Annotated in this window: 29 protein-coding genes; 13 read left to right on the forward strand and 16 right to left on the reverse strand. The window is 55.8% G+C overall.

All coding sequences use genetic code 11. From position 1 onward, the window contains the following. On the reverse strand, nucleotides 1-2142 hold a 2142-nt coding region (locus ACTG39_RS10555), incomplete at its 3' end, for a hypothetical protein (RefSeq protein WP_439107519.1). 52 nt (nucleotides 2143-2194) lie between these two features. Then, nucleotides 2195-5401 (reverse strand): TonB-dependent receptor domain-containing protein, encoded by a 3207-nt coding sequence (locus ACTG39_RS10560; RefSeq protein WP_439107520.1) that lies wholly within the window; start codon nucleotides 5399-5401, stop codon nucleotides 2195-2197. Between the two features lie 219 nt (nucleotides 5402-5620). On the opposite strand from ACTG39_RS10560, the gene ACTG39_RS10565 reads away from it, so the two are divergent. Then, on the forward strand, nucleotides 5621-5806 hold the full coding sequence (locus tag ACTG39_RS10565; protein ID WP_439107521.1) for a hypothetical protein: 186 nt from the start codon (nucleotides 5621-5623) through the stop codon (nucleotides 5804-5806). 23 nt (nucleotides 5807-5829) lie between these two features. On the opposite strand, the gene ACTG39_RS10570 is transcribed toward ACTG39_RS10565, so the two are convergent. Next, nucleotides 5830-7128 (reverse strand): M20/M25/M40 family metallo-hydrolase, encoded by a 1299-nt coding sequence (locus tag ACTG39_RS10570; protein ID WP_439107522.1) that lies wholly within the window; start codon nucleotides 7126-7128, stop codon nucleotides 5830-5832. A gap of 230 nt (nucleotides 7129-7358) precedes the next feature. Here ACTG39_RS10570 and rmf point away from each other — a divergent pair, with 230 nt between their 5' ends. Continuing rightward, the gene (gene rmf / locus ACTG39_RS10575; RefSeq protein WP_439107523.1) at nucleotides 7359-7562 is read left to right on the forward strand and encodes a ribosome modulation factor; all 204 of its coding nucleotides are present in this window, start codon (nucleotides 7359-7361) and stop codon (nucleotides 7560-7562) included. A gap of 54 nt (nucleotides 7563-7616) precedes the next feature. Beyond that, nucleotides 7617-7910, forward strand: coding sequence for a hypothetical protein (locus ACTG39_RS10580; RefSeq protein WP_439107524.1), 294 nt, complete (start codon nucleotides 7617-7619; stop codon nucleotides 7908-7910). Here ACTG39_RS10580 and ACTG39_RS10585 read toward each other — a convergent pair. Continuing rightward, nucleotides 7864-12693, reverse strand: a complete 4830-nt coding sequence (locus ACTG39_RS10585) for an NAD-glutamate dehydrogenase (RefSeq protein ID WP_439107525.1) — start codon at nucleotides 12691-12693, stop codon at nucleotides 7864-7866. The genes ACTG39_RS10580 and ACTG39_RS10585 overlap by 47 nt on opposite strands. A gap of 237 nt (nucleotides 12694-12930) precedes the next feature. Here ACTG39_RS10585 and ACTG39_RS10590 point away from each other — a divergent pair, with 237 nt between their 5' ends. The 6 genes from ACTG39_RS10590 to ACTG39_RS10615 are packed head-to-tail and all read left to right on the forward strand — an operon-like array spanning nucleotide 12931 to nucleotide 19905. After that, nucleotides 12931-13887 carry an AAA family ATPase gene (locus ACTG39_RS10590; protein WP_439107526.1) on the forward strand — a complete coding sequence of 319 codons (957 nt, stop codon included), beginning with the start codon at nucleotides 12931-12933 and terminating at the stop codon, nucleotides 13885-13887. Beyond that, nucleotides 13844-14881: a DUF58 domain-containing protein gene (locus ACTG39_RS10595; protein ID WP_439107527.1), complete on the forward strand. Its 1038-nt coding sequence runs from the start codon at nucleotides 13844-13846 to the stop codon at nucleotides 14879-14881. The genes ACTG39_RS10590 and ACTG39_RS10595 overlap by 44 nt, the downstream gene beginning before the upstream one ends. Before the next feature lie 13 nt (nucleotides 14882-14894). Next, entirely contained in the window at nucleotides 14895-15341 is a 447-nt protein-coding gene (locus ACTG39_RS10600) for a DUF4381 domain-containing protein (RefSeq protein ID WP_439107528.1), read from the forward strand. Continuing rightward, nucleotides 15338-16387 carry a vWA domain-containing protein gene (locus ACTG39_RS10605; RefSeq protein ID WP_439107529.1) on the forward strand — a complete coding sequence of 350 codons (1050 nt, stop codon included), beginning with the start codon at nucleotides 15338-15340 and terminating at the stop codon, nucleotides 16385-16387. Before ACTG39_RS10600 ends, ACTG39_RS10605 begins: the two co-directional genes overlap by 4 nt. Continuing rightward, complete coding sequence (locus ACTG39_RS10610; RefSeq protein ID WP_439107530.1) at nucleotides 16380-18215, forward strand: VWA domain-containing protein; 1836 nt, start codon at nucleotides 16380-16382, stop codon at nucleotides 18213-18215. The genes ACTG39_RS10605 and ACTG39_RS10610 overlap by 8 nt, the downstream gene beginning before the upstream one ends. Continuing rightward, nucleotides 18193-19905, forward strand: coding sequence for a BatD family protein (locus ACTG39_RS10615; protein ID WP_439107531.1), 1713 nt, complete (start codon nucleotides 18193-18195; stop codon nucleotides 19903-19905). The genes ACTG39_RS10610 and ACTG39_RS10615 overlap by 23 nt, the downstream gene beginning before the upstream one ends. Here the strand turns inward: ACTG39_RS10615 and pepN are convergent. Genes pepN through ACTG39_RS10640 form a run of 5 tightly spaced genes read right to left on the reverse strand, consistent with a single transcriptional unit; the run spans nucleotide 19894 to nucleotide 25432 of the window. Then, complete coding sequence (pepN, locus tag ACTG39_RS10620; protein WP_439107532.1) at nucleotides 19894-22539, reverse strand: aminopeptidase N; 2646 nt, start codon at nucleotides 22537-22539, stop codon at nucleotides 19894-19896. The two genes, ACTG39_RS10615 and pepN, sit on opposite strands and share 12 nt — an antisense overlap. 1 nt (nucleotide 22540) lies before the next feature. Beyond that, nucleotides 22541-23386, reverse strand: a complete 846-nt coding sequence (locus tag ACTG39_RS10625; protein WP_439107533.1) for a DUF2797 domain-containing protein — start codon at nucleotides 23384-23386, stop codon at nucleotides 22541-22543. After that, entirely contained in the window at nucleotides 23383-23664 is a 282-nt protein-coding gene (locus ACTG39_RS10630) for a YeaC family protein (protein ID WP_439107534.1), read from the reverse strand. The genes ACTG39_RS10625 and ACTG39_RS10630 overlap by 4 nt, the downstream gene beginning before the upstream one ends. A 37-nt stretch (nucleotides 23665-23701) precedes the next feature. After that, entirely contained in the window at nucleotides 23702-24550 is an 849-nt protein-coding gene (locus ACTG39_RS10635; RefSeq protein WP_439107535.1) for a rhomboid family intramembrane serine protease, read from the reverse strand. Next, on the reverse strand, nucleotides 24551-25432 hold the full coding sequence (locus ACTG39_RS10640) for an NAD(+) kinase (protein ID WP_439107536.1): 882 nt from the start codon (nucleotides 25430-25432) through the stop codon (nucleotides 24551-24553). Nucleotides 25433-25601: 169 nt separating this feature from the next. Here ACTG39_RS10640 and ACTG39_RS10645 point away from each other — a divergent pair, with 169 nt between their 5' ends. After that, complete coding sequence (locus ACTG39_RS10645) at nucleotides 25602-26321, forward strand: DUF3313 family protein (RefSeq protein ID WP_439107537.1); 720 nt, start codon at nucleotides 25602-25604, stop codon at nucleotides 26319-26321. Nucleotides 26322-26369: 48 nt separating this feature from the next. On the opposite strand, the gene lipA is transcribed toward ACTG39_RS10645, so the two are convergent. From lipA to ACTG39_RS10660, 3 genes are all read right to left on the reverse strand, one after another. Then, a complete protein-coding gene (lipA, locus tag ACTG39_RS10650; protein WP_439107550.1) occupies nucleotides 26370-27359 on the reverse strand; it encodes a lipoyl synthase in 990 nt (329 codons plus the stop codon). 85 nt (nucleotides 27360-27444) lie between these two features. Beyond that, nucleotides 27445-28011, reverse strand: a complete 567-nt coding sequence (locus ACTG39_RS10655; RefSeq protein WP_439107539.1) for a hypothetical protein — start codon at nucleotides 28009-28011, stop codon at nucleotides 27445-27447. A 47-nt stretch (nucleotides 28012-28058) separates the two neighbouring features. Continuing rightward, nucleotides 28059-29492, reverse strand: coding sequence for a MipA/OmpV family protein (locus tag ACTG39_RS10660; protein ID WP_439107540.1), 1434 nt, complete (start codon nucleotides 29490-29492; stop codon nucleotides 28059-28061). Between the two features lie 207 nt (nucleotides 29493-29699). On the opposite strand from ACTG39_RS10660, the gene ACTG39_RS10665 reads away from it, so the two are divergent. After that, nucleotides 29700-30344 carry a hypothetical protein gene (locus ACTG39_RS10665; RefSeq protein WP_439107541.1) on the forward strand — a complete coding sequence of 215 codons (645 nt, stop codon included), beginning with the start codon at nucleotides 29700-29702 and terminating at the stop codon, nucleotides 30342-30344. A gap of 97 nt (nucleotides 30345-30441) precedes the next feature. Here the strand turns inward: ACTG39_RS10665 and ACTG39_RS10670 are convergent, their stop codons facing one another. Both ACTG39_RS10670 and ACTG39_RS10675 read right to left on the reverse strand, forming a co-directional pair. Continuing rightward, complete coding sequence (locus tag ACTG39_RS10670) at nucleotides 30442-32016, reverse strand: arylsulfatase (protein WP_439107542.1); 1575 nt, start codon at nucleotides 32014-32016, stop codon at nucleotides 30442-30444. 214 nt (nucleotides 32017-32230) lie between these two features. Further along, entirely contained in the window at nucleotides 32231-33376 is a 1146-nt protein-coding gene (locus tag ACTG39_RS10675; RefSeq protein ID WP_439107544.1) for an acyl-CoA dehydrogenase family protein, read from the reverse strand. A 280-nt stretch (nucleotides 33377-33656) separates the two neighbouring features. Between ACTG39_RS10675 and ACTG39_RS10680 the strand changes: the two genes are divergently transcribed. Continuing rightward, nucleotides 33657-39086, forward strand: coding sequence for an AMP-binding protein (locus ACTG39_RS10680; protein WP_439107546.1), 5430 nt, complete (start codon nucleotides 33657-33659; stop codon nucleotides 39084-39086). Next, nucleotides 39083-42727, forward strand: coding sequence for an SDR family NAD(P)-dependent oxidoreductase (locus ACTG39_RS10685; protein ID WP_439107547.1), 3645 nt, complete (start codon nucleotides 39083-39085; stop codon nucleotides 42725-42727). Before ACTG39_RS10680 ends, ACTG39_RS10685 begins: the two co-directional genes overlap by 4 nt. Nucleotides 42728-42752: 25 nt before the next feature. Here ACTG39_RS10685 and ACTG39_RS10690 read toward each other — a convergent pair whose 3' ends face one another. Next, on the reverse strand, nucleotides 42753-43508 hold the full coding sequence (locus ACTG39_RS10690; RefSeq protein WP_439107548.1) for an SDR family NAD(P)-dependent oxidoreductase: 756 nt from the start codon (nucleotides 43506-43508) through the stop codon (nucleotides 42753-42755). Continuing rightward, nucleotides 43499-44035, reverse strand: a 537-nt coding sequence (locus ACTG39_RS10695) for a ketopantoate reductase family protein (protein ID WP_439107549.1), incomplete at its 5' end; no start/stop codon positions are given. The genes ACTG39_RS10690 and ACTG39_RS10695, both read right to left, overlap by 10 nt.

Genomic DNA, 44035 nt, shown 5'->3' on the forward strand with positions numbered 1-44035 from the left:
AGAACCCACTGCATTAAGGCTCAATGCGTTGATCTCATCACCGTCAGAGTTGATGGCCACGCCGTTCTCCGCAAGAACCACGTAGCGCATTACACCGCTATCATCCGCAGCATCTTCACCACCGATAAAGCCTGCTTCACCCTCACCGTCAACATTACAGGGTGTGGAGTCACAAGCATTGTGAGGAGCAAATCCGCTGATCTGCACGCCACCCCACTCACCAGGACCTTCGATACCATCATCAACCGAAGAGAACACGATCGGTGCCATTGCTGTGCCTACGGCATTGATCTTGCTGCCGCGGGTCACATGAAGCACTGAAGCTGCCAGTGGGTCATCAGATGGCAAGCCAACGATCGAGACACCGGGAGCGATAGTCAGCGTTGCGTTCACCAGAGAAGCACCGCCCTGACAAGTCGTAGCGTCGGTCAGGAGGCAGTTACCATTACCGATGTTTACGCGACCATCCAGCTGGTAAACATTACCGGCCGTCAACGTCAGATCACTGAGATAGGTACCATTAAGACGGCATACACCGGCCTCAACTTCCTCTGTACCTTCAGGACAACCCTCGACTACGGGAGGAATAGCGTTTCCTGCACCGAAGTCCAGCGTCCAACCGGCCCACCAGGGATCGGATCCATCAGGATTCACAGCGCCCATGTAAGTCGTAGGCTCAAAGAAGCTGGCATCGAAGTCCTGGGGATCGCCGTCCGCAACGCTCGGCAGATCAAAGCTAGCGCCAATGGCATCCCAATCAATGGCCGTGATACCGGAAGCCGCAGTCGCCTGAGACGCCAGAATGTCATCGAGGGAAGCCGCGGCAATAACGACAGAATCGTTATCTACGGAAGGCTCATTCGACAGCATGCCGCCCGCACCAGGGATGTTGGAGCAATCCTGAATCCAGTTATTGAATACCAGAGACATATTGATGTTGGCCTCTGCACCATCTTCGATCTGCGCACAGGTATCGAAGGTGCCCGTCGCGTCACCCGCAACAGTCATTACCATGTTGTGGAAGAATCCACCGGTGCTGTCCTTGAAGCGAGTGATGAAAGGCGAGTCATCGGCCTGCTTGTCAGCGATAACAGTGGTATTGACCACCGTTGGCTTGGACAACCACTCCAGTGAACCCTCGGTATCCATCTCAAAAGCTTCACCGCTGCCGCCGCCGTGCTGCTTAACGAGGACGTACTGCAAGTTGCCCTGATAGCCCTCATCCCAGTCAACGGAGTCGTCGTTGGCATTGGAAACGACAAGGTGCTTCATGTTGGCGGTGCCACCATAAAACTCCACACCGTCATCCGATGTCTCGTGAATCTGAATGAAATCAAACTCGGTACCAGAACCCACGGCATTCAGGCTGAGACCATTGATCTCGTCACCGTCAGAGTTGATGGCAACGCCATTTTCCGCAAGAACTACGTAGCGCATCACACCGCTATTGTCGGCTGCATCATCACCACCGATGAAGCCTGCTTCGCCTTCACCGTCCACATTACAGGGATCGGTGTCACAGGCGTTGTGGGGTGCAAAACCGGAAATCTGCACGCCGCCCCACTCGCCAGGTGTGGAGAAGTCGGGATCGACAGAGGAGAAGATAATAGGCGCTGCTGCAGTACCCACAGCGTTGATCATGCTTCCGCGCGTAATGTGCAGCACCGCTGCACTCAAAGGATCATCCGAAGGGAGACCACGAACACTCACGCCAGGCTCAATGGTAAGTGTTGCATTGACCAGGGCATCGCCGTTGTCACAGGTAGTGGCGTCCGACAGGAGGCAGTTACCATTACCGATGTTAACGCGGCCGTCCAGCTGATAGACGTTGCCAGCGGCCAGGGTTAGATCGCTCGTGTAAGTGCCACTGAGCAGGCAGGTTCCTGAGGCAACCTCTTCTGTTCCCGTAGGACAAGCCGTGGGATCAGTGCCGCCATTTCCGCCACCGTTACCGCCACCGTTGCCGCCGCCGTTACCGGTGCCGCCATCGCCACAACTGGCATCGCCGTTACAGACATTACCGCCGCCCGTGTCAGTCGTTGGCGCATCGATAATAATCGATGCACTGTCGCCCTCGGAGCATCCGGATAGGCCCACCAGGGCCCCGGAGGCTACGAGAGCTAATACAAACTGCTTGTTCATCACTATACTCCCTAGTGGATGTCATTGACCCGTTTGGGTCTTCTAGTACTGCTTAGAATTCCCAGTCGAGTCCGAGCTGGAAAGTAGTGCCCTTTTCATAGAACTGGAATACTTGATCCCCTTGGGTGTACTCCACTTCCGCGTCAAATATGTTTTCAATACGCGCCTTCAGGCTTGCCTTTTCTGATATGTCGTAGCGGTAAACCAGATTGAGCTCACCTCGCTCCTCTAACAAAACGTTGGGGAGTCCGAGAATGCCGACGTCAGCGATAGACTCTCCTGTGTGGTTGTAAAGCAGCGTTAACTGGTGCCCGCCGGGTACGTTGTCATAGCCGATGACGAAGTTGGCTGTGTACTCCGGTTGTCCCTGCAGTGCTCGCGTGTCGCCATTGAGAAGGGTGACTTCCGACTCGATGTAAGCCGCATTGAAGGAAACAAAGAGTGTGTTGTTGTAGTCATCAGTCAACAAAAACTCTTTGCGACCCTCTAACTCGGCACCGTAGAGTTCTGCCGCTTCGGAGTTCTGAAACGTTCGGGAGTTACTGGCCGTACCGGAAGCCGCCTGATAGACCCGCTCGATCGGATCGGTCATGTCTTTGTAAAATATCGCCGCTGACAAGTTGTCGGTATCGTTATCGCCGAAGTACCACTCCCAACGCAGGTCAGCATTGAAAATGTCGGAAATCGTCAGATTTGGATTACCCCTCACACGAACGTTGAATTCGTTGTCAAAGAACACAGCGTTGGAGGCTTCTTTGAAATCCGGTCTCGCGACGGTTTGACTCACGGCGAGTCGCAATTGCTGAGTGTCCGAGTAGAACCAGTTGATTCCCAGAGCGGGTAACAAGCTCCCTTCGTCAACAATGCCCTGAACAGGGTTACCCGTGGTCAGGTCGAAAGTATCGGTGACCTGCTCGTACTGCTCGTAGCGGGCACCGGCAATAATCTCCCATACGCCATCAAAGGTATGGTCGTACATGGCGTATATGCTGTTGTAATCCAGTTCCGCCTCGTACTCATCCGATACCTGAGTTCGCACCTGGAAGAGGAAGCCAGTGGTGGGGCTATCCTGTACGCCACCCTGGGCATTGTCTTCACAGGTCACGGTCCCCGGACCCTCGCCACAAACAAAGATATTATCAGAGACCAGGACGTTTGGAGATGCGCTTAGCGTGGCGTCTGCACCATTGTTGAAGTAGCCGTAAGTCGCGCTATCTGCATCACGTTCACGGTAAATAGCCTGGGCTCCAAAACGCAGCTGGCCAAAGCTGGCGCCATTGTCGAAGAGATCCCAAGTGATATCAAAGGAGCCGTCGAAGTTGTTATCAATGAGGTCGTCGTAGCGCTTTGATGAACTACCTGACGAGAAGAAAAACCCATTCAGCAGATCGCCCTGCTCATCGTTGGGAAGCGAAAAATCGTAGCCTTCACGCAAATCCGCGGGCTCCGTGAGGTTTGCTTCTGCGTTAAATCGCACGTCTGTACGCCCCGGTACATAACGACGCGCCTGACTACCTGTGAACTGCCACTCCGCAAAAATTGACCCGTCTTCATTAAGGAAGTGCGATCCAACTATCTGTGAGGACAAAAACTGCCGCTCTTCCCACTGACTCGTTGCCTGGTAAACCGAACGGAATTCGTCGCCTTCTCGTCCTACGGAGCGTTCAACAAAACTTTCCGTGGAGCGCGACACAACATTGTTCCACTCAAAGGTGTTGTTTCCGATGTTGTAGCCAACAGACACAAGGCCAGAGATGTCGATATTTTGAGAGTAGGATTCGTAACTTTGGTCGTCGGCGACAATCCCACTGGCGCTATAGCTGCGGCGGATACCGTTACCGCGCTGACTCCACTCGTTGGAGTAATTTACGGCGGTGTAAAAGCCCAGCTCGCCCTCACCAAGATAAAACAAGTCTCCGTAGTTAAAGCCCAGGCCGCCGTTTGGCGTGGTATCAGCAAAATCGAGGTCCCAATCCTGAGCAAGCACGATGCCCGCGGTGCGCTGGAGCTCTCTCAATACACTCTGTTGCAGGGTAAAACTGTTGCCATCGTCATCCGTGAAGGTTCCGCCATCGGAGACAATATCCCCGATTGTGGAAACAATAATACTTTCCTCGCGCGTGCCATCATCCCAGCCGAGGAAGTCAAAGTCGCCGCTAGCCGGATCAACACCCACGGTGTTGCCGGTAAGATCTGTCACATAGCCCAGCGACGCCGTAATATTTGCCGAGCGCTCATCGGGAAACGTCTTAGTATTGATCACCAGATTACCGCCCGTAGACTCGCCAGGCATGAAGGGCAAAAAGGTCTTTTTGATGTCCAGCTGGTTGACGAAGTTGGAGGGGAACAAATCCAGGGGAACCGTACGCTTGGTCGGGTTTGTCGACGGCATTGTCGAGTTGTTCAAGGTCGACGTTACGTAGCGACCACCCAGGCCACGGATAAATACGTACTTGTCGTCCTGTACCGCAACACCCGGCACACGAATTACGGACGCCGCAACATCGGAATCGCCAAAGCGCGCTAGCTCCTCAACGCCCAGGGTGTCAACGATCAAATTCGTGTCGCGCTCCGACAGCTCAAAACCGCTGGCGTCGAAAGTTCCCAACACAAAGACTTCCTCGATCTGGGGCGCCGCGATAGAGAAACCCGCATCGGCCTCGGGCAGGTTTATCTGCACACCCCGGGTCACCCCCGCTACAACCCGCACATCGCTCGAGACTCCGCCCGTCGTCACTCGATACAAACCCCTGGGAACTGCCTTGGACGCTTGGCCCTGTGCGTTCGTCGACACACCACCCTGAGCGTTTGAAATAGTCACGAGTTGGTTGGCGGCTGCGTCAGTCCCTTTTCGAACCGTGATCTGCAGCTCCCCCGTAGGGAGATCGCGCCGCTCGGCTGCCGACTCTGTCCGGGAGTACACCTCGATGATTGCCTCGTCGTCGCCACTAGCTAAATCAGAAACAACATCGACCAATTGGCCCGACGCCGAAGAGAACCGTTCACGCTGGGTGTTGCCGTCGCTGGAAGTAATCGTCAGGACACGCTGCCCGCTGCCTTCCAGGTCCACGAACAATGACCCGTCTTGGCGGGTTGTGCCCGCAGTTTCGCCATCGAGCGTCACGGTCGCACCCTGCACGGGCGCGCCTCCGCTGAACACATAGACCAAAAGCTCGTCAGCAGCCATCGACGGTTGGGTGAAGCAAAGTACAGATACCAAGACTGGCCAGGTACGCCGAGCGCCAAACAACTGTGTCATTACGACCTCTAAGTCAGAAATTTTGACGTGGAAGAGTGAAAGCTTCTTCCGTGCACAAATCCAATCCACGCATCGTAGGGACGCAATGTGACGGAAATATTATGGATATATGACGAATTTGTTACAGCCTGAAAACTGGCGTCACAAAAATTTCAAGGAACTATCTTTTTTCTGCAATGAATGCTGTCGACGATGTGCGCAGTCTTCGGAGGGTTACTCATGGAAAAGCAAGCAAGCATCAATACATCCGAAAAACAGCGTCTAAGAGAGAGCATCGCTGAAGAGGTGCGTAGATTTTTGGACGGCGGCGGTAACATTGATGTGCTGGAAAACACACCAGGCAAAGATGTTCAGTATCGCGGCAGCATCTGGGATACCGGCGCCGCCGCCCCGCTTCTGGACTAAGCAGCTTTATCTGCCGGATTTGTTCAGCGCGACTTTAAGGCGATCCTATAAAGGAGGATCGCCGCCCTTTGTGTCTGCTGCGGTAAGGTTCGCAGGTCGGCAACTTCATCTACGGTATGTCCGCCCTCGCCCATTAGACCCAAGCCATCGAGGGCACCATCGACCCGACTGGCCACAAAAGATATGTCCGCGGCCCCCGCACGACGAGGATCTACCGCGATCACCGGGCCATAACCCAGCTCTTCACTAATCGCACTGTACTGCTTGAGTAAATCATCGTTGCCGGCGGATGGCGCCATGGGCGGGTAGCCATGGTTAAAGCTGAGCTGCGCGCTGGTTTGCGCAAGGCTGTCCGCCACGATGTCACGCATAAGTGTTTCGGCCCGGTCGATCTGCTGGGGACTGATGGCCCGCATACCACCGGTAACAACGGCACTCTGGGCAATGACATTGTTCTTACCAAATACCGAGCCGCGGGTGTTTTCATCATCGTGCTCAATGTCCGTACCCGCCATAAGAAGGCCCGGATTAAAGGTGAGATTGGGAATCGCGGACAAGGCAACTCGCCAGGCATCGAGTATTCGAGCTGCCTCAAGGGTTGCCCCAAAACCGATATCATCGCGAAAAATCTGGGACGAATGCGCTGGCTTACCCTGCACAGTCAGGCTCCACTCACTGGAACTGCGCCGCGCTGTCACCACCGTCTCCGGGTCCCCATCACCGTCCTCAAAGCCCAACGCGATATCCGCCCAATCCGCTGCAGCCTGCAACTCTTTATTCGCAACCTCAAGGGGCCTGCCACGAGACTCCTCATCGCCGGTCAAAATCACCCGCAGCTGCAACTCGTCCAGCACTCCGACGCTGGCCAGCGCCTTGGCCGCCTGCAGGATAATCACATTTCCGCCCTTCATGTCAGTGATTCCGGGGCCCGCAGCGTGGTGCTCATCAATGCGAGTAAAACGCTGAAAACTGCTATCTTTGGCAAATACCGTGTCCAGATGCCCGATCAACAAGACCTTTGGCCCCCGGGTTCCCCTCTCAGCGATGAGGTGGCCTCCACGGCCAAAGCTGTCACCGTCCGCCCAGCGCGTGGCAAAACCGGCATCGGTGAACGCTTGAGAGAACAAACGCCCTACTTCACGAACGCCGTCGACATTCATGGTGCCGCTATTGATGTTTACCGCCCGCTCCAACAGCGCCAGAGCATCCTCCTGCCCCCGATTCACCGCATCTCTTATGGCGACCTCAGTGCTATCCAGCGCAACGGCAGGAACTACCAGGTTCAGGGTCAAAACAGCGCCAACAAGGCATCGATACAACATAATGGCAGGGTCTCTTTAGTGAATGAGAATTGGAGGGCTCCGCGCCCAAAGAGGGACAATATTAAACTCAAAAGCCACGATATCCTCCTGACAAGCCCCAAATTGTGAATTCTTTATATCAATGGGCGATAGGTGTGCTTGTATCGGTAACAAAAAAATAGTAGCTCAAAGCAATTATCTCTGCTTAGATACAACTAAGCCCCGATGTGTCAAACCAGAGAGGAATAGCGATGCGCCGACAGAAACGCGATATGACTGCTCGAGCTTACGAGCGTGGTTATCAGGCAGGAGTATCAGGTCGCAGCAGCGAAAGTTGCCCCCATAGTACCGAGCAACAACGTATCAATTGGATCACCGGTTGGCGAGAAGGTCACGCGGACCAGTTGGACGGCCTCATAGGCGTATCTGGAGTGCACCGACTGCGCATGCAGTAGGGCTTGTGCTCCCTGGGGAGCCTCCCATCACCTCTCATCCGTGGTGGATCTAAGATGAACGCTACACTGCCAGCACAGGCGAGCTTCTATAGCGCCGCCGTGGCCGCGCTGGACCTGGATGTTGTCATTTACGAGCCGGTAAGCGACGCAAGAGACTTTCGCATACTCGCAATGAACCCCGCCGCCCTGGAGATTAGTCAGGTCGATGCCTGTCGAGAACAACTGGGTTATTCACACAGTGAGCGAGATAACGATATAGAGGCATGGGTAGCTGACCCGAGTCGACTTGCTCTAGCTAGTCTTACACCCTTTGGCTACTTTGAGCTAAGTCCAGCAACTCACGATTAGCCACGGCAAACATGGCAAAATCGGGAGACGAGGTTGTGTGAAGTTCGCCAAGCATATCGGTCCAGCGTTTTAGCAGCGCGCTCTCCTGCTCCTCCCAGGCTTCGATGCAAGCCAGCACGTCGCGATCATCGCCACGAAGTCTGAGAACGCCCTGTGCAAGCGTGCATTGCTGCCACTGAAGATCCTCAATGTAGGCCTCTCGAGCCATGGCCTGCCACTCATTCTCCACTTTACTGCCCAGCACCTGCGCCCCAAACCAGTCGAGCTCCAAACGTTCCCCCAGATGGTAGTACAGGGATGCAACTTCCATGAGGTCGTTACCCGTTTGCGCCGACACGTCGACAATCGCCAATGCCGTCGCAGCATGCATACACCCAGCTACGCGGGCGGCTGTCTCCGCGCCCACGCCGGCCTCGCGATAATCCTCCAGACGCGACTCGTATTGCTCCGCGGCTCGCCCTCTCAGGAGATCCGGCAAAGCACTTTGCAACTCGGTAACTCCAGCGCAGAATTCTTCGATCATGCTTGTGGGGGTGATCTGGTGCCGTCGGTTTCGAAGCACCCATCGGGTAGCCCGTTTCACCAATCGAATGACATCGAGCATCATTTCTAACTGCGTATCGGAAGCCACTGTGAAGTCCAACGCCTCGATGCTTGCCCAAACCGATGGAACTCCGAATATTTCCATCACCGCTGTATAGGCTCTGGCAACATCTGCCACGGGTGCGCCCGTGGCCTTCTGTTGCCTGAGGACAAAGTTCAAGCCCATACGATTCACAATATCGTTTGCGACCTGTGTACACATAATCTCCCGACGCAGACGGTGCTCCGCCATTTCTTCGGGGTAAATTTCTCGCAGCTTGGGAGGAAACGCAGTGGACACTGCCTGAAGCAGATGCACATCAGTGCCCAGATCCGATGCAATCAGTTCCTCCTTCAATATGGCTTTGCTATAGGAAATGAGCACCGAGAGCTCGGGCCGCATAAGCCCCAGGTCATGGGTGCGACGATCAGCCAGCGCGTCGTCCGTGGGTAAAAACTCCAGCTCCCGGTCCAGACGGCCAGCGTTCTCCAGGGTCGAGATCAGGCGGCGATATTCGCCACTACGCACTCGGGCCTCGCGCTCTGCGATACTAATGGCCTGCACCTGCCGATAATTGTTCGCCAGAACCAACTCGGACACCGACTCCGTCATGTCCTCAAGCAATTGATTCCGATGTTTCTCGGTGAGATCGCCCCGATCCACAATCGCATCAAGAAGAATTTTGATATTGACCTCGTGGTCAGAGCAATCCACTCCACCTGCGTTGTCTATGAAGTCTGTATTAGATCGACCGCCATTAAGCGCAAACTCGGTCCTGGCCAACTGGGTAATTCCCAGGTTGCCACCCTCACCGATAACCTTACAGCGCAGATCCTTCGCATTCACACGCAGGGAATCGTTTGCCTTGTCGCCCACATCCATATGAGTTTCAGAACTGCACTTCACATAGGTTCCGATGCCGCCATTCCAGAGCAGGTCAACTTCCGAGCGCAAGATGGCGCTGATCAGCTCCGTGGGCGTAAGTTGATTCACCGCGATACCGAATCGCGCTTTCATGGGCTCTGAAATCGCTATAGATTTCGCGTTGCGACTGAACACCCCGCCCCCTTCAGAAATAAGCGTCGTGTCGTAATCTGACCACCCGGATCGTGGTAACGCAAAAAGGCGCTCCCGTTCTGCAAAACTCCGCTGCGCGTCCGGGTCGGGGTCAACAAAAATGTGCAGGTGATTAAATGCCGCGAGGAGACAGATATGCTGCGACAGCAACATACCGTTGCCGAACACATCGCCGGACATATCACCGATGCCCACGACAGAAAAATTCGTCGTGGCGACATTGACACCCATCTCTCGAAAATGGCGCTCGACGGAGACCCAGGCGCCACGGGCCGTGATTCCCATTTTCTTGTGGTCGTACCCGACACTGCCCCCGGATGCGAAAGCATCGCCCAACCAGAACCCGTACTCATCGGATAAGGAGTTTGCGATGTCCGAAAAGGTTGCCGTACCCTTATCAGCGGCTACCACCAGATAGGGATCTTCATCGTCCTTACACACCGTGAGTGCGGGGCGAACAATGCGATCTTCTTCACGATTATCGGTAATATCGAGGAGGCCGCGGATAAAGGTCTTGTAGCAGGCAATACCCTCTTCCTGCATTTCGTCGCGACTCATATCCTGACGTAAGCGCTTAGCGACAAATCCGCCTTTGGCGCCTACGGGAACAATCACCGCATTCTTCACTTGTTGAGCTTTAACCAGGCCCAAAACTTCGGTGCGGAAGTCTTCCTGCCGATCAGACCAGCGCAAACCGCCCCGCGCAACTTTGCCACCGCGTAAGTGCACACCCTCGACTTGCGGCGAGTACACAAAAATTTCGAACAACGGCACCGGCCGGGGAATCTCGGGGATATCGCCGGGACGAAGCTTGAAGGAGAAATACGATTTACTATCGCCCAGCTCACCCTGCTGGAAAAAGTTAGTCCGCACCGTGGCAGTGATCAGCTCTACATACTGACGAATAATTCGGTCCTGCCCCAGATTTTCCACGTCATCCAGCGCCAGCAAAATTCGTTCTTTGACGGCGGCCTCGCGCTGGTCTCTCCACTCGTCATCACCATCAAACACCGGCGAAAAACGCGTTAAAAACAACTCGACGATACTCGCGGAGATAGGAAGATGCGCCGCCATGGTTTCTGCAATGTAACTGCGCGAATAGGGGAAATTTATCTGCCCCAGATAGCAGGCATAGGCTCGAAGCAAAGCAATCTCTCGCCAGCTAAGACGACTTCCCAGCAGTAGACGGTTAAACGAGTCACTCTCGGCCTGGCCGTACCAGATGCGAGAAAAGGCATCCTCGAATTCTTCTTTTACCTGTTCAAGATCAATATTTTTGGCCAGGGAATAGATCAGGCTAAACTCCTGTATCCAATAACGTCCCTCGGGAGCAGCCCGCACCGGGTAGGCCCGCTCAGCCACTACGCGTAATCCCAGGTTCTCCAGAATTGGCAGCACGTCGGACAAGGGTAACGGCGAGCCCTTACGATACAAACGCAGCTTAAGGTGATCGTCTTTTTCTTCCAGCAAGCGGTACAGATTCATCCCCAGACGATCAGTGCCGTTGAGGGCCAAAATATGCTGGATATCCAGGACTGCGACTCTGGGGTCAAAGTCATCGCGATAACCCGGCGCAAAGCCTTCTCCGAGCTCCCGCATGAGCTGCTCGCCGCGTTCCTCACCAAATTCCTCTAGTAATCTGAGTCGAAGCCGGTCCTTCCACGCTAGCGTTGCCTGCACGATCTGCTCCTCGATTTCCCTGACGTCAAACTCTTGGTTGTGCGTTGGATCTACGCGCAGTACAAAATACACACGAACCAGCACAGATTCGGTGAACTGCGTATTGAACTCAGACTCTTCTGCTGCAAAGGCCTTGGTCAAAATTTGTTGTATGTTCACCCGCCGCTGCGTCGTGTAGCGATCCCTCGGCATGTAAAGGAGACAACTGATGAACTTGCCGTGGGCATCTTTGCGCACAAAGAGTCGTGTATGTCGACGTTCCTGTATCCGATTCACCGCCGAGGTTGTATGAAACAAATCTGCGGTAGATGACTGAAAAAGCTCGTCCCGAGGCATCAGCTCCAGAACACGCTTGAGCTCCCGCCCATCGTGCTCCTCCGCCGCGAGACCCGAGAGCTCCAGCACCTGAGCCACCTTGGACCGCAGAATGGGAATATGCGCGGGATCCATGTTGTATACGGTGGCCGTGTAATGGCCAAGGAATCGATGTTGACCCGTGACCCTACCGGCACCATCAAAAGTTTTGACTTCGACATAATCAGGATAAGCCTGTCGATGGACCCGGGCACGCTGCCGCGACTTACCAAAACTCAGCTGCCGACGATGAAATTCCTCCAACGCCATCGAGGCCAGGTCGTGACCCAGATCCGCAGCGCCTCGAGTATCCCGTTGACGGAGGACACCCAAACTACGCTGAGGATCGACAACCACCTCATCTCCCTCAACGCTTAAGTATTCGTAACCGAGAAACGTCATGTGATCGCTACGCAGCCACTCCAGAAAAGCCGCGGCTTCGTCACGAAAGTCATCGCTTACACAGCCCGCGCCCGCAATGCATTGCTGCGCCTCACTCAAGCGCTCTCGCATGGACCCGAAGTCGCCGACCACCAGTGCGACCTCTTCGAGTATCTCTTGTAGCGTCTCGCGGAGATCATCGAGCTCGCTCAAATCACTATGTCGGGTGATCTCAAAATACAGAAGACTCTCTGCGGAGGCTTCGGTGGCATCGTCTTCGGCGCTTAGGAGCATCTGTAGCTCACCGCTGTCGTCCCGCTGTACCCGCAGGTTACAACTCGCTAAACAGTGAATCCCCAGACTACGCTGATTGATTTCTCCGCGGACCGAGGCTGTGCAAAAGGGCATATCACGACAGAGAATGGCGACAATCGTAGACGAGCTTTCCCAGCCATGACTGCTGATCTGCGGATTGAGCAAACGGACCTTTGGGGCATCTCCGCTCCAGCTGTGCATAAACCGCATCAGGCCATAGAGCATTCCATAAAGATTATCCGGGGAGCGATCTCGCATGTCTTCGGCGGAGAAGCGGCTAAAGAAAGAGTCCGACAGGCGATTCAGGTCTTCCCGATGGCTCTCATCGGCCCGTTTGGCAACGATACCCTCGATGTCGTCAAGCAAAGCCTGCTTGAGTGTTTCCCACGCCATGGCGTGTCCCCCTCACTATATGCGCGTCTCTGCGCTTCGCCTGTAATCAGTGTATCGCAAAGGCTTCTCCTTTGAGCGGCACGATACGGGAACTTTCCCACAAACTATGAGTCGATTACCCGAAGATCAGGTGCTCCGCGGGCTTTACTCCGTTAGAATCGCACCCCTCTTGCGTGCGCCGCATGCCAGACAGGCCATCAACTTGATTACGCTGACTGAAAACCGACAGGAGAGACCTTGACCTCTAGCGATCTAAGACAATTGGAACAGTGGCTGGACCAACAGATTATTGGCCAGAGCCATCTTGTACAGCGGCTCCTCATTGCCTTGCTGGCGGATGGGCATCTTTTGGTCGAGGGCGCGCCGGGGCTTGCAAAGACTCGCGCGATCAAATCCTTGGGGGACGCCCTGGAAGGCAATTTTCACCGCATCCAGTTCACGCCGGATCTTCTGCCGGGTGATGTGACGGGCACGGAGATTTATCGGCCGCAGCAAGCAAGCTTCCACTTTCAGCAGGGGCCGGTGTTTAGCAATCTGGTACTTGCCGATGAGATCAACCGTGCTCCCGCAAAGGTGCAGTCGGCATTACTCGAGGCCATGGCCGAACGTCAGGTCAGTGTGGGCAGTCAGAGTTATGCGCTTCCTCGTTTGTTTCTGGTCATGGCGACACAAAACCCTATTGAGCAGGAGGGAACCTATCCTCTCCCGGAAGCCCAGCTGGACCGATTTCTTTTGCATGTCAAAGTCGACTACCCGAATGCTGACGCCGAGCGGGAGATCCTTCGCCTGACTCGATCCGAGGCTGCCAAAAACACCCCCGCAGAAGCGCCCCAACTTGCCCAGGAAAGTGTTTTCCAAGCGCGGGAAGAAGCCCTCGCCTTACACATGGCTCCTGCCGTTGAGGAATACATCGTACAACTCGTTATTGCCACCCGGGATCCGGCACCGTACAGCGAGGACCTGGCGCATTGGCTCGACTATGGCGGCAGCCCCCGCGCCACCATCGCCCTGGATCGTTGCGCTCGAGCTCACGCCTGGCTGCAGGGTCGTGACTTTGTCTCTCCCGACGACGTTCAGGCCGTAACTGCAGATGTGTTCAGGCACCGACTGCTCTTAAGCTTTGAGGCTGAAGCTGCAGGTGTGCGCAGCGATGAAGTCATTGACGAGATACTCAGATTGGTACCGGTGGCCTGACATACCGGTGTTGACGCTAGATCCCTCACAAGCTGCGCAAGGCGCAACCGTCGATATAGCTCGACTGCTGGCACTGCGGTTTCCTGCACGACAGCTGGATATTCGCAGGCGCCGTCGCGCCCTCGCGCAGCTCTCGGGCGGCCAACGTTCGAACTTCCGCGGCAGGGGCATCGAGTTTGAAGAAGTGCGGGGTTACCAGCCGGGTGACGACATTCGTGCCATCGACTGGCGTGTTACTGCACGAACGGGTTCAGCCCACACAAAGATGTTCCACGAAGAACGAGAGCGGCCGGTGTTGCTGGTGGTCGATCAACGGGCATCTATGCAGTTCGGTTCGCAAAACTGTTTCAAAATTGTGCTTGCGGCAGAGCTGGCAGCCCTCCTTGCCTGGAGCGCACTGGGTAGCAATGAGCGCGTGGGCGGTCTTCTCATGCGGGACAGAGACCACTGGGAAATGCGCCCCAAAAACAGTCGGCGTACAGTACTGGCTTTGCTATCTGCCCTGGCCGAAACGCCTCCCGTAAAAGATCCAGCCTCCGATGGGGATAACCGCTTTAGTGACTTGCTCCGCAGTGTGCGCAGAGTCGCCCGCCCGGGATCCAGCGTCTTTATCGTCAGCGACTTTGATGGAGCGGAGCAGGACGCAGCGCGGGAAGAGTTGTTTCAGCTCGCTCGCCACGTAGAAATTACCGCCATCCACTGCAGTGATCCTCTGGAATCCCAGCTCCCCCCTGCCGGGCGCTACAGCGTTACTGATGGCCAGGCGCGTGCGGAGCTCGACACGGGCTTATCGGGTATATCTCAACGGTTTACCGAGCTCTACGATCAACGGCTTGAAGGCTATGAGCAACAGCTTCAGAGACTGGGTATCCCGATGCTTCGGGCAGATACGACCCAGGCGCCCCTGACCTTACTACGCAATATTTACGGCGCGCAGACGGCCAGCCCAAGCTCCTCGTCAGCTAAAGCGACTGCAAACAAGCATGGATCCTGATTCGATCATAAACATGCTGGAACCTCTCCGGGACCCGGCTGCCGTGCATTGGTGGCCCCTGGCACCGGGGTGGTGGCTCCTCGCCTTAGTAGTTTTGAGTCTTATGGGCTACGGCCTTTATCGTCTTTGGCGCTTTCACCTTCGGGCGGCGCCACTGAGGGCGGGTCGCAAAGCCTTTGCCTCGCTGGAGCAGGCCGAGCTGAGCAATAGCGAACAGGCCAGCGAACTTGGATTGCTCCAACGCAAAGTGGCCATCGGCGTTGCGGGCCGCAAAGCCTGCGCGGGGCTTACGGGTCAGGAATGGGCTGAGTTTTTAAACGGGCTGACCAAGAGCAAGGAAGCATTCTTTGACGCAAGCCTTACGCAGTTCGCCTATCAAGCCCAGATAGACCGACAGGATTGCGACAGTGCTCTGCAGGCTACGCGGCGATGGCTGCAAGACCTGGAGCGGCCGCAATGATTACTCTGGTCTGGCCAGCGATACTGCTACTACTGCCCCTGCCGTGGCTAGTTCGGCGCTTTGTTCCACCCCGGACCGTCGAGCGTCCGGCGCTGCGAGCCCCTTTCTTTCAGCGTTGGCAAAGCCTTGCCGATGCCGACCAAGAGGCGGTAGCCAGCGTCGCAAGAAAGGTGCCTGCCATTGCCCTCTGGGGTATCTGGCTTTGTCTGTTATGCGCGGCGGCCCGACCGCTGTGGGTGGGCGAAGCCATAGAACTTCCCAATAGCGGACGCGATCTGATGCTCGCCGTCGACATCTCGGGGAGTATGCGCGTGGAGGACATGCAGGTCGGTAATCGTATGGCCCGACGTATCGATGCAGTAAAGCAGCTGGGTAGCGACTTCATGTCCCGTCGCAGCGGCGATCGCCTGGGCCTCATTCTGTTTGGCAGTCGCGCCTACCTGCAGTCTCCCCTGAGCTTTGATATTCAGACAGTGCAGCGCTTCCTCATGGAATCGCAGATTGGGTTTGCGGGGCAGGAAACAGCCATTGGTGATGCCATAGGTCTCGCCGTAAAACGCCTACAGGAGCGACCCGCCACCAGTCGGGTGCTCATTCTGTTGACGGACGGCCAGGATACGGCAAGTACGGTAGACCCGCTGGAGGCCGCCAATTTGGCCGCGGATCTGGGCGTGCGTATATACACCATTGGTATCGGCGCTGACTCCCTCACTTTGCCTGGTCTTCTTGGCTCTCCGCTGGGCGCCCGCACGGTGAATCCCTCGGCAGATCTCGATGAAAGCAGCCTCATCGAGATCGCCACCAGCACGGGCGGACAATACTTCCGCGCCCGGGATCCGGAAGAGCTCGCCACGGTTTATCGCCTGCTGGAACAGTTGGAACCGCTGGAAATAGACAAGGCCCTTTACCGACCCCAACAATCTCTTACGGCGCTGCCTTTACTCATCGCCCTGGCACTGAGTTTTGCCTTGGTAATAAATTACCTATGGACGCATCGGTCCGTCACTGCGGCGCGCAATCCCCATCAGGGTGCTGCTCATGAATGAGATCATGAATGAGATCATGAGCAACTTCCACTTTTTGCGCCCGCAGTGGTTGCTACTTCTTTTGCCTGGCGTAGTGCTCGGCATTTTTTTATGGCGGCAACGCGGCCAGGAAGCCAGTTGGTCTCGCATCGTGGCGCCTGAGCTCCTTACGCATCTCATCAGCTCCGAATCTCTGCGCCGGAGTCGCAGCGGTTTACCCGCGCTGCTTGTAGCCTGGGTTGTCGGAATCCTGGCGGCGGCGGGCCCCAGTTGGCAACAACTGCCCCAACCGGTTCTTCAAAAGCAGGACGCGCTCGTCCTCGTTCTGGATCTCAGTTATTCCATGCTCGCTACAGATCTACAGCCGTCGCGACAGGATCGAGTTCGACGCAAGCTTCTGGACTTGCTGCGCGAGCGCAAAGAAGGCCTGACCGCTCTCATCGCCTACGCAGGGGACGCGCACATCGTTGCCCCGCTCACCGATGACAATCCCACAATCGCCAACTTATTGCCGGCATTAACGCCACAGATGATGCCCCTCCCCGGCTCCAACCCGGTGGACGCCCTAGAGAGAGCCGTGGCACTTCTGGACTCTGCGGGTGTTCGTCGGGGGCGTATTTTGCTGGTGACCGATGGCATCCGGAATCGCGACGTCAGCGGCCTCCGCGCGATACTCGAGGGACGAGCTCGGGATCTGGCAATACTCGGAGTTGGAACCCGGGTGGGCGCGCCCATCGCCCTTCCCGGAGGCGGATTTCTGAAAGACCAGAGTGGCGAGATTGTCGTTCCCGCTCTGGATGAGGATTTGCTTCGGGATCTCGCCGCAGACACCAACGGTGCTTATCGCACCATGACCGTAGACGACAGCGATTTGCGAGCGCTACTGGCAAGCTCGGATATCGTAGACGATGATGACACCATCTCCCTCGATCGTCGCGCTGACCGCTGGCAAGACATGGCCCACTGGCTGGTCTTACCGCTGCTGCTCATTGCATTGGGCAGCTTCCGACGAGGCTGGGTGTATCTATTGCCGCTGATGGTCACGGTTTTTCCGGCCCCAAAGAGCCACGCTTTTGAATGGCAGGATCTATGGCTGCGGGCCGATCAACGGGGACAGCGGGCTTTGGAGGCAGGTGATTCGGCCCGCGCCGCCGAGCTGTTCGAGAATCCGGCCTGGCGCGGGACTGCAGCATTTAAGGACGAAAACTATGCCGCCGCCGCTGAGGCCTTTGGGGATGAAGACAGCGCCGACGCCTGGTACAACCGCGGTAACGCACTGGCAGCGCAGGGTGAACTTGAGGCTGCGATCGACGCCTATAAGCAATCTCTCGAACGCAAGGCCGATCAGGAAGACGCTCAGAAGAACCTCGCCACCCTCGAAGAACTGCTAAAACAGCAGCAGGAGCAGCAGAGCCAGCAAGGCGACTCTCAGCAGCAGCCCCAGGACTCTGACGGCAATGAAGAGCAGCAAAACGGCGACAACAGCCAACAAAATCAGCAGTCCCAAAACCCGCAGGACCCGTCGGGTGAGCAGAATGAGCAGCAGCCCGGTTCCAGCGATCAGTCTCAGTCCGATAACAACCAGGAGCAAAGCCAGCAAGACGCGGATAGCGAGCAAGGGTCTCAGGGCGACAGCGAGCAATCGGAACAGGCGCAACAGCGTCCTATGCCCCAACCCCAAATCGATAATAGCGCTATGCAGGAAGACTTGGAGAAGGACCAGGCGATGCAGCAGTGGCTGCGTCGTGTACCCGATGATCCATCGGGTCTGTTAAGAGAAAAGTTTCGTTTTGAAAGTCGTCAGCGACAGCAGCAGGGAAAGAGCCGTGACACAAAAGAAATCTGGTAAGCATTTTCTCTGGGTGATTATGGGCCTGCTGGCGGTATTGGTATCCCCGGCGCAGGCTGCTCTGGAGGCCTCCCTGGACCGCTATAGCATCGCCATGGGTGACAGCGTTCGCCTGTCCCTTCGCAGTGATGACGACAGCGACCCAAGTGATGCCAGCCTGGATGGGCTCCAGGAGCTGTTTGAGGTTCTCCAGCGCTCCTCTAACATCAGCACACGGATAATTAACGGCGAGCGAAGCCAGACCCGTGAACTTACCCTTGAATTAACACCCCGGCGAGAAGGCTCTCTGGTGATTCCGCCCTTTGAAGTAGACGGAAAACGCAGTGAGGCATTGGCAGTAACCGTTGGACCTGAACCTACCATGCAGGCCGCGGATGAGATGGTGGTCTTCGAAGCCGAAGTAGATCGCTCCAAAGTGTATGTACAAGGGCAGTTATTACTAACGCTACGAGTACAGCAAGCGGTGAATCTAGACTCCCGCAGCATCAGTGAGCTGGAAATCGCTAACGCCTATGTCGAAACCCTTGGACAAAACTCTTTTCAACGGACCATCAATGGTCGTCCCTGGCTGGTGCATGAAATCCGCTATGCCATTTTCCCGGAATCCAGCGGCGAGCTGGTAATCCCCGCGCAAACCTTCTCCGGCCGTATTGCTTCGGGACGCCGAACATTGTTTGACACTCGTCCCGCAGGCCGCCTGCTGCGGCGCCGAAGTGAAGAGCTTGTTATTCCCGTGCTACCGCGCCCCGACAGCTATCCAGTAGCAACCTGGCTACCGTCATCCAATCTGCGCATCGAGGAACAGTGGTCAGCCCCCCTTGATCAATTGCGTATTGGTGACTCAATCACCCGAACAATCACCATTACCGGCGAAGGTCTTCAGGGCGCGCAGCTTCCGCCCATCGATGGCAATAGCGCCGACGGACTTCGTGCCTATCCGGATCAGCCCCTGATCAACAACGTTAACGGAGACGGAGGCGTCACGGGTATACGCACTGACAGTCTCGCACTCGTGGCGGTGGGCGATGGCGTTTACGAACTTCCAGCACTGGAAATTCCCTGGTGGGACACCGAGAGCGACAGCCTGAAAATTGCCAGGCTACCGGCACAGCGACTGACGGTTGTACCAAGCCCCGGTAGCCCAAGCACCCCATTGGATATTGATGGCAGCGTCACCACAGCACCGGTGGGGACCTCTGTTTCGACGAGTATCGCTGGTTTAGCGGGTACTTCGGATGTATGGCCCTGGATCGCCGGAGGCTGCGCCAGCGGCTGGTTAATCACTTCGCTGCTGTGGTGGCGTCGCTCACAGCACTCTCCTCCTCAACAGGCGGCACCGCAGGTCATCGAAGACAAAAAGTCACCTAAGCTCTTTGAGGCCTGCAAGGAGAACAATCCGGCCATCGCCCGGGAGGCTCTGCGAGCCTGGCTCCACGAACAGGGGCATAGCGCTCCCATGGAAGACTGGCTACTGGCGCAAAACTCTCCTGCTCTCACACAAGCGGTTCAGGAGCTTGAACGCTGCCTCTATCGCGGCGAGGACAGGACCGCCGGCGATGAATCAACAGGCGTCGAGACCCCAAATCATTGGGACGGAAGCGCCCTGGCAGATGCCATACGTGCACTGCCCAAGGCGAGCAAACAGCGCCCGCCAAAAAGCGCACTTCCAGAGCTCTACCTAAGCCAGTGATTTGCTCACGACCTCGTATACGTCGGGTGACAACGACGACAACTCTGAGAGTCGCACAAGCTCTGCTCGCATAAGTTCGGCGCCTTCTGCGTAGTTGTTCCAACGGGTAAGGGGCGTTAACAAGCGCGAGGCGATCTGCGGGTTTTGCTCATTGAGAGACTCCACAACCTCCCCTAACAGCCTGTAGCCTTCACCATCTGCTCGGTGAAACTGCACCGCATTGCCATTGGCAAATCCGCCAATCAACGAGCGGATTTTATTGGGGTTGCGGCTATCGTAAGCAGGGTGCGACATCAGTGTACGGATGCGACTGACGGCATCCCCACTGGTGTTTTCGGCTTGCACAGAGAGCCAGTGGTTCATGGCCAGGGCTTCTCCTGCAAAACGCTCATAGAAGTCCGCAAGTAACTCCTCGCCAAGAGTCTCCTCGCCTTCGCGCAACACAGCGCGCAAGGAGACCAAACGGTTGGTAAGATTATCTGCAGCGAAATAGTAGTCCGCAGCGCGCATCACACCCTCGTCACCTGCCGTAGCCAGGTAATCAAGCGCAACGTTCGCCAAGGCACGCGACCCAATCTGATTTCCTGTCGCCGAGTAAGATGCATCCACTCGTTGCGACACAAAAAGTGATTCCCAGCGATCCTGGAACACTAGCGCGAGGGACCGTCTAAGGCTCTCGCGCGCTCGAAAAATGCCATGGACGTCTGCCTTGCCGTTATGACTTGCAAGCTCCGTAAGCGTAGTTTCCGAGGGCAGACGAAGCATATCCGCCTGTACCGCCGGATCCATGGATTGACTGCATATCGCTGTCACCGCCGACTCAAGTATGGGATCAAGAGCGCTAATAGCGATGTCGTTCTGAAGATCATGTAATGCAGACACCATCAGCTGCTGCATCGCATCCCAGCGCACAAACTCATCATCGTCGCGGCTGACCAGATTGAGCAACTGCTCCCGTGTGTAGGGATAGTCCACACGCACGGGCGCAGAGAATCCCCGTAGCAGCGATGGCGTAGGACGCTCGGGTAGCTCTGTGAAGCGAAACTCCTGGGAAGGCTTATCGACAATGAGAGTGCGGTGCGTATTGTCTTCGCTTTCTACATCTGGCGACTCTTTCTCAAGCGTTAAGCGCAGATTTCCAGCCTCTCCCAGAAGCCCCATGGCGAGAGGTATTACCAAGGGGGCCTTCTTTGCCTGCCCCGGTGTTGGCGGCGTTTGCTGCGCTATGCTCAGCGTATAGACACTCTGATCCTCATCCCAGCTATCCCTAATCTTCAGCTCCGGAGTCCCTGCTTGAGAATACCAACGCTTAAAATCTGAAAGATCAGCACCGGACGCATCCTCCATGGCAGACACAAAGTCATCACAGGTTACCGCCTGTCCGTCGTGCCGCTGAAAATACAGATCGCTGCCCCGCCGGAAGTTATCCTTTCCAATAAGGGTCTGAATCATGCGCACCACTTCGGCGCCTTTTTCATAGACCGTCAAAGTATAGAAGTTAGAAATCTCAATGAAGGACGCGGGCCGAACCGGGTGCGCCATAGGGCCGGCATCCTCGGCGAACTGCAGCGTGCGCATGGTCATCGCATCTTCGACTCGTTTTAGAGAACGCGACCCCATATCCGCAGAAAACTCAGCGTCTCTAAAGACCGTAAAACCCTCTTTCAGGCTTAATTGAAACCAGTCCCTGCAGGTGACACGGTTGCCAGACCAGTTGTGAAAATACTCGTGGGCAACAATGCTCTCGATACGCTGATACCCAGCATCAGTCGTTGTATCAGGGGCAGCGAGCACGCAGGAAGTGTTGAATACATTGAGGCTCTTGTTCTCCATGGCGCCCATATTGAAATCATCAACTGCCACAATATGGAACACATCCAGATCGTATTCACGACCAAAGCGCTCTTCATCCCAGCGCATAGACCGCTTTAGTGAATCCATGGCATGGTCGCACTTATCCAGATCTTTCTCTTCGACAAGAATGATCAGTCGCACCTCGCGACCGCTCATCGTAGTAAAGCTGTCTTCTACCCGCGCCAGATCACCCGCAACCAGAGCAAACAAATAGCTGGGCTTGGGATGAGGATCTTCCCAGACCGCACGATGACGACCATCATCCAGGGCTTCGCTTTGCACAAGGTTTCCGTTACTCAGAAGCTCCGGGCACTGCTTAGCATCCGCATCGATGGTGACACGGTAAGTCGACATCACATCGGGGCGATCCGGAAACCAGGTGATCTTGCGAAATCCCTCTGCTTCACACTGGGTGCAAAACAAACCTCGTGATCGATACAAGCCCTCAAGAGAGCTATTTGATTGCGGATAAATCCGCGCCGTTGTCTCTAGAATCCCGGTGGCAGGCAGCTGTGCGACAATGAGAAAGTCGTCACTCAGCTCATAGTTGGCCGCATCAACAGGCTTACCATCCAGTGCTAATGCCGAAAGTTCCAGCTCTTGTCCGTTGAGCTCCAGCTTCGCATCGTCCGGCGTACCGGCCGCTCGGCTGAAGTGCAGTCGAGCATGCACAAGACTGTAATCATCGAAGAGCTCGAAGTGCAGTTCCGTACGATCAATACTGTAGGCGGGCGCTTGGTACTCGCTGAGAAAAATGGTTTTGGGCTGCGCATCGCGCATATCAGTTCTCCGTTGTCTGGGATAGCGCGATCTCGTAGCCAGTATGACGCCGCATGTTGATGACCCCGGTATCCAGGATCAGGTATTGCGCCTTAATACCCATGAGAGTTCCCGAAACCTCGGGCAACTTATCGAAGGTCATGGACTTAACCTTGGTGGGATACTCTAAGACCGGATACTCGATGTGCGTGACGTCTTCGGTCTCCAGCGCTGTTATAGCGTCGAGCCCCCGAGACTGTCTGAGCTCTTCGATAACGTCTGCACAGATCTCGGACAAACGCGCTCTTTCCGCGGGAAGATCCATGGGATCATTCGCACCTTTAAGCATTCGCTGCCAGGCCGTTTTATCGGCCACATGAGCGGCGAAAGCCACTTCTACAAGGCCGGAATCCAGACGGCTGGCTACACGAAATGCGGGCAGCGCCTGAGTCGCTCCCTGATCTATCCAGCGAGTTGGGACCTGAGTGCCTCGGGTAATACCGACTTTTAAGCCGGAGGTATTCGCAAGATAGACGAAGTGGTCGACCATACAGTTTGCGTCACCCCATTCGGGTTCGCGACAGGTTCCCGCAGCGTAATGGCACTTCTGAGGACTCATGATGCAACTGTCACACTGCGCCAGGCGCTGAAAACAGGGGTAGCAGTAACCCTGATTAAAACTTTTTTTGGTTTTTCGGCCGCAGTTCACACAATGAATCGCGCCTAAAAAACTTAAGGATATCGACTGCCCGAGTAAGGCATTAAGCGGCACACTGCTGTCGCCCATAGGCAAGGCATAGTCCACCGCGCTGTCGATTAGGGAGGTCTGCATCTTCCTGATGCCGCCCTCTCCCAGAAGGCTACTCATTGATCGTCATCCTCGCTTTGGCTCACCCAGCGCAACTGCTGCTCTTTATCTTTGTCGGACTTGTTCGCCTCAGCCGCCTTTCGCCCTTTGTCGATGTAACCCACGCGTTCGGCTTCAGGGATGTGTTGCTGCTCCCAGGCAATCACCGCTTGAAGGCTATGCTCCCGTTGCTCCGGCGTGACTGGCCGCCCGTCGGGCCAGCGCCCGGTCTCGATACCTTGACGCAATCGAGCGATGACGTCCGGGGTCAGCGTGTCGATAAGTGACTGATAATCCATGCCGCCTCCCTAAAAAGAGGCGAGATTATACGCAAACTCAGCCCCGATTCCTGTAAGCCGCAGCAAAGACGCCACCAATCGCCGCGCCGCTCAAGAGACCGCCCACATGCGCGGCATTGGCCACAGAGAAACCAAGGACATCGACCACCCCAAGAATGCAGATAACCAGCCAGCCAACCATAAACAACATGATCGACGTCGCCGGCACCAGAGAACGCCAGTGAGGATTGATCCGGCCGGCGACCCAGGCAAAGCCGAGGAACGCGTAGACAACCCCGGATAAGCCCCCGAAGAGCACAGGGCCAGAAACGCTATGCTGCGCAAAATTGGATAAGGCCGCCGTCGCAATAAACAATCCCGCCAGATTTAGACTACCCAGTGCTCCTTCGATACGACGCCCAAGCTCCCAGCACCAAAGACTGTTAAAGACAATATGCATCAGTCCAAAATGCAAAAACGCCGGTGTAAGCAATCGCCAGAACTGCCCCGGCGAGGAGCTAAACACAGGACGACCGCTTACCAGAGTAAAGGGCTCATAAGTCAGTAACGCCACCCAGCCGATAGGGGCATTGAGATAAATGAGTAAAAATCCGCAAATGCTGAACGCTATCAACACCAGTGTGACCGGCGCAGTGCGGAGTAGCTCAGGGAGTGGGGATGTGCGCTTTTTGGCAGGCGCAACTTGTCGAAGCGTGACCCGAAGCTCCCCACTCTGCCAACGTTTGAGGAGATCCTGGGCACGGTTGTGTTCGTTGGATGCAGCGAGGATGACGACCTGAGTGCCGTCCTCTTCGACAATACGATGGGCAATTTTCTGCTGCCAAAGCAGCGCACTCAGGGGTCGAAGGTCCTCATCCAGAGCACCGCGATAAAGAAGCTCGGACATCTAGTCTACCAGCGCACCGCTCCAGCGCAGCTTATCCCGGCAGCTTGCATAAAAGCTGTGTCCAGGAGGATGCAGCAGTGTTAGCACGGCGGGGTTTCGACGCAGGAGAACCGAGTCTCCCGGACGTGCAGTCATGTTCACCTGGCCGTCGCAAGTAACCGGAGGATGGATACGGTTGCGCCCTAAAACATCGATGCGAATCTGGCTGTCACCGCGGATAACGATGGGCCGACTCGATAAGGCATGGGGAAACATCGGCAGGACCAACAGTGCATCCAAAGCCGGATGCATAATAGGCCCGCCGCCAGACAATGAATACGCCGTAGACCCTGTCGGAGTCGACACGATTAATCCATCAGCGCGTTGGCGATTAACGAATTCGTCATCGATGTAAAGCTCAACCTCAATCATCTGGGCGGAGGTTCCAGAGTTCACCACCACGTCGTTGAGCGCATCACCCTCGGCCACGGTCTTTCCATCACGGACCACAGTCACATCGAGAAGAAATCGCTCTTCACTACTAAAGTCACCACGCATAACCGCGGCAATCTGCTCGCTCACGCGATCGGGGCTGATATCCGTGAGAAAGCCCAGTCTTCCGCGATTCACGCCCAACATAGGCTTGCCGTGCTGCAGCATTTCTCGCGCGGCACTGAGCATTGAACCATCGCCACCGAGCACAATTATCAAGTCAGCCTGTTCACCTATGCGCTCCCGCGCATGGGTTTCGCAACCTTCGCTTGTGAGATCGGCGAAACGATCCTCCAGTAGCAGCTCAGCGCCCGCCAAGCGCAGCGCTGTCATCAGCTCATCCAGTACCGTCTCGATACCATCCTGGCGACTTCGACCCACCACTCCGACGCGGGAAAATGCTTCGGACATCCAACATACTCGTTCTAAAAAAAATCAGTATACCCAGCCAGGCCGGTGGGGAACATCGCTCAATTACCGTGCTCTACGGTTGCACTGTGGCGCCACCGTGGCAAACTACTCCGGCTTTTGAAAGCGACGTTTTACGGCTTCTGGAAATCAAAGGACAGCTTTTATACCTATGCAATCACTTTACAAATTACCGAAGGCTCTGGCGGTGGTTCTGTTACCACTGGCAGTGTTAGCCGCCTGCGCAGAGCAGCCCACGATTCAGATGGGAGACGATGCTGAAACCATTATGGGTGGGCTGGCAAAAGTCGATAACTCAAGAACCGATCTAGCCTATGTGGATCCTACCGCTGATTATGCTCGTTACGCCAAGGTTTTCATTGAGCCCCTGGACGTAGACAACGTAGAAATCATACAGCCGAATACTAGCAACAGTATGGTGAATCGATACAACCGTGAATGGGAGCTCACCGAAAGCGACCGACAGAAGCTCCAAAGCGCTTTTGCAGAGGCCATGACCAAAGCATTGACCGACGGTGGCGCGTTCGAAATCGCTGATCAAGGTGGTGATGACGTTATCAAGCTCGAAGCGATGATCACGCAGATAGCGCCCTCAGGCCCCAAAGATGATCAAATGTCCCGTGCCACCACCCGTAGCACGGTCATCACCGAGGGCAGTGGCAGCATGTCTATTGCTATCATGCTGGCAGACGGCGATAGCGGAGAGCCTCTGGCGATTATCAAAGACCGCCGCAGCAGCGTGAACTCCAGCATGTGGGGCGTGAACAACAGCGTAAGCAACATGGCGGAGGTACGACGTAACTTTACCAGCTGGGCGGTACAGATTCATGACGGTCTGTTAGCTCTGCAAGCGCGTGGTAACACCGAGTAGGTAGATACTGTGTAAAAAATAAACGGAGCTTCGGCTCCGTTTATTGTTCTAGACCAAGCCGACGTTGTTCTTTTCCAACACCTGCTCTGCCCGGTAACTCGACCTCACCAGAACGCCGGATACCACCTCCAGAAACCCCATCTCCAAGCCCCAATCACGGTAGTTAGCAAATTCCTCAGGCGTGACATAACGCTCTATGGGGTAATGATGGGCGGTGGGCTGTAGATACTGTCCAAAGGTGACGATATCCACACTGGCGGCACGCAGATCCTCCAGCGCCTCTCGAATCTCCGCCTCGGTTTCGCCGAGACCCAGCATTAAAGAAGTCTTGGTCAACACATCGGGTCTATACGCCTTGGCGTGAGCGAGTACATTCAGCGTTTGCTCGTATCCCGCCCGCGGATCACGAACGGGGTGCGTCAGGCGGCGCACTGTTTCGACGTTCTGCGCAAACACCTCAATACCACTGTCCACCACCGTTTCGACGTCGGACAACTTGCCCAGGAAGTCCGGCGTCAAGGCTTCAACGGCGGTATCGGCGTTGACCTCTTTCACGCGACGGACGCAGGCTGCATAGTGCCCTGCACCACCATCGTCGAGGTCGTCACGATTCACTGAGGTCAAAACGACATACTTAAGACCCATCAACTGCACCGATCGAGCGGTATTCTCGGCCTCTTCCGAATCAAGCCACCCCTTAGGATTGCCCGTATTCACCGCGCAAAAGCGGCAAGCGCGCGTACACACATCACCCATGAGCATGATGGTCGCGGTGCCGGCACTCCAGCACTCGCTCATATTCGGACACTTGGCTTCTTCACACACCGTCGCCAAGCGGTGCTCATGCACGATGCTTTTCACCTGCTCGTAGGTTTCACCGCCGTGGATTCTTGCCCGCAACCACTTGGGCTTGGGCAAGCGAGCACCGCCTCCGGCACTAGCCTTGATGCCATCCTTAATCACTGACATCCCGCGATCGTTAACGTATTTCTCACCGCTAGATACGTCCACCACTGGAATTCTGGAGCTACCGCTCATATCTGCCATCCACTAAAACACCTGCGAATTATAGCCCTAAGGAGCCTACCGATCTGTAGGGCATGTCGCGTATTGCGCTCGCGCGTTAATCGTCACACAGCAGACGCATTTTAACCGCCGCAAGCTCTGCCTCTGCGATAGTGCTCGCGTTGACTACGGCGCTTTTCGCCATCTCACATTCGCTCGCCTCTTCGATACTCTCCTCGGCCAGTTCTTCGACGGCCTGCGCGTTAGCGACGTCACAGAAACCATCGCTCACTCGGCGAAGATTGGCCGTCTCCCCCGCTCGCTCTACCGCGACGCAGTCACCAATGCGTATTTCACGCTGATCAGTCACAACCTGCATCTCTCCCGCTGAACCAGTCAGCGCCACGCTGTAAACCATGCCGCGAGTATCGCCCTGAGCGGACCCGGCCACAGCACTCCCCGCAACTGCACCGATGATCGCGTTACGCGTTCTCTTACTTGATTTCTTGCCGCGTGCAGAGGCGAGCCCCAGCGCTCCACCTACTACAGCGCCTTTCGGTACAGCACCTGAATTCAGGTCTACCTGTTTCCCGGCAGTTACCACACCGTATTGAACCGTAATGGATTGTCCTGCGCGTTGCGCCTGGGCCAGTGGCACTGTCAAAAATGACGTAACAAATAACATTAATATAAATTTATAAGACATTGTTTATATTCATATTTTAAAAATCTTTAAAATTCCCACTCAAGATAGAGCATATTGGAGTTCGAGCCACCATCAACGTTCTTGTAATAATTTGAGCTCGCAAAAATTCCAGACCGATGGTGAACATAAAAACCCGCAAAAAGATTCCGCATACTGTCGACCCCGAACACGTCGCCTACGGACAGGTCGAGACTGAACTCCAGATAATGCAGTAAGTGGCTCTCACGTCGATTCTTGCGCTCCGCTTTGTCCTGTTCTAGCGCAGGGATGCGGCCTGTATAAGACACCCCATTAGAGAAGCCCACCCGCGTCTCTACGCTATCCGACCAGGGAAACTGCCTGAACATCGCCTTAAAGGCGAAAACACCCTCCCAAAAATCGCCCTGGTAATCACTCTCAAAGCGTCTCCCCACCCCCAGCTGAACCCAGCCTTCGATGGGTAAGGTCACCATTCGCTCTGCAAGCTGGCGACTCACAAACAGACTGGCTAAGTCCGTATCCAGGTCCGCGCAATTGATATCACCCTGTAGAATCTCTACAAACTTAGTCTCCGTAGTGCAGCCGTAAGCCGCTCTCACCGAGGTGGGCCTTGCATTATTGGTTAAAAAATTGAAGTCGACTCCATCATCCGCGGTACGTTTATCGCCACCAAACTCGTAGCGATAGCCGAGCTGCAGGCTCACACCATTATCGCTGGCAACGATGGGGCTTTCGGCAACCTCATCGCTGTAAGCCCGATAAGCGAGATTGACGTTGAGCTGGTGATTGCTCCACGCGGAGTATCGCCCAGCGAGCCCCAGGGCCCAGGAGCTGGCTTCTTCCACTTCATAAGCGGGTCTTATCGCCGTAGATTCATCGTCAAGCACGCCGAAGTAGTAGTCTGCCTTATCCTGCGACAGCCAGCTGTATTCTGCCCAGGGCTCCAGCTGCCAGTTGCTGCCGCGAAACACTTTTGCCCAGCGACCACGGAGCTCGCCGCCATCGTGTACGCCATGCGCATCTTGGCGAAGCTGTATGCCAAATCGTCCAAGATTCGTTTTGCGAGTAAGCTCCACCCCTGCCTCTACGGTGTTTTTCCGCACCAACCCTTTGAGCGGGTCCTCTGGGGGCCGCACCGAGCCTGACTCACTAAAGAAGGAATGGTCGTTATAGCCCTGAATAAAGTAGCTCCCAAAGACATCGAGCTGCCACTTGGAGTTATCAACCGCGTGCCATCCGAGGTCCGTACTATCGAGAAAAAAGTGCTTACCGCTGTAAGTGAAAAGCGGCACTAGGTCAGTGTTGTCGGACTCGCCCCCTTCGTAAATGTTGTCCTCGAGGATATAGGCAAAGCCAAAAGACCATTCCCCGCTTCGATCCTCGGGATCAAGACTTCGTAAATCACCTAAAGCATAAGCTGTGAGCGACGGCAAAAGAGTCAGCGCAGCGATTAGCCAAGGGGCTGCCAAACGGTATGTCATTGAAACGTAGTCATTAAAGAGTTGAATTCGAGACCTGGGTCCGCCGATTTTTTACCACAAGCTCATGACCCGATTAACCGTTACCCATGCTATACGGTCGAACAAACTCGCTGCCAAATTCAGAGAGCGTGGCGGGCGCGGTGATTATAGAGGGAAACCAGACTAATTAGCGGTATCCTTGCGGGACAATTACCAAGGTAACTGCCTGTGTCTCACTACTTAATCCGAATGTTTCGACCGCTTGCCATCGGCGTATTGGCATCATTGTTCGCGGCCTGCTCCACGAACTCGACGATAACCCACTCCTACGTCGATCCGCTTTTACGCAAGCTGGATTTGGACGGCGTGCTGGTGATTGGCGTTGCCCAGGACCGTGACAACCAAATTGTTTTTGAGAACATGTTTGTCAAAGCCCTCAAGGGATACGGCGTAAACGCTGTTGCAGCGCATAGCATTTTACCGAAAGGCGAACTGACCGCAGAAGACGTAATGGCATCAGCGGCGCAGAGTAAGCTGGACACCATTTTAGTGACTCGCTATATCGGCGCCAGTTCCGAAGAAATTTATCACCCGGGGACCATATATTACGGCGTTACCCCCATGTATGGCGCGGGCTACTATGGGGGTTTTCCCGGCTACTACGGTCATGCCTACGAAGTGGCCTATCAACAACCGGTCTACACCTCGAACACCACTCATGAGGTGATCGCTGATCTCTACGTTACCGACACTCAGGAGCATATGTGGCAGGCGGTATCGGATACCATCAAAGCCGGATCCACTGACAAGCTGCGCCACGACGTAATCGGATCACTTATCGGGAATCTAAAGGATCAGGGGCTGTTGGACTAAACAGCGCCCACGGTACGGGTTCCCAAAGACCATAGCTGGGACACAAAAAAGCCCGAGCGATCGTTCTCGCCCGGGCTTCCGTGAACACTACTGGCACTTAGTTCTGGATCGACAGATCCATTAGTCTTTGCAAGCTACCCAAAGCCTTCTGACGTTCGAGGGTTCCGTAGCCGATGTTACTGGCACTCAGAGATCCACCGGCCTGAAAGGGGTAATCTGCAATGGTTGCAAAAAACCGCTGAACAAAGCCCTGTGCAGGCACCATGAGCCACATGTTGTCGGCATACCAGCGAACGTACATGCCTGATTCTGAATAAGCGCTCTCAAAGGGATCTGCGCGAAGGTTCGTGATCACAGGCCAGGCCGGGGTCTCACGATAAGCTTCATTGATAGGCCCGCGCTCGATGGCAAAAGCAACCTTCCAATCATCCACGCGAAGCGCGTTCAGCATACCGCTGGCAGCAAAATACATAATTTCGCGCCGCGGACCTTTTTCTTCTGCACCCTCAAAGTAAGGCTTGAAGTTATAGCCATCCAGATGCACGCGGAACTTTTTGCCGTTCGCTCGCATACCGCCCTTGGACGCGAGCTGCTCTTTCACATCAGGCACCCCTGCGGCAGCCAACAAGGTTGGCATCCAGTCTTCCTGACTCATGATGTCGTTGTAGATTGTTCCTGGTTTGATAGTGCCCGGCCACTTAACCATTTGAGGTACGCGCATGCCGCCCTCCCAGGTCGTGCCTTTCTCACCGCGGTAAGGTGACGCACCGCCATCAGGCCAGGTGAACTTCTCAGCACCGTTGTCAGTCGAGAAGATCACAATCGTGTTGTCGTCTACACCGAGGGTCTCAAGCTCCTCCAGAAAACTACCGACCATGTCGTCCAACTCGGCCATACCATCTGCGTAAAGGCTGATGCCTGTCTTGCCGCGATACTTTTCCTGAAGATGCGTCCAGACATGCATGCGAGTGAAGTTCATCCACACGAAGAAAGGCTTATCCTCGTTTACCGCCGCCGCCATAAACTTTTTAGCCGCACCGCCGAATTCCTGATCTACCGTTTCCATACGCTTGCGCGTCAATGGGCCGGTGTCCTCGATCTTGCCATCCGCATAGGAGTGCAGGACGCCGCGAGGACCAAACTTCTCGTGGAAGGCAGGATCCTTGGGGTAGTAATAGGTCTCGGGCTCTTCCTCTGCGTTCAGGTGGTACAGGTTGCCAAAGAACTCATCAAAGCCGTGATTGGTGGGCAGGTGCTTGTCCTGATCACCCAAGTGGTTCTTACCGAACTGGCCGGTTTTGTAGCCCTGCTCCTTGAGAAGATCGGCAATCGTGGGCGCCCAATCGGGAATCCCCTGATCGCTGCCCGGCATACCAATGGTCAATAGGCCTGTTCTAAAGGGCTGCTGACCAAGGATGAATGATGCGCGACCTGCGGTGCAGGATTGCTGTGCGTACATGTCAGTAAACAGTGCGCCTTCATCGGCGATGGAATCGATATTGGGCGTTTTATAACCCATGCCACCGCGGTTGTAAGCGCTGGTGTTCCAAACACCCACATCGTCGCCCCACAGCACGAGTATATTAGGTTTGTCAGCCGCGCCGGACGCTGCACTGAATACCCAAGTCGTTGCCGCCAAGGATGCTATGGCTAAGCTCTTCAGGTTTATCATAGTGATGTTCTCTTGCTGTTAAATTAACTAGACCGCTGTGCCTGAAGCAACAGGCACCTCTTGAGCCGACTCCACAGGAGCTCCCATAGCATTAAACCGGCGGTTCTGAGTATATCGGTGTTCAAAGCGATCACAAGTAGACCAAGAACTGGCCTGCACTCCCTGCTGATTGCGTCACAGAACACGCCAATCTTTAGTCGCACATGCCCGTGGCTCAATCAGCAATCAGTGAACGGCCGATAATCAGTTTCATCACTTCGCTGGTTCCCCCGTAGATACGCTGAACCCTGGAATCAGCAAAAGCCCTGGCCACGGGATATTCCCACATGTATCCATAACCACCGTGCAGTTGAACGCACTCGTCAACAATGCGGCACTGGAGTTCCGACCCTAGTAGCTTGGCCTTTGAGGCCGTTACCGTATCCAGGTCTCCCTGCACCAGAAGCTCCAGGCAACGATCCATGAAAACCTGGGCGCTGGTGAGCTCGGTGTCCAGTTCGGCCAACTTAAACTGGGTGTTTTGCAGTGCGGCGAGGGGCTCTCCAAAGGCCTTGCGCTCTTTTACGTACTCAATAGTTTGGTCGAGACAAACACGCGATGCCGCCATCGCCATAATGCCGATAGACAGACGCTCTTGAGGCAACTCCTGCATAAGGTAGATGAAGCCTTTACCTTCGTCACCCAACAGGTTTTCTTTGGGTACGCGGACATCACTAAAAAACAGCTCTGACGTGTCCTGCGCCTTCATCCCTACTTTGTCGAGATTTCGACCCTTTTCAAAGCCTGCTCGGTCAGCTTCTACCAAGATCAGGCTGGTACCCGCCGCACCAGCATCGGGATCAGTTTTGCAAACCACGACCACGAGATCGGCATGCTGCCCGTTGGTAATAAAGGTCTTTGAGCCGTTGATCACATAGTCGTCCCCATCGGCGACCGCGCTAGTGCGGATGCCCTGCAGGTCAGAGCCTGTGCCCGGTTCGGTCATGGCGATGGCGGTTACGATGTTTCCGCGCACGCAAGGAGCAATGTATTTGTCTTTTTGCTCAGCAGTTCCATAACGCATGAGATACGGTACGACGATGTCACTGTGCACCCCCCAGCCAAGACCCGTGCAGCCTGAGCGAGACACTTCCTCGTCAATAATTGCGTTATAGCGAAAGTCCGCCTCAGCGCCCCCGTAAATCTCAGGCGCTTGCGGCACCAGATAGCCCTGCTCTCCCGCTTTACGCCACAACTCTCGGTCCACCTGTCCATCTTTTTCCCACTGCGCGTGAAAAGGCACGACTTCAGTCTCCAGGAAGCGCCGGACGCTATCACGAAACATCTCGTGCTCTTCTTCAAAAACGGTTCTTGGAATCATGCTCTAACACTCCTGATCATCAATCTCGGGATCCGCATCGGGACGTCAGCGTTATCTAGCTACGCCTCTCATGAAGATATTAAGACGCCACTGCACAACAAAGCATTGACCTGAACTCACAGCGCCGCAGACCAAAAGTGACAGATGCCGCCGAATTATCTTACTGATCCAGTGGACTTTTGACGTCGTAGCAAAGCCTGTAGATAACGAACTGTGACTGATCCAAAAGGCACTTTTCGCAATCAATAACTATAAATTTTCTGCACGATAAGGGGGCGACATGCACCTAGACCCAAGCCCATGGGGACGTCTTGTATCTGCCTCTGATGAGGCCGCGCAACGCAAAGCAGCGATTGATGATCCGGGGCAATACCACGGGAACATCGCCGCTCGGGAATTGCACTGGTTTCACGGCAAGGATTGGCTGCGACGCCAGGAAAACGGGCAGTGGCAAGCAATCGGGATTTCGGCTGACAGCGCCACCGCAAGTGCCCAAGCCGAGGATTGGCGGCCATGGGAAAAGGCCTTTGACGACTCTCGTGCGCCCTTCTACCGCTGGTATCGTGGAGCCTCCACGAATGCATGTTTTAACGAAGTGGATCGTCACGTTCTCGCCGGCCGCGGAGACGCCACCGCCATTGTCTTTGAAGGTGACCGCTGGGATCCCTCAAGAAACGACGGCAAGGGCGGCCCGGTGCAGGAAACCACCGTCAGTTTTCGAAGACTCCTCGTCGAAACCGTGCTCCGTGCGCAGGTCCTGTCCTCGCTGGGTCTTAAGCGCGGCGACAGAATTGCATTTAACCTCCCCAACATTCTCGAGCAGATCTATTACACACAGGCAGCCAAGCGGCTGGGAATCATATATACGCCGGTGTTTGGGGGCTTCTCGGCAAAGACACTGTCTGATCGCATTTATGATGCAGGCGCTAGTGTTGTCATCACCGCCGACGGGGGCTACCGCAACGCCGAGGTTGTTCCTTACAAGGAAATCTACACAGACCAGGCCCTGGATAACTTTATTCCTCTACGCTCTGCGCTTGCATGCCTGGATAGCGTTATCACTGGCTTCGAATTGGGAGACGCCGCGGCGCGGATCTCCCGCAGTGTGCTAGAGGGGCTGCACGGAGAAATCACCATTGAGCGCAGCGACCTTATGCGCGAACTCGGCGCTGCTTTGGCCGCTGAGCCAGGGATTGCTGCCGAGCGTTCCGCAGAGTTGCGAACCACCGTGGCACGCGAACTTGCCGGTGTTGAACACACTGTGCAACAGGTCGTGGTCGTGCGCTATACCGGTCAGGACATTGTCCGCCAGCCTCGGGACCGCTGGTCTGATGAGTTGGTCAGCGATGCCATCGATGTTGTCCTTGGGGCAGCAGCGGAAGAAGGCTTCATTGCCGCAAACATCGAGGAACTGCTCAAGCTCTCGGACCGCGATCTTTGCCGAGCGCTCAATGCCTCGCACCCGGCTTTACCTGTGGACGCAGACTGGCCTCTGTTTATCATTTACACGTCGGGCTCTACGGGAAAGCCCAAAGGCGTCGTGCATACCCACGGTGGCTGGCTGGCGGGTATCGCACACACGATGCGCATGGTGTTTGATGCGACAGATGAAGACCGCCTCTACGTCGTTGGAGATCCAGGCTGGATCACCGGACAAGCGTACCTGATAGCGGCGCCTCTATGCCTGGGCATGGGCACCATCATTGCCGAAGGATCTCCGCTATTCCCCCATGCGGGACGTTTTTCATCCATCATCGAGCGCCACAGGGCAACGATCTTTAAAGCGGGCTCTACTTTTCTCAAGGCGGTCATGACTGACCCTGCCAGCGTAGAGGATATGTCCGCCTACGACATGAATAGCGTCAAGGTCGCTACCTTTTGTGCGGAGCCCGTATCGCCAGCAGTGCAGCAATTCGGCATGGACCGCATATGTTCGCACTACATCAACTCCTACTGGGCTACGGAGCACGGCGGCATGGTGTTCTCCTGCCCCTGGGGCGGATTGAACGATTTGCAGGCAGATGCCAAGACCTGGCCATTGCCCTGGATACAGGCAGAAGTTCGCATCGCAACTGAAAGTGCTGCCGACGGTACTGCCACAGCCTGGCGTCCTGCAGAGGCGGGAGAAAAAGGCGAGCTTGTGATAACCCAGCCTTACCCGTATCTGGCACGCACAATCTGGGGAGACGCTGAGCAACTGGGCAGTGAAAACTGGCAAGGGGACATTGAGCGCTTTAGCGAGGTTTACTTTAATCGCTGGGCGGACGGCCTTGCCTACACCCAGGGCGACTATGCGCGCAGTCATGACGATGGCGCGTTTACCCTTCACGGTCGTTCCGATGATGTCATCAACGTCTCCGGACACCGCATCGGCACCGAAGAAATTGAGGGCGCGGTACTGCGCGACAAAACCCTGCGCGAAGACTCACCCGTAGGTAACGTGGTTGTGGTGGGAGCCCCTCACGACGAGAAAGGCGAGACCCCCGTGGCCTTTTTAATCGCCGCACCGGGCTCGAGACTTACCGATGATGACTTCAGTCGCCTCCAGGGACTGGTGCGCAGCGAAAAAGGCGTCACCGCCGTACCCTCAGATTTTCTAGTGATTCCCGCATTTCCCGAAACTCGTTCGGGAAAATATATGCGCCGTACGCTTCGGGCGATTCTGCTTGATGAGCCCTTGGGCGATCTATCCACGCTACGTAATCCCGAGGTTGTGCCAGAGATTCAACAAATTGTCGCCAATTGGAAGTCCTTCGGACAGCTCAGTCAGGCCCGGGAGATTGTTCAAAGTTATCGCTTCCTGCGTCTGGAGACGCACGAAATTGCAGAGGGGCGGTTTGTGGCCCTACTGATGATCGACTCACCCCCGGTGAATTCCCTTAACGAACGCTCTCTCGATGAGCTGAACACTGTCCTGCAGCACATATCTTCACAGGAGCGCATAGAGGCACTGGTCGTGACCGGTGCACGCAATGCCTTTGTCGCTGGCGCCGATGTCAAAGAGCTTCTGGAGATTGGTGAGGCGGGCGATCTCGAGTCTGCACAGACTCCTCCCAATGCTGCACATACCGCATTTTCCGTGCTGGAGACGATGGGCAAGCCCGTGATTGCCGCAGTCAATGGCCCCGCTCTCGGTGGTGGCTGCGAACTCGCCCTGGCCTGCGGCTTTATCGTGTCGGATGCCCAGGCTCGCTTCGGACAGCCCGAGATAAATCTAAACCTCCTCCCGGGCTACGGCGGTACGCAGCGATTGGTGCGCAGACTGCATCAACTGCGGGGACGTGAAGGTCTTATCAATGCGATTCAGCTGATTGCTTCGGGACGCAATATTGATGCGCAGGAAGCACTGGCTTGTGGTCTTGTGGATCGTATCGTCGAGCAACCGGGTGTCAGCGCGGTGGAAACAGCCATGGCCATGCTAAGGGCGCACTTTGAGGGCGAAGGCCCCATCACCGCCATCATGGATCGTCAGCAGACGTATCTGCGGGCCCGAGAAGATGCGCTACCACTAGATCAAGCACTGCTGGACGATGCGCAGCTGGAGAGCACCTTCGCACAACTGCGCGCAGGAGGCCGCTCACACTGCCTGGATCGCGTGATTGATGCGATTCGCTTTGGCGCTGAACATGGTCAGTCCGCGGGTCTCAAACACGAAGCGGAGTTATTCGCCGAAGCGGTATGCGACCCCTCAGCAGGACCAGTGGGCATCAGTGCCTTTCTCGAACGACGAAGTTCGCCACTGCCCATTAAGCACACTGCGGTCACACCCGATGCTTCCCCTGAGCAACGCGCGCAGCTTGAAGCCGCTGGCGATCTTATCGCCTTGGATGCCCCTTTCTTTGCCGGTGTAACACGCGTACCCCGCTATCAATACGGTATGGGCGTCGCCAAGCGCAAAGACACCGGCGCTCCTGCCCACGCCGACCCTAAAGACGCCGAAAAGTTACTGGTTTTTCCAACACCGGCGCCGGGGCCCAACGAAGCTCTGGTCTTCATGCTCGCATCGGAGATGAATTTCAATGATATCTGGGCGATCACCGGCATACCGGTATCGCCCTTTGATGCCCGTGATGCTGATGTGCAGGTTACCGGCTCCGGGGGTGTGGCCATGGTTGCGCAATTGGGCGCAGAGCTCTTACGTGAGGGACGACTTTCCGTGGGTCAGCTGGTCACAATCTACTCCGGCCAGAGTGAGCTCCTGTCGCCGGATCAGGGTCTCGACCCCATGGCTGCGGACTTTCGCATCCAGGGCTATGAGCAAAACGACGGGACTCATGCGCAGTTTCTGGTGGTTCAGGGCCCGCAAATGCACCCTAAACTCCCCAGCATGACCATCGAGGAAGCGGGCTCCTATGGCCTGACTCTCGGCACTATTCATCGCGCACTCTTTACCACCCTAAATATAAAGCCTCGACGAAGACTCTTTGTCGAGGGCGCTTCTACCGGCACGGGACTCGATTGTCTTCGCACGGCCAAGCAAACAGGATTGTCCGTTGTGGGCATGGTTTCCTCAGAAGATAGAGGAGAACGAGTGCGGCAGTTTGGAGGAGCTCCCATTAATCGCAAAGACGCTCGCTGGAGCGGTATCTTTACGCCGGTGCCCGAAGAGCGCACCGACTGGGATAGCTGGGAGCGCGCCGGAGATAACTTCGTGGCAGAGGCTCGCGAGCAAGCCGGCGGCGATATTGATTATGTGGTCTCCCATGCCGGCGAAAATGCCTTCCCCCGATCCTTTCAATTGCTTGGTAACGGCGGAGTACTGACTTTTTACGGCGCCTCATCGGGCTACCGTTTTTCCTTCATGGGTAAACCTGGCAACTCCAGTCCAGCAGAGATGTTCGATCGTTCAGGTCTTAGGGGCGGCGGGTCATTGCTCGTGGTGTACGGCCCGGGCGCGGACGACGGCGTAGTCGACCCCGTGGCTATCGAAGCTATCGAAGTCGGCTGCAGCATGGGAGCGCAGGTTGCTGTCCTTGCCGACAATGCGGCTCAGCGCGAGTTCGTCACATCCCTCGGCTTTGGAACACGGCTCACGGGTGTGGTGAGTATTGACGCCATCGCCCGAAAACTCGGTGATGATTTCGACCCGCCCGGCCCTTTCCCCCCGCTTCCCGACCCTTTTACTGAGTCCGAGGCTTTCAAGGAGGCGGTGCGACGCTTTTCTGACCGAACACTCAAACCTATTGGCTCAGCTATCGCGCCTTTCCTTCGTAATACCCTGGACAAACGGGGTCTGCCGGACGTGGTTTTCGAGCGTGCGGGTCGCGACGGACTGGGACTGGCGACTTCGTTGGTCAAACCTAATGTGGGCAAAGTCGTCTACTCCGAAGACCTAAGTGGTCACCGGCTCAGCTTTTATGCGCCGCAGGTATGGATGCGTCAGCGTCGCATATTAATGCCCAGTGCAGAGATCCGAGGCACTCACCTCAACACCGCACGGGAATTCGCCGAAATGCAGGAGCGCATAGCGGGGGGCATGATCGATGTGATGCCCCCGGTGAACGTACCCCTGACCGAGATCGCAGAGGCCCATCAGGCCATGTGGGAAAACCGTCATGCAGGCGCCAACTACGTTGCCACGCATGGTCTTCCCCGCTCGGGGCTAAAAACGCGCGATGAACTCTATCGCGCCTGGGCCATCCGCGAAGCCGAACAGCGAGGTGAAACTCTCGCTCATATTGATACCGGATCTGCAGGAGCACTGCGATGAGTACATCAGAGACAAAAGAAACCACGAGCACTAGCGGCGAGCGGCTCACCAACAAGGTAGTGATATTGACGGGCGCCGCTGGAAACATCGGCTCATTCGTTAGCCGCAATCTGCTTCGCGAAGGCGCGAAACTCGTCATGACGGGACGCAATGAAAACAAGCTCAATGACTTTGTCGAGGAGCTGGTCAATGAGGGCTTTGAGCGCGACAAAATACTGATTGCCGTAGGTGACAGCGCCAAAGCCCCCGTTTGCAGAGAGATCGTTGCAGCAACAGTGGCGCACTTTGGCAGCATCGATGTTTTGGTGAACAATGCCGGTGGTGCAGGCCCTCGTCGCACTCTCAGGGATATCCCCTTTTCGGAATCCGAACGCCTGGCCCGCGACGACGAAGAAACCATGTTTGATGCGGCGATGAACCTCCTTGCGGGTCCCTGGAATATGACCCGTGCGGCGGTGCCGCACATGCAACAAGGCGGATCCATCGTCAATGTCTCAACCATTTTTTCCCGCACGCACTACTACGGCCGTATTCCCTATGTCGTTCCGAAGTCAGGGTTAAATGCCTTGTCTATCGGACTATCAAAGGAGTTAGGTGAGGAACACGGAATTCGCGTTAACACGCTTTTTCCGGGGCCCATCGAGTCGGAACGTATCGATACTGTATTCGGCAACATGGACGCGCTCCAAAGCGCGCCCGCGGGAACGACCTCGAAGGAGTTCCGCGGCTTGATGATTACCCGACGGGAAAACGCTGAGGGTGAGTTTGAGTATCGTTATCCAACGCCCAAGGATGTCGCCTCCACGGTCACCTGGCTAGCTTCCGATGAATCCGCCGCGTTATCCGGCCACCATATCGAAGTTACTAACGGGATGCAGGTCCCGGCGCAGAGTCGCTCCAAGCTCGTGTCCTGGCCCGATAAACGTTTGGAAGACCTCAGCGGCCAGGTGGTGTTTGTTCTCGCGGGAAGCGACTACGAAGACGCGCTGGCATTTGCAGAGAGACATATGGTCAGCGGTGCTAAGGTTGTACTGGCGTTTCGCAGCCTTGAATCCCTGGGCTTTGCTCGATCTCTTAGCGTGTCCAGGGGCCTCGACAGCATTCATCTACTGCATTTGGAACCCCTGCGACGAGAGTCCGCGGATCGCTGTTTCGATTACATCCGCGATCACTTTGGCCGTCTTGACGGCATCGTGGTTCTTCCCCGTTCGGGCAATGGGCAGCACGGCTACTCTCTAAGCACCGCCGGTGACGATGACGTAGAAGCTTTTGTTCGCGAGGAAATTGTCGCGCCCGTGGCGTTTGCCGCCGCGTTGGCGATCAATCTGGATCGATGGGACCTCTTGGACGAAGCGCCGGCACTCACCTACGTCACGAATCCCACCGACGGTCATGGCGATTATCTCAATGAGGTCAAACGCGCAGCGATTGAGGCTCTTATCAGAATCTGGCGTCACGAAGACCGCCAAATGCGAAAAAAGGGCGAACGCCAATGGGCCATGCTGCCTAATCAGCTCGTGCGCTATGACAACGACGAAGAAGACAACCTGAGTTTCACTACTGACTGGGCTGCGACTTTAACTAATCGTGTACGCCGTATGGATCCTATCAACTTGTGGGTTCCCGAAAGCATAAAACGTGCGACGGGGAAAGGCAGCATGCCGCAATCAATCCAGCGCGTACTGCCCGGTCTGCACAAGGGACGCACTGCTGTGATTACTGGCGGGAGCCTCGGTATCGGCTTACAACTGGGTCGCTTTTTGGCCATCGCGGGGGCGCGAGTCTTGTTGTCAGCACGGAGCAAGGAAAAACTGGAAGAAGCCCGGGACGAAATCGTCGAAGAACTGCGCGGCGTGGGCTATCCCAACGCGCATCAACGAGTGCATATCCTTGCCGACATAGACGTTGGGGACGAAGCGGCACTGGAGCGATTATACGACCATTCCATCGAACTCTTTGGACACGTCGACTTCCTGATCAACAACGCGGGTATTTCCGGGGCTGAGGAGATGGTCGTCGATATGACTCTCGAGGCCTGGAATCGCACGATGTACGCCAACCTGATCTCTAACTACTCCCTCATCCGGAAGTACGCGCCTAAAATGAAAGCCAACGGCTATGGTGTGGTGCTTAACGTATCCAGCTATTTTGGCGGTGAAAAGTATGTCGCCGTGGCCTACCCGAATCGTGCAGATTACGCTGTATCAAAAGCCGGTCAGCGTGTCTTGGCCGAAATACTCTCTCGGCACCTCGGGCCAGAAATCCGAATCAACGCCCTTGCCCCGGGACCCGTGGATGGTGCACGACTTCGTGGTCTGGGCGGTGCTCCGGGATTGTTTGAACGCCGTGGGCGACTGGTGCTGGAAAACAAGCGTCTAAACAGCGTGCACAAAGCTGCTATCGCCGGTCTCCGACAAGGCGCATCCACAGAAACTATTATGGCGCTCGCGGGCAACGCCATTGCCACCGTCAAAGGCGGGGCGGGTCAAAACGAAGCTTTGGGCAAGCTTATTGCTCAGGTAGAGGATAGCCGCGAGGGCGGCAATTCTCGCTCCTGGTTGTTCAATAGGGACCTCGCAGAAAAGCTCATGAATCGTCTGGTAACCGGAGGATTGTTTAAACCCGAGGACGCTGAGCGGTTTTTGGAAGAGTTTGTCGACTGCCCTACTCCGCTGTTTGATAGCGCGGCTGTAGAAAAAGCGGCAGCAGGGATCGAGGCCGGAATCTTGAATAGGCTGCATTTACACAAGATGCCTACCGACGAGCAAATTGGCTTGTCAACGGTGTTCCATTTGGCTGATGACATCGCCAGTGGTGAGACCTTTCACCCCTCAGGTGGGCTGAAGTTTGATCGTTCGGTAACCGAGGGCGAATTGCTGTTGCGCCCGGATCGCGAAAGCCTCGCAAGGCTCGGAGGCAAGCGCGTAGTGCTCATCGGAGACTGCATGCGTGAGGAGCTTGTAGCCATTGGCAATGGATTTATCGAGCAAAAGGTCGCCTCACTCACGGTCCTGACGCGCACGGAAGAAGCCAGAGATGAAGTAATGCATAACCTGCAGTCAGCTGCGGGGCTAAATGTTGACGTGCGAGTCATTGGTGACGAAATCGAAAGTTCTCTCGATGACATCCTACAAAACCACGGTGGCTTTGATGTAGTGGTGAGCGCACCCTTTGCGCGACTGCCCTACAACGCACTGGCGGCGGAGCGAGAAGGCTCCTGGGCACGAGTACTGTCAAACACTGACTTTGCGCAGATGATATCCGAGCAGCTTACGCATCACTTCAGGGTAGCCCGCCGGGCTGCTCTGGTGCCGAACTGCCAGATCGTGCTGCTCACGCCAGACACCTCTTTCGTCTCATCCCGGGAAGAGTTTGCCCTGGCCTTGTTTGTCAAAAACTCACTGCATGCCTTTACGGTGACGCTGGGCGTTGAAACCGAACGCCTACCCACCGTGCCTGCCGTGAACCAGGTGCAGCTCACTCGCCGTGCACGATCGGAGGAACCCGCGAATGAAAACGAGCTCCAAGAGGAAATGGAGCGTCTGGTGTACGCCGTATTGCAATGTGCTGTTCCAGCGCCCAGCCCTTCCGAGAGCCGTTATCTAGCGCGTATCTTCCGCGGCAATGCGGTAACCGTTTAGGTCGGCGAGGCATGTGCGGCCTGCTTCAGGCATGGCCGCCATCTACCGACAGAACTTGACCGGAAATCCAGCTCGCACGTTCGGAGCAAAGAAACAGCACAGCATCGGCAATGTCCTCTGCGCTGCCGAGCCGGCGCATGTGGATGCCATTGACGACCTGCTCCTGACGCTGCGCGCCAAAAGCGGTCCACTGTTTTTCTGTGGAAGGGTTCGACAGCACAAAACCCGGTGCTACAGAATTGACGGTGATACCCGCAGGACCCAGTTCCAGCGCCAATTGTCGCGTGAGGCCCACAAGCGCATGCTTTGCGGCTGCGTAAGCCTGGATACCCGTCAAGCTGGGGCGCAAGCCCGCACCAGAAGAAATGGTCACGATGCGACCCTCTCCCGCGTCTCTCATGCCGGGCGCAAATGCCTGGGAACACCACATCGCGGCATCAACGTTGGCGTTAAAAATCGTTCGCCACTCAGGCTCAGCTACCTCTTCCAGAGCCTTAGCTGTCTGCCCGCGCACGCCCCCTGCGGCGGTAACGAGTCCGTAAACAGGGCCCAGCTCTTCAACCACTGACTGACATAGCGCCTGCGCATCGCCCGCACTGGACAAGTCGCCGTCATAGCTATGAACGCCCGACAGCCCCGCAAGAGGATTCAAGCCCTCAGCGTCGATATCCAGTGCGGCTACTTTGGCGCCCTCATCAACGAGACCTTTCACAATCGCGGCGCCAATGCCCTGGGCTGCTCCCGTGACGACAAACAACTTGTCCTGCAAATTTAAGCGCATACGCCAAGCATCTCATCTAACAAAGCCATCGATTGCTCACGCCGGGCATTTTCAATGTCATGAATCAGCTCAACGAGCTTTGTAATGGCCGGCATCGGAAACCCATGAGTTAAACCGATATCCACCATTATCCCCATCTGTGCGTCGACCTCAGTCTTGCGTTTTCGCACTGCCAGATCCCTGTAGATGCCCGAGTGTGTTTTCGCCGTATGGCGATTGTGTTCCACCATAGCGGCCAACGATACCGCGATACCCTCGCGATCGTCAGCGGCAAAAGCATCAGGATCGAAACCATTAAAACCTATGGGGGTCACGCCCTCGGCTTCAGCCAGTCGCATCACTTCAGTGCCAAGCGTCGCGTAGACGTCCTGATGCGCCTCCGAGGCCATTGCATCCGCCATAGACTCGGGCGTTAGGGCCGTCGCAAACAGTAGCGCCCCATAACCCAGCTTGCCCCATAGATAGCCCCATATGTTCTCGGTGACTACTGCGTCGGGCTCCACAAGGCTAAATAGTGCGTGCATTTC

It is taken from the genome of Congregibacter sp., assembly GCF_965662665.1.
Lineage (GTDB): Bacteria > Pseudomonadota > Gammaproteobacteria > Pseudomonadales > Halieaceae > Congregibacter.

Coding starts and splice junctions, on each gene's coding strand:
- ACTG39_RS10660 (WP_439107540.1), bottom strand. CDS start 29,492: ATGACATACCGTTTGGCAGCCCCTTGGCTAATCGCTGCGCTGACTCTT.
- ACTG39_RS10655 (WP_439107539.1), bottom strand. CDS start 28,011: ATGTTATTTGTTACGTCATTTTTGACAGTGCCACTGGCCCAGGCGCAA.
- ACTG39_RS10600 (WP_439107528.1), top strand. CDS start 14,895: ATGCTGGAACCTCTCCGGGACCCGGCTGCCGTGCATTGGTGGCCCCTG.
- rmf (WP_439107523.1), top strand. CDS start 7,359: ATGCGCCGACAGAAACGCGATATGACTGCTCGAGCTTACGAGCGTGGT.
- ACTG39_RS10610 (WP_439107530.1), top strand. CDS start 16,380: ATGAATGAGATCATGAATGAGATCATGAGCAACTTCCACTTTTTGCGC.
- ACTG39_RS10690 (WP_439107548.1), bottom strand. CDS start 43,508: ATGCGCTTAAATTTGCAGGACAAGTTGTTTGTCGTCACGGGAGCAGCC.
- ACTG39_RS10580 (WP_439107524.1), top strand. CDS start 7,617: ATGAACGCTACACTGCCAGCACAGGCGAGCTTCTATAGCGCCGCCGTG.
- ACTG39_RS10585 (WP_439107525.1), bottom strand. CDS start 12,693: ATGGCGTGGGAAACACTCAAGCAGGCTTTGCTTGACGACATCGAGGGT.
- ACTG39_RS10570 (WP_439107522.1), bottom strand. CDS start 7,128: ATGTTGTATCGATGCCTTGTTGGCGCTGTTTTGACCCTGAACCTGGTA.
- ACTG39_RS10670 (WP_439107542.1), bottom strand. CDS start 32,016: ATGATAAACCTGAAGAGCTTAGCCATAGCATCCTTGGCGGCAACGACT.
- ACTG39_RS10605 (WP_439107529.1), top strand. CDS start 15,338: ATGATTACTCTGGTCTGGCCAGCGATACTGCTACTACTGCCCCTGCCG.
- ACTG39_RS10640 (WP_439107536.1), bottom strand. CDS start 25,432: ATGTCCGAAGCATTTTCCCGCGTCGGAGTGGTGGGTCGAAGTCGCCAG.
- ACTG39_RS10560 (WP_439107520.1), bottom strand. CDS start 5,401: ATGACACAGTTGTTTGGCGCTCGGCGTACCTGGCCAGTCTTGGTATCT.
- ACTG39_RS10635 (WP_439107535.1), bottom strand. CDS start 24,550: ATGTCCGAGCTTCTTTATCGCGGTGCTCTGGATGAGGACCTTCGACCC.
- ACTG39_RS10630 (WP_439107534.1), bottom strand. CDS start 23,664: ATGGATTATCAGTCACTTATCGACACGCTGACCCCGGACGTCATCGCT.
- ACTG39_RS10645 (WP_439107537.1), top strand. CDS start 25,602: ATGCAATCACTTTACAAATTACCGAAGGCTCTGGCGGTGGTTCTGTTA.
- pepN (WP_439107532.1), bottom strand. CDS start 22,539: ATGCGCGATGCGCAGCCCAAAACCATTTTTCTCAGCGAGTACCAAGCG.
- ACTG39_RS10685 (WP_439107547.1), top strand. CDS start 39,083: ATGAGTACATCAGAGACAAAAGAAACCACGAGCACTAGCGGCGAGCGG.
- ACTG39_RS10565 (WP_439107521.1), top strand. CDS start 5,621: ATGGAAAAGCAAGCAAGCATCAATACATCCGAAAAACAGCGTCTAAGA.
- ACTG39_RS10625 (WP_439107533.1), bottom strand. CDS start 23,386: ATGAGTAGCCTTCTGGGAGAGGGCGGCATCAGGAAGATGCAGACCTCC.
- lipA (WP_439107550.1), bottom strand. CDS start 27,359: ATGAGCGGTAGCTCCAGAATTCCAGTGGTGGACGTATCTAGCGGTGAG.
- ACTG39_RS10680 (WP_439107546.1), top strand. CDS start 33,657: ATGCACCTAGACCCAAGCCCATGGGGACGTCTTGTATCTGCCTCTGAT.
- ACTG39_RS10595 (WP_439107527.1), top strand. CDS start 13,844: ATGAAGTCATTGACGAGATACTCAGATTGGTACCGGTGGCCTGACATA.
- ACTG39_RS10675 (WP_439107544.1), bottom strand. CDS start 33,376: ATGATTCCAAGAACCGTTTTTGAAGAAGAGCACGAGATGTTTCGTGAT.